We start from the raw sequence: 55,088 nt of genomic DNA, 5'->3' as shown, positions 1-55,088 counted from the left end.
CCGCTGGCATGGAGGGACTCCTCATCCAAACCGGTGACCGCCCCGGCTTCATGCGTCGAGGCCAGGAGGCGTGGCTCGCCGACGAGGTGAAGGTCATACGCGAGCCCGCGCCGATCGACCAGGTGGCCGGCGAGTATGAGCTGCAGGCGCAGCTGGCAAAGCTACAGGCTCAAACCGATGCCCTGGCGAAGCCGACCATGCCCGGCTCCTCAATGACCCAAGCCAATCCGAGCACGCCCGTTGCAGCACCTCGTGGACTTGCCGGCCTGCCTAAAGACGCAGCGGTGCACATGGTCGGCGTGTACGAAGGCGCCGGCCCAAACCGTGCCACACGTTCGGTCCGCGCCATAGTGCGGCCGTCATCGCGGCCGGTTGTGCTGGCCCTCTCATCCTACGAATCGGTGCGCTGGGTGATCGTCAACACAGGGGCGAGGATCTCCGCCGTGCTGGTCAGCGGTTACGAGCCCTCGACCGTCGTTGGAGTCGACGCTCCCGTGATGCGCATGGGCAGTTCGTATGCGTACAAGCTTGGCACCACCGAACACCTTCGGTGGCGTCAGGAGGTGCAGCAATACGTCGGCCCGCTCGAACTTCGCTCGTTCCAGGGCCTGTACACCGGTGCCGAATTCAGCGTGGGAGGTTCTTGACACCATGACGCGCAGCCGGCAATTCCTGTCGTCAAGGAAAGTCTCCGCTCTGGTCACCTATGGTCTGCTCGCCGCGGCACCGCAACTATTGGCGGGAGAAATCTACCGCTGCGAAGGCGATGGACCCAAGGCCCTCGTCGACCTGCCTGCTCGCTGCCCGAACGGCCGCGCAATTCGCGTCGGCGGCGCCGGCTCCGCCGCGCGGGCAGCCGACGTCGCTTCTGCGGTTAAGGCTCGTACTGAACGCGTTGAGAAGATCGAGAAGGTCACATCATCGCGGGAAGGCTCTCGCGACCACCCGATCTCGGGCGTCGGTACGGAATTGCGGCCGGCCGAAGCGCATGCTACCCAAACTGCTGAACCCACACCGGCGCCCGCGTCGGTGGCCGCACCCACACCGGCGTCTCCGAGTGCTGCCGCAGTCGCCGGCTGCGCACGGTTGCGCCCAGACGCGGCGGCTTTGCGCAAGTGTCTCCAGGAAGAGCGCCGCAGGGAAGTGCGCGCCATCGCCCTTTCTCGTCTGGCCAAGCTGAGTGCCGCAGCAGCAGAGTTGGCCAGGTCGACGCAAACGGGCAACGGCCTGCTCGCGGTCGGTCGCAATGGCCGGCCGGTAGCTTGGTGCGAAGGCTTCTTGGGCGACTTATTGGCGATGCGCAACCTTGAGGTTGTGGACGACGAGATGGTGCCCGGGCCGCGGTGGATCAATGCCAGCGGCAGCGTGGGCGTCAGTGACTTGCGTAGCGGCGAGATCATTGACACACAGTTCACCGAGCTGATAGCGCCAGGAGGCCCTGTGGTTAACGGGTACGTCACATTGCGTTGGCGCAATCAGCGAACGGTGTTGGTAAGGAGCCGCCCCACTTGCGTCGAGGTCAGCCCTGGCACCGCGCGCTGCGCGCAACAGCGCTACATGGGGATCGACGTGCACGACGACGAAATGGCCCAGGCTTGCAACATCAGTTTCTACGGTCGCGCGTACTGGCCGCAGTGGCAGGACAAAAATGTAGAGATCCGCACCCCCATGCGCTGACAAGAAGTGCTGGAAGCGCTCGCGCAGCACTTGAGCATGCACCCCGAAAAACCCCTGACTGAACGCCATTGAACACAGCCCACCTGCACACCCTCCCCAACGGCCTGCGCGTGGTCGCCATTCCCATGCCCTGGCGGCAGACGGTGAGCCTGAGCGTGTTCATTCGCACCGGCAGCCTGCACGAATCCAAGGCCTTGAACGGCATCAGCCACGTGGTGGAGCACATGGCGTTCAAGGGCACGCACACGCGTGACTGCCAGCGCATCAACCTCGACGCCGAGCGGCTGGGTGCCGAGGTCAACGCGCACACCGACAAAGACCACACCGCCTTCCACATCGAAGGCCTGGCCGCCGACCTGGCCACCTTTGTCGACCTGCTGGCCGACATCGTGCTCAACAGCAGCTTCCCGGCCGACGAGCTGGAGCGCGAGCGCCAGGTGCTGCAGCACGAGTTCACCGAGTTCGAAGAAGACCCGGTGAACACCGCCTTCGATCTCTTCGACCATGCCTGCTACGGTGCGAACCACTCCGCAGGCAGGCCCGTGATCGGCTCTCGCGCCAACCTCAAGCGCTTCACGCGTGAGGACCTGCTCACCTACGTACAGCACCAGTACACCGCCTGCAACGTGGTGGTGGCCGCGGCCGGGCCGGTAAACGAGGCGACGCTGCTGCGGGCCACCCAGGCGGCGTTCGGCGGCATGCCGCGTGGTGAGCCGAATGTCGTGCTGCCGCCGATGTGGCAAGGCGGCGTGAAAGTGAAGCGCGTGTCGGGCAGCGGGCAATGCCAGATCGTGCTCGGCTTCGAGGCGCCGCCCTTGGCCGACGACAGGCACGTGGCCCACGTGCTCGCTGCTGCGCTGCTGGGCGAAGGCATGAGTTCACCGCTGCTCGATGAGATCCGCGAGCGGCGCGGGCTGGCCTATCACGTGGGGTGCTCGGTGGATGTGCTGCCGCTGTGCAGCCAGTTCGTCATCGATGCAGCGACTGACCCAGAGCAGGCGGATGCGTTTTTCATTGAGACATTTCGGCTGCTGAAACAGCACGCTGAAACCATAGACCCCGTGGGTCTGGCACGGGCGCGCAACCAGATCAGCGTGCGCACGCTGCGGGCGCTGGAGCACCCCGCCAGGCGCCTTGAAGCCGCGGCGCAAGAGGTGTTCACCTTTGGGCAGGTGCGCGATGCGAGGGACTGGTTGGCGCGCGTGCAGGCCCTTGGCGCAGGTGAGCTGCAAACCGTGTTCGTGCGGATGCTCGAGAACCCTGGGGCGGTGGGCTTGGCGGGAAGCGTCACCGCGCGAGCGCGGGAGACAGCCGTCAGAATGGTTCAGCCAGGGGCGTAGGGCTTCGGTCTTGCAGACCTGACCGAAGGCCAGTGTGAAGCCGGTGGCCGCGATGGCGTGCTCGTTGGGCTGCTCTGGACAAGCCTGGAAAATCCCCGCCCGACCAAACTTCTTGTGGCCATGACTTCGGGGCTTCGATCGTTTCACACCGCTGTCATCGACTCACCTCGACACTCAATCGGCAGTTTGTCGACTGCGCGGCGCGCCGGTGCTTCCGGCGCTGCTGACCACCCGACCAGGAGAAGAAACACATGCTCGCAACCTCAGCCCTTCGACGGCTCTTGGCGCAGGCGCTCCCGCTGCTGCTCGCAACTGCCACCGGGATCAGCATGGCGCATCCCGATGGCCTCGATAACGACGAAGACGAGGGTAATAGTTACGCCATCGGCCTGTGGGGCGACATGCCCTACAGCGACGTGCAGGCTCGGACGGGCGTGCCAAACCTCATCGCCGACATGAACTCGCAAAAGCTGAAATTCTCGGTCTTCGACGGGGACTGGAAGGCGGGGAACGCGATTGTCGGGTCGGCAACCCCCACGACCTGCAGCAATGAGCTGTACGCGCAGTCAATGGGCTACCTGAACACCTTGAAGGCGCCGGCGATGTTCACCCCGGGCGACAACGACTGGACGGACTGCGACCGGCCAAAGAACGGCGGCTACAACTCGCTCGAGCGGCTGGAATACGAACGAGCATTGTTCTTCTCCACCCCCTATTCGCTCGGCATGAAGCGACTGAAGCAAGACGTACAGACGGGCTTCCCGTACTGTCTTGGTGTCGGCGGCAACGCGGTGTCCTGCGTCGAGAACCGGCGCTGGATGGTGGGCAGGGTCGTCTACGTGACGTTGAACGTACAGGGCTCGTGCAACAACCTGTGCGACACGGCGCCCGACCCGGCCGAATATGCGGCGCGCAACGCTGCCAACATTTTTTGGATGAAAGAGGCTTTCGCGTATGCCAAGCAGCGCGGCGCGGTCGCGCTCATGATCATCTCGCAGGCCGATCCTGGTTTCAGCAAGTTCGAGTTCGACGCGCCGCTTCGCGACCCGATCACGCTGGCTCAAACCGACGGCAACCCCGACGGGTTTCAGGAGTTCCTGCTGGCGGTGCGGAGTGCCGTCATCGATTTTCGCCGGCCGGTGGCCTACGTGCATGGCGACTCGCACTACTTCCGCATCGACAAGCCGATGCTCAACGCGCTTGGTCAGCGGCTCGAGAACTTCACCCGCATCGAGACCTTCGGCGACAACGCCGCCAACGGCAACAACGATATGAACTGGGTCAAGGTGACAGTTGACGCGCGCAGTCGTGAGGTCTTCTCGTACACACCGGTGATCGTGCCCGGAAACCGGGTCGCGGTGCCCGCGCCGTAGTGTCCCCAGCGGGACCGCACCACTGATGGCTTCAACGCGCCCACGGGCTAGCGGGAGCACCTGGAGTCAGTCAGGGAGAACGCAGCTGCCTTCTGCTGGCCAGTTTCGGGGAGTGAATGCCAGCCGTGGGTCGGGTCCTGCCGGCCGCTTTTCCAGGTTCGTCGGCGAACAACGGTCCTTGAAGCTTTGCTTCCCGGAACAAGCCGGTCGCCGCCGAGCGTAGTCGACCCGAAGCAGATCTCCGTTGTCGGGTACGTCAGGCCCAATACTTGACGTGCGTAGTCCTTCGTGGTCGTACCTTCCTTCACCGCAAGCAGCCTCGGACAGTTCGCGCCCTAAAACGTTTGCTGCCGACGAGGCTCGAAGTAGTTGGTTTCCAGGACATGCGGCTAAGCATCGTGCGAACTTCGGATCGGCGGCGGCCGGATTCAATGCTGCTCGGTCACCGCGTTCAAATCGGCCTGATCTCGATCTCCGAAGGTTCGCTCATCGGATTCGGGCAGCGCTTCACCCATTCCACGGCGTCGGCCATTGATGGAAGCTCCCAAATCCAGTAGCCGGCGACGAGGTCTCCGGCGAATGGGCCGTCCACGACAGTGCGCGACTTGCCGTCGAAGCGAACCCGCTTGCCCTCGAGGGTCGGTTTCAAACCATCGCAGTCCTTCATCACGCCGGCGTTCTTCAGTTCTTCGTTGAAGACCTCCATTTCAGCCATCTGAGCCTTCATCTGCGACGCGCTCATCATTGCAATAGAGGTTTCGATTTCGGGGTTTGACTTAACCATGATCATGAATTTCATGTTGAGCTCCGTGTTGAGGAATCCACCGCCCGCGACCGCCTTTCAGCGGCTCATTTCGCCTTCTTCTCCTTGGCGGGCGTCTCCGTGTGACGTCTTGCTTGAGCCTTGCATTTCAGGCTCCTTTTGAGGTTGGCTGGTCTCCATTCTCCATATTGATCATCGCCTTTGGCATCAGACCCCACTCGGTCCGCTTGTAGGTCCATTCTTATCAAGGGATGCCCGTGTGCAGTGCATCCACACCGCATCGACGGACCGGCGGCGTGGTGCATTGAATCGAATTCCCTCCACTTCAATGGCGATTGCCGTAGAGCGGCCGCTCGCGGACGATTTCTCTTGGCCGAGGTGAGTCAACCAGAGGTTCGTACTCGCCGCACGAAAGCTGTCGCTGGCAGGTACGGCAAGGCAAGATTTTCCAGCCTTACCGGAAGTACCGCTTGTGGGCGTCTGCGTGAGTACGAGGCCGCGCCAGCAATCTGACCTTCAATCTTCTAGCTGCGCCAGCCAAGGTCAGCTCACGGCGACTCTACGGAACACCCGGACTCGGCCACTTCCAGGCATTCGTGACCGGCAGCTTTCATGCCCTTCCCATGGGTGAACATTTTCCTCCGCCACATAAGGTGAAGGAATCTCGGCGTTGCGTGGCACGTCGGCTAGCGCGATATCACGCCACCGTGACAGGTCGCTGCGCTACGCGGGCATGAGTGCACGACGGTGGACAGCCGGCATGGTCTTCACGCTGGTGTCAGTGAGGGCGATGGCTTCGATGTGCGCACCGGGTCGCCGCTGAGCGTGAACACGCTGACCGCCTGCACGAGCTTGGCGGCCTGGTGGCTCAGGCTCTCGGCGGCCGCGGCACTCTCCTCGACCAACGCAGAGTTCTGCTGCGTCACCTTGTCGAGCTCGTTGACGGCCTCGCTGACCTGGCCGATGCCCTGGGTCTGCGCCTGGGTAGCCGAGCTGATTTCGGCGATCAGGTCATTGACGCGCTTGACCTGCGCGACGATGTCGTCCATCGTGCGGCCCGCCTCACCCACCTGCAGGCTGCCCGCCTCGACCTTCTCGACGCTGTCGGTGATCAGACGCTTGATCTCCTTGGCGGCATCGGCCGACCGCTGGGCCAGGCTTCTGACCTCGCTCGCGACCACCGCAAAACCGCGGCCCTGTTCACCGGCGCGTGCGGCCTCGACCGCAGCGTTGAGTGCCAGGATGTTGGTCTGGAACGCGATGCCGTCGATCACGCCGATGATGTCGACGATCTTTTTGCTCGACGCCGTGATGGCTTGCATGGTGCCAACCACCTGATTGACCGCGACCCCGCCCTGGGCCGCGACGGCACTGGCCGAGCTCGCGAGCTGGGTGGCTTGGCGTGCGGTGTCGGCGTTGTGGCGCACGGTGGCCGTGAGCTGCTCCATCGACGCCGCGGTCTGCTCAAGGGTTGAAGCCTGCTCTTCGGTGCGCTGGCTCAGGTCGGCATTGCCAGCCGCGATCTGGGTGGAGCCGGTGGCGATGCTGTCGCTGCTGACACGTACCTGTCCAACGACTCTGGCCAGGTTCTCGTTCATCGCCTTGAGCGCGGTGAGCAACTGACCGGTTTCGTCGGTGCTCGTGACGTCGATCTGTGAGTTCAGGTCGCCGGTGGCCGCGATCTCGGCGAACTTCACCGCCCGAAGGATCGGGCGCGTGATCGAACGGGCAAGGAGCCAGCCAAACACGCCCCCCGTGGCGATGCCCACCACCCATGCCAACGCGAGCCAGCGGGTCGAGGCAGCGGAGGTTTCGCGGATATCGCTGGCGGCGGCCGCCGCGTGATGGTCGAGCGTGTCGGCGACGCCTTTCGCCACTTTCTCGGCGTCGTGAAACGCCGCCTTCGCGTCGCCCATCGCCTTGTTGGCGATCAAGGTCGTGTCGAACTGGTTGGCCAGAACGCCCGCGTTGACCTTCGCAAATACTTGCTCATAGGTGCCTAGAGACTTGCGCAACTGTGCCAGGGGCTCGACGATGCCAAGCGCCACGCCCAGGGCGTCGAGCCGCTCCAGCTTGGCCTTCAGCACGCCCTGGGTGTCTTGCCAGGACTTGAGGTACTTCTGTGTCGCCTCGGCGTTGCCGATGTTGATCAGGATGTCTTTCTCGTGCCGGCGCAACTGGATCATCTCGGTACGTACATCGCCAATGGCGTCCCCGGCGGCGAATTCCTTCTCGATGAAGCTGGTGCTCGCCGAAGACAGGTTGTGCAGCGCCAGCATGCCGACCCCACCGATCAGGGTGAGAAGCAGCAGGAGCGTCGTGACAAGCCCGCCAATGCGGGTCGAGATCCTGGAGTTCTTGACGAAGGACATGGTCGGTTCCTTGGAACGCAAAGTTTTTCTCGGAAGGAAGGCTCATCACGGCTCGGGCATGGGCCAATCACGGCGACCCATGCCAAGCGCGCATCAACCAAGTTCCCGTTTCGGGCCAGGGCGGCGCTTGGCGCTTCGAGGCTCCGCGACCGACCATCAGTCGTGTTGGGTTATCGGCAGTTCGGTCGCGTTGCTTGAGCGGCCGATAAAAATGACTACACGCGGCCGCCGCCCGGGTTCCGTCTTCGAGTTCCGGGTTCCGCTTCAGCTCGGCTTTGAAGATGGTGATGCCTGCCTCCTTGCTCAGGCCCTGGGTAGGGCCTATTTGCTCAATCGTTGAACGTCATCACGGAGCCCGGCGAGGCCTTACGACAATGTCGAAGTTGAGCAAGCCGCACCCGCGTTACTCGGTGTATTTGATTTCGAGAACGGACGGACTTGGAAGCGTTTCGCTTTTGACGTGTTTGACATACTTCGACTGGCGGTTGCAAGAAGCACAAGACTTCTCAAGGTCAGCTTCCGAGCAGCTCAGTGGCTTGCGCGAATGTCTCCATCGGGTCGGTTGGGTGCATTCGCTGGCAAGAGCAGGAGACATTCGCCCGTTGGCCGATGCGGGGCGGTGCCACCCACGGCGGGGTACGTCAGCGGCGCAGCGCATAGCAGCCATTCATGCTGCCAGCGTGCGTGCCTCGCCGTGGTCGGCATGTGCTCGAACCCGCGAGGTCAGAAGCCAGCCACCACCAACAGCACCCGCTGCTCTGTTCAACCTCGACCGCCCCCGCAGTAGCGCAAGCAAGTGCCCCAAAGCACGGGTTCAGGCCCGCGGCTCTGAAGGGGGTTCAAGCTTGTCTCGAAGCAGCTCTTCACCCGCTTGCCGCAAAGCGGAAAGCAGCTCCCGCTGAAGTTTCTCGTCGGGTAGCGCGCGAGCAAGCATCACCGCGCCTACGTTCTGCGCCATCAGCGTCCAGGCATCTTCGGGCGTGGCCGTCAGGCGCCTGAGCTTGGCATGAATGTCCAGCAACCCGGCCTGGAATGCGGCACGGACGGGCGCTTGCGCACGCGAGATCTCGGGCGTGAGAGACGGCAGTGGGCAGCCCTGCTCTGGGTGCTTCACATGCTGGAGGCTCAGATAGCCCGCCAAGGATCTGGCCGCACTGGTTTCGTCTGCAGCATCGACGTCGTCGTACATCTGCGCGGTACGCGCGAGCTCGGCGCGGATCAACGCAACGAACAGGTCGGCCTTGCCGTCGAAATGCTTGTAGAGCGCGCCTGTGGTGACGCCTGCCGACGCGGCCAAGGCGGCCATGCCGCTCTCATTGAAGCCATGCTTCTTCGCATGGCTACCGCCCTGCTCAACGAGGCGTTGGCGAGAGGCGTCTTTGTGGTCTGTGGGATAGCGCATGGTTGGATTGTGGTGTCTCCGGGTTGACAGTCATAGAACCCGATCTTAGGATAATGTTCATTATCTCATGCCGCAACCCAGCGCCGTGAGAACAACAGGGGCAACGCATGCAATTACCGCAAACATCAGAATTGAAGAAGGCCGCCTGCGATCTGCACGCAGCGCATGTCGCGCCGTACAACGCGATGCTCGTACCGTTGCGGATCGCCTGATGAGCTCCCCAACTGCATTGGTCGTTGGCGTCGGCGCCAGCCGGGGCCTGGGTGCGGCTGCCGCCAGGCGCTTTGCTCGCGAAGGCTTGCATGTGATCGTGGCCGGTCGCACCCCAACAAAGCTGGATCAGGTCGTTGCCGAGATTCATGCGCTCGGTGGATCGGCCGAGGCTGTCGTGGGCGATGCATCGCTGGAGGCCGACTCGGCGCGCTTCGTGGCCATCGCCGAAGAACGGGGCCACCTGGAGCTGGTGCTTCACAACGCCGGCAGCAATCGACGCGATGCGTTTCTAGACCTTCGGGTCAGTGACTTCGAAGGGCTTTGGCGATCTCATTGCCTGGGCGGCTTTCTGACTGGGCGAGAAAGCGCCCGCTGCATGGTGCCGCGTGGCCGAGGAACGGTTCTGTTCACCGGAGCGTCGGGTTCGCTGCGCGGGCGCGCGCTGTTCGCGGCCTTTGCAGCGGCCAAAGCCGGCCTGCGTGCCACCGCCCAAAGCATGGCGCGTGAGCTAGCGCCCAAAGGCATCCACGTTGCGCATGTCGTGATTGACGGGGGCATCGAAGGCGACCGGCTGCTATCAGCGTTTCCGGGTCGAGTGAATGAAAAGGGGCCCGACGGCTTGCTCTGCATCGACGCCATCGCCGAAACCTACTGGCAGCTGCACCTGCAGCCTCGCAATGCCTGGACGCATGAGTTGGAGCTGCGGCCCTGGACCGAATCGTTCTGAGCGCACAAGCGCGTTGCTTGAACCCAGGCCGCGAAAGCGACAACACCCCACCAGGAGACCCCTCATGTCCGACAAGAAAGCCATCCTCGTCATCGGTGCCGGTGACGCCACCGGCGGCGCCATCGCCAGGCGCTTCGCACGCGAGGGCTACATCGCGTGCGTTACTCGGCGCACGGCCGACAAGCTCGAACCCCTGGTCGCACAGATCAAGGCCGAGGGCGGGCAAGCCCACGGCTTTGGCAGTGACGCCCGCAAGGAAGAACAGATGGTGGCGCTCGTCGAGCAGATCGAGCGCGACATCGCCCCCATCGAAGTGGCTGTCTTCAACATCGGCGCAAACGTGCGCTTCGGCATCACCGAAACCACCGCACGGGTCTACCACAAGGTATGGGAAATGGCTTGCTTCGGCGGCTTCCTGATGGGGCGCGAAGCCGCCAAGGTGATGCTGCCACGCGCCCGCGGCACGATCATCTTCACTGGTGCCACGGCGAGCCTGCGCGGGCGCGAAGGCTTTGCTGCGTTCGCCGGCGCCAAGCACGCACTGCGCGCTTTGGCGCAGAGCATGGCGCGCGAACTTTGGCCCCAAGGCATCCATGTGGCCCACCCCGTCATCGATGGCGCCATCGACACCGAATTCATACGCAGCAACTTTCCGGAGCGTTATGCGATGAAGGAGCAGCAAGGCATCCTGAGCCCAGATTCGATCGCCGATGCCTATTGGCAGATCCACCAGCAGCCCCGCGATGCCTGGACCCATGAGACCGAGTTGCGGCCCTGGATGGAAGCCTGGTGAATGCCATGCTCGAAGCGATCGCCCACCATCAAAGACACTCGGAAAGACGCGCCATGAAGCCCGTTCAAGTGCAATTTCTCTTCGACTTCGGAAGCCCCAATGCCTACCTGTGCCACAAGGTGCTGCCGGGCATCGAACACCGCACCAAGACCAGCATCGACTACGTGCCGATCCTGCTCGGCGGCCTGTTCAAGCTCAGCAACAACCGCTCGCCCGCAGAAGCCTTTGCCGACATACCGAACAAGCGCGCCTACGACAAGTTGGAGATTCAGCGTTTCGTCGCCAAGCACACGCTCGGCCAATTCCAGTTCAACCCCCACTTCCCGGTGAACACGCTGAAGATCATGCGGCTCGCTGTTGCATCGCAAGAACTCGGGCGCGGGCCACAAGCCCTCGATGCCCTGTATGCGGCGATGTGGGAGCAGGGCCGCAACATGAACGATGACGGCGAAATCGCCGCGGTGCTGCGCCGTGCCGGGCTGGACGGCGACGCGCTGCTGGCCAAGGCCCAGGCGCCTGAAGTCAAAGCCCGGCTGGCCGCCAACACGCAGTCGGCCTTCGAGCGCGGGGCCTTCGGCTCGCCATCGTTCTTCGTTGGCACCGAGCTGTTTTTCGGCAAAGACCGTTTGAGAGATTTCGAAGATGAAATCGTCAAACAGACGCCCGCACCATGAAGACCGTCGCCGATCTCGTTCGGCGCGCAGGCAGCCATTGTTAGATGGCTGTGGATCAGTGCACGACAATCCCACCATGGCGTCGACACCTCTTTCCGCGGACCACGCCCTGGCGCAAGCCATCGGCCTGTATAACGCCGGCCACACCGACGCGGCCGGGCAGCTGTGCGCGGGCCTCCTCTCCACCGATCCGCAACATCCGGGGCTGCGCCAATTGATGGCGACCTTGTGCCTGGATCGTGGCGATGCGGCCGAGTCGCTGCGACACATCGCCATCGGCTTGGCCGTGCGACCCGATCACGGCCCGTCACGAAGCATCGCCGCGCGCGCCTGGTACGAACACGGTCGCGAGCAGCACGGCGCACGCGAACTGGTGGCTGCGCAGCAAAGTTTCGAGCGCAGCGTGAGCCTGCAGCCGTCGCTCGCCTCGGCATGGTTTGCGCTGTCGCTGGTGTGCCAAGACTTGCGCCGCTTTGATGCGGCGCGCTCTGCGCTGCATCAGGTGTTGATACTGGCGCCGGACAACGCCGAGGCGGCGGTCAACCTCGGTCTCGTGCACCAGGAGCTGGGCGACATCGATGCCGCGATGGCGAGTTATGCCCGTGCCTACCAACAGCGCCCGCAGGCCATAGGCCGCATTGCCAATGCGCTCTGCTCGGAACGCGCGGGGCGCATGTGGCTGGACCTCGACGAGCTCAAGCGCGAGCTGATGTCGCTCAGCGCGCGGCAGCCGGGCGCTTGATGCGAAAGCGTTTGCGGTACACACCTGGCGCCTCGAGGACTTGCGCGACGATGTCGCGATAGCGCTGCGCGCGCTCGGGTGAGAAGGCCTCGCAATGCAAGGCAGCAGGCTCACGCGGAACGGGAAAGCATTGGGCGATTGGGGTGCCACGTGGCAGCACCCCTGCGAAGTCGGGGTCGGTCCACAGCGCCGGGAAGTTGATGCCGGCGTCATTGAAGCGGTCGGCATCGACGACCCCGGTCAGCAAGCGAAACGGCAGGTCTTCGCGGTTGACCGGATGAGTCGCGAACAGGCACCAGCCGGCTTCGAGTTCGATGGTCCAGAAGCTGTTGAACTTGATCGCTGACGCGTGGCCGTCGCCGAACGGCGTGCCTTGCAGCTGCGCTGGCACATGAAAGCTGAGCGGCGAGCGCGGGTGGTGCTCGACAGTCAGCGGCGGCAAGTCCCACTGCCACGTGAAGCGGCCGCGCTCGACCTGCACATCGCAGGGCAACAGCAGCATGAAGCCATGCGCCATCGCATCAACGAAGGGCGGGCATTGCTTGACGGTGCGAATCTCGCGTTGATGCACCTCGGACCAGCCACGCGGCGCCATCGCTTTCAGCCACTGAGGCAAGGCATCGCGGGCAGGAATCGGCCGCGGCAGGAGGTCGATCAATGCGGGGTCGCAACGGAAGGTAATCTGCATGACAGTCTCCAGCTTCAGCGCAATATATCGGACACCTTCAGTACTCGATCCAGCGGCCAGTCTCCCGTTTGAACCGCTCGGTCTGTTCAACCCGAAAGGCACCGGCACCCGCCTCCCACGCGCAGCGCTCGACGCTGATGGATTCCTTGCCGACCCGCAATACGTTGAACGAGTTCACTTCCCCACGGCTGCGTGTGGATGTTGCCGTTCCGGCCTGCACTGCAAGGGCCGAATAGCCAGGAAGGTCGTGACGGCTGGACGTGTCACCGGCGTGGCTGGTGTGAAAGTGGCCCGCAAGCAGCAAATCGACTCCGCAGCTCGAAAAAGCTTCCATCGCCTGCCGTGCGCGCCCGACGAGTTTGACGCTACCCCGTACGGCAGGCAGGTCGAAGGGGTGATGGGTCACGACGATCTTCGTCGCGGCCTGAGGCAGTGCGGCGATGCGGGAATGGATGGATTCGATTTGGGCGTCATTGATGCGGCCACCCTTGAAGGTCATTGCGCGCGCGGTGTTGATGCCCAGCACGGCAATCTCATCATCGATGAAGGACGGCTCCAAGTCGTGGTCGATGCCGCGCCGATAGTTGCCAAACGGGTTCAACACCCGCTCCCAGGCTCGGTACAGCGGGACATCGTGGTTGCCGGGAACGACGACCCGCGGCGCGGGCAAGCGATCCAGGAACGCACGCGCCTGGCGAAACTCATCAACCCGCGCACGTTGAGTCAGATCGCCAGACACCACCACGCAATCCGGCCGATTCGCGTGCACAGCGGCGAGCAACGGTTCGATGAGCGCCGGGTCAGTGCGGCCGAAGTGCAGATCCGAAAGATGAACCAGCGTGCGCATGAACAATCAATCTCAGAGCTCAGGCCGGTCTGACGGCGCCGCACCGAGCACCGTCAGGCTGGCCGGGCGGATGCGATAGCGCAACGGTGGCGTCATGACGGCGACTTCGCCATCGGTCGCAACCCGCAGGTGGTGATGGCGGCTGTTGACGACGATCTCGGTGGCTGGCAAGGCGTCGAAATCTCGCGCCTGCTTCAATTGGCCAGCGAGTGCCCGCAGCGCAAGTTGCAAGAGCCGCAGGCGCCCCGGCCGCTGCGCCACATAGAGGCTCAGGCGCCCTTCGGTCAGGCTCATGCGCTTGCCCAGCGCAAAGCCTTCCATCACATAGTCGTTGTTGCCGATGAAGACGAAGGGAGTGCGCCGCAGACGCTCCTTGCCCTGCACCGAAAGGCCAACGCTCAGAAACGGGTAGCGCCGCAGCGCCGCCACGCTGGCCCAGAACAGCGCCAGCCACTTGCCGCGGCCGAAACGCCTTTGCTGTCGATTCCGATCGTGGACGATGTCCGGGTACAGGCCGAGGCTTGAGTTGTTGATGAAGATGCGGCCGTTGACTTCGCCCACGTCTACGCGTAGCCGTCGGCCAGCGGCGATCTGCCGTACCGCTTCATCCAGGGCCATGGGAATTCCCAAATCCTTGGCAAAGTGATTGAGCGTGCCGAGCGGCAAGACCCCGAGGGCGATGCTGCCGCCCGCCAGCGCGGCGGCGATCGTGCTGACGGTTCCGTCGCCGCCGCCCGCGACGATGACGTCAACTTGTTGGGAGATTGCGTGCGCGGTCTTGGCCGCGATCTCCTTGCCGCCTCGGGCAAGAACAACCTCCGCGGGAATGTTGGCCGACACGAACAGGTCGCGCACGTGCTTGATGAGCCCCTCGTCATGGCCGCTTCCAGAGCCGGCATTGAGGATCACGACGATGCGGCTCATCGCTGTGAATCTCGCAAGTCCGACTCGCGGTCAGCCACGAGCGCATGCGGTATGGGGCCGGCCTCGCGCCAGAATGCGGCCAACGCGCTCAGGCAAAGCACGATCCAGGCGACGCCTTCGGCGAAGGCCGCACTGACGTCGCTGAGGTAGTGCACGCCGAGGTACATCCGAGAAAACGCCACGAGCAGGATTGCCGTCGCTGCCAAGGTGACGGCAAGAACCCGCCAATGCAGCGCGCGCGTTTGGCCGAACACCCATGCCACGCCGAGCCCATAGAAAATCGTGCTGGCGGCGACATGGCCGCTCGGAAAGCTGTAGCTCGCAAGAGTGAGAAGCGGGTCGGCGAAATGGGGTCGGGCGCGATGAAATGCGAGTTTCATCAGCACGTTGAGAAGCATGCCCCCGACCATGCAAAGCACCAGCGTCGAGACGCGGCGCCACTGTCGCTTTCTGAACGCCAGAATGCAGATGATGCCCGTGTAGAGGGTCATCGCGACCGTCGAGTGAAGTTGCGACACCACCAGCATCCAGCGCGTCACGCCCGCGCTCGCGTGCACGTGCAACCACTGGGCGACACGCTCATCCAGAAGCGTCAGGCGATCACCCGTCACGACGTCTTCGGCAATCGAGCCGAACAGCCATGCTGAGGCGACGAGGAGCAGACCCCCAACACCGAGTTGCATGGCCAAGCGAACCCGAGCCGGCGGGTTGCGAAGCTCAGGCATGAGGCAAACAAGTTTTGCGAAGATGATCCATGCCGTCATTAGCCGCGGGCAAAGCCACGAGCTCAAATGCTGTCGTCTGTGTCGTTTGAGAACCGAAGCATCACCAGCGAATATCCCGCAAACGCATACCGCTCGCCATGTAAAGGATGGCCCTTTGCGCGTCAGATACCGCCTACTTGCACAGCCGTGTGAGGAATGACTACATTCGCCCACCATCACTCCGCTCACACGCCATGGCAATGCTCATCGCCCAGAAAGCAAGTTGGTTGGCCATCGGCGCTTGCATTGCCGCAATCAGCGGCCTCGTGGTTGTGAACTTCACTTCCGGCGAGAAACAGATAGCTCGGCGCGTTGAGCGTTTGTATTCGCTTGACGACCCGCAATTCGCCCGTGAGCTCGGGGTTTTGCTGGGGCCACCCTTCATCCAGGGCAATGCGGTGCAGGTGCTTCTGAACGGCGACGAAATCTTCCCGCCCATGCTCCGGGCCATTCGAGAGGCCAAGGCGTCGATCACCTTCGAGACATACATCTACTGGTCCGGAGACATCGGGCGGGAGTTCGCTGTGGCATTGGCTGAAGCGTCTCAGCGGGGCGTCAAATGCCATGTGCTGCTGGACTGGGTTGGCAGCGCGAAGATGGATGACGTGTTGGTCAAGCAGCTGACGGCGGCAGGCGTGCAGCTGCGGCGCTTTCATCCACCGCATTGGTCGCATCTTGCTCGCTTGAACAACCGAACGCACCGCAAGCTGCTGGTCGTCGATGGCCGTATCGGCTTCACCGGGGGTGTGGGCATTGCTACCCAATGGACAGGCAGCGCGCAAGACCCCGCACATTGGCGCGACACCCACGTTCAGATCAGCGGGCCAGCGGTGGCGCAGATGCAGGCCGTGTTCATGGAAAACTGGATCAAGGTGACGGGCCAGGCCCTCCACGGGCCGACCTACTTTCCACCGTTGAACGCGCAAGGCAACAGGCTGGCGCAGATGTTCAGCAGCTCGCCCTCCGGCGGCAGCGAGAGCATGCAGCTCATGTACCTGTACTCGATCACGGCGGCTGCGAAGTCGATTGACCTGTCAGCGGCTTACTTCGTGCCGGACGACCTGACGCTGGCAGCTCTGGTCGAAGCCATGAAGCGCGGCGTCAAGGTCAGGATCATCGTGCCCGGGGCTCACATTGACAGCGAGACCGTGCGCAGCGCATCGCGTGCGACATGGGGGCAGCTGTTGCTGGCTGGCGCGACCATCGCCGAGTACGAGCCCACGATGTATCACTGCAAGGTCATGATCGTGGACGGGCTGTTGACGTCGGTGGGCTCGACGAACTTCGACAACCGGTCATTCCGCTTGAACGACGAGGCAACGCTGAACCTGCTTGACGCCGAGTTCGCGCAGCAGCAAACGGAGATCTTCAATGCTGACCTCGCGAAATCGAGGGTCATCGGCTTCGACGACTGGGCCAACCGCCCATGGACGGAGAAACTTTCAGAACGTTGGAGTCGCTTGTTGGCGTCTCAACTCTGATGTCAGTGCGGGCGGGCACGATGAGCAGGCCTTCTAAGCCTGGTCGTCGGTGCGCTGCGCTTCAGCCCCCATCAGCCTCGCTTCTGCGGTCACCGTGCTGCCCGCAGCGCCACCAAAGTGAAACGCTCGAATCGCAAGTGTGATCTCGCGGGCGATGCACATACATCCAACGGTCAGCGAACTCGTGCCGACCTTGCTGCAGCAACTTAAGCCGCTGACCTGAGCGGCAACCCGGCTCGGCCGGTTCAGCCCACGACGACCAGGCTTGGCGTGGTACTCGTGGCCACGACGCTGCCCACAACGGCCGCCTGGGCGAAGCCATGCCGCAGGAAGATCGCCAGCACCTCGTCGACCGCGCTGGGCGCGCACGACACCAGCAAGCCGCCGCTGGTCTGCGGGTCGGTCAGCAAGGCATGGTCTTCGGCCGCGAACGACGACGGCAAGGTCACGTCGCTGCCATAACCTTCCCAATTGCGCCCCGACGCGCCGGTCACGAAGCCGCGGCTCGCCAGGTCGCGCACACCTGCCATCAGCGGCACAGACGACCAATCCAGGCGCACCTCGCAGCGTGCGCCGCGCGCCATCTCCAGCGCGTGGCCGGCCAGGCCGAAGCCGGTGACATCGGTCAGCGCGTGCACACCGGGCAACGCGGCCAGGTCCGGACCCGGCGTGTTGAGCTTGGTTGTCGTAGCGATCATCTGCGCGTAGCCGGCGTCACCGAGCTCGCCCTTCTTCAACGCCGCCGACATCACGCCCACTCCCACCGGCTTGCCCAACACCAGCACATCGCCGGGCCGGGCGTCGGCGTTGCGCTTTACATGCTTGGGGTGCACCAGGCCCAATGCCACGAGGCCGTAGATCGCTTCCACGGAATCGATGGTGTGACCGCCCGCGATCGGGATGCCGGCCGTGCGGCACACCGAGGCACCGCCTTCGAGAATGCGCCCGATGGTCTGAGTGGACAGCACGTTGATCGGCATGCCCACCAGCGCCAGCGCAAGGATCGGCCGGCCGCCCATCGCATACACGTCACTGATCGCGTTGGTCGCAGCGATGCGACCGAAGTCGAACGGGTCGTCGACGATCGGCATGAAGAAATCGGTGGTGGCGATCAGCGCCTGCTCATCGTTGAGCTGGTAGACGGCAGCGTCGTCCGCGGTTTCGATGCCGACCAGCAGTTCCTTGGGGATGGGCATTGCCGCCGTGCCTTTGAGGATCTCCGACAAAACGCCCGGGGCGATCTTGCAGCCACAGCCACCGCCGTGCGAAAGCGAGGTCAGGCGAGGTTCGGCGAGGTTTTGGGGTGCGTTGTTCATGCTCAGGGTCCTGGAAAGCGTGGGTCCATCAATTTGGCCACCAGACCGTGCAGCGTGGCGCTCTCGGCTTGGGGTGCAAAGAGCGGCGAGCGCTGCGCCACCTGGCGCTGCAGACGGAAAAGCATATCGGGATTCTCTTGGGCACGTTCCAGCAGGGTTGCCAGCGCGGCGTCGTTGCCCGCTTCGAAGAAGCCACCGTAGCCCTCGCCCAGCAGCCCGATGTTGCCGGCGATGCGTGAGGCCAGCACCGGCGTGCCGCTGCGCACCGCTTCGATGACCACATGCGCACCACCTTCCATCCAACTGGGGTGCACCAGCACATGGGCGGCCTGGATGCGGCGGCGCGTCGCCGCATGGGGTAACGCGCCCAGCCAGCGGTAGTTCGGCTGCATTGCGGCCAACGCGCTCGCCTGCGCGCCCAGCGCCGCATCGAGGGCCGCACCGACGTGGTCGAACAGGATGTCGCCTCGGCCCGCCAGCCGCTGCGCCGCTCGAAAGTAGGTGCGCGGGTCTTTCTCGTCGCGCAGATGGCCCACCATCAAGGCACGCAGGTGGCGCGGCGTTTTCAGCAAGGTGGTGCGCGAAGGGCACGACTGCAACAGCACATGGCACTTGGATTGCAAACCGGCGGGCAGCCGTTGCGCGCCCAATTCGTTGAGCACGACCAGCATGTCGGCCAGCTCCAGCGAGCGCTGAGCATGGGCGTCGGTATCGATGTCGCGATAGAGGTCGGTTCCGGTCAACGTCAGCAAGAGCGGGCGCTGCGGGTGTGCCGCGCGCCAGGCTGCAATCGATGGGGCCGACCGCCGCGCGTGCAGCGCAATCATCAGTGCTTCGTCGCCAGCGCTCCACTGCGCCGTCAGTCGGACGCGGTAAGCTGAATGCAGCATGCGCGCCCAGCGGTGCGCGGTCTGCCAATTGCCGTTGTTGGCCTCCGCCAATGCCGGCGTCACGATGACAATGGATTCACGATGCACGACGCAAGCCTAACCTCTGCGGCGCTGGTGGCCCGCCAGGGCGGTGCCGATGCCTTGGTCGAGGCGTTGCAGGCCAGCCGCCGAGACACGCTCGCCACCTTCGCCACTTGCGAGCAGGCGTTGCCGGGCTTGATCGCGCCGCTGCAGGGCGAACTGAATCCGCCGCTGTGGGAGCTGGGGCACATCGGCTGGTTCCAGGAATTCTGGCTGGCACGTAACCCGCAGCGCGGCCACGGCGCGGCGGCCGACCCGGAGCAGCCTCGCGGGCCTTCGTTACGGCCCGATGCTGACGCGCTCTATGACTCCAGCAAGGTGCCGCATGACTCGCGCTGGACCCTGCCCCTGCCGGATGCCGATGGAACGCGCGCCGACCTGGCACACCAGCTGGCCGGCACGCTGGCGCTGCTGCATCAACTGGGCGATCAGGCCCGTGACGGCGGCCACATCGGCGACAGTGCGCTGTACTTCTTCCGCCTCGCGCTGCTGCACGAAGACATGCACCACGAAGCGGCGCTTTACATGGCCCAGGCTTTGGGTATCGCAATCGACGATGCGCGTTGGCAGCCCAGGTCGTTGCCCGCACCCCCGCGGCCCATCGCATTGGCGCCAGGGCCGTGGCACCTCGGAAGCGGGTTGGACCCGGGCTTCGCTTTCGACAATGAATTGCGAGCGCATGCGGTCGATCTGCCGGAGAGCGTTGTCGACGCCCAGGCGGTTCGATGGGCGGAGTTCTTGCCCTTCGTCGAATCCGGCGCCTACGCCGAAGATCGCTGGTGGAGCCCGGCCGGTCAGCAGTGGCGCGCAACCCGCCAAGCCGTCGCGCCGCGCTACCTCAGGCGTGACGGCATGACCTGGCAGCAATGGCGCCATGGGCACTGGCAGGTGCTGAACCTGGCCACAGCAGCCGCTCACCTGACGCACCCTGAAGCCCAGGCGTGGTGCCGCTGGGCTGGCCGGCGCCTGCCGACCGAGGCCGAGTGGGAGCGCGCTGCGTTAAGCCGCCCCAACGAGTTTCGTTGGGGCGATGTGTGGGAGTGGACGGCGAGCCCGTTCCAGCCGTTCCCTGGCTTTGAGGCCCACCCTTACCGCGACTACTCGGCGCCCTGGTTCGATGGCCGGCCGGTGCTGCGCGGAGCCTCGTTCATGACGCAGCCGCGCATGCGCCACCCGCGCTACCGCAACTTTTTCCCGCCGCATCGCAACGATGTGCCGGCAGGGTTCCGCACCTGCGCGATGTAGCGCGGCACTTGCCCCCGCATCACGCAGTCGCGAGAAACACCCCGAACCAATCTCGCGGGTCGGCCCAGCGCCGCACACTGCCGAATCCGGCGCTGCGCAGCAAGCCCTCGAAGCTGTCGGGCGTCCATTTGGCCGAGTTCTCGGTGTGTATGCGTTCCCCGGCCGCGAACCGGCGCTCGTCTGCGGGCCAGCGCACGGTGAGGGCCTGGCGTGCCTCCAGGTGCATCTCGATGCGCGAGTCGTGTGCGTTGAAGTACGCGACATGGCGCCAGTCGCGCACCCGGAAGTCCGCTCCCAGCAGGCGGTTCAAGTGGCTCAACAGGTTGAGGTTGAAGGCCGCGGTGACACCGAGTTCGTCGTCGTAGGCCGCTTCGAGCACGGCCTTGTCTTTGACCAGGTCGACCCCGATGAGCAGCGCCCCGCCGGCCGCGGTGGCACGCGCTTCACGCAGCAGGCGCAGCGCCTCATTGGGCGAGAAGTTGCCGATCGACGACCCGGGGTAGAGCACGAGTGCCGGGCCATCAAGCAGATGCGCCGGCAGCTGCAGTCGCGCGGAGAAGTCCAGCCCCACCCCCACCATGTTGACTGCGGCATGCTCGCGCTGTAGCGACAACATCGATTCGCGCAGAAACTCCACCGAGATGTCGACCGCCACGTAGCGCCGCGGGCGAAGCAGCCCAAACAGGCGGGCCGCCTTGACGCAATTGCCGGCACCGAGATCGACCATGGCCGGCGCCTCGCCCGTGGCGGCAAGCACGGCGCTTGCGATCGCGGGGCCGTGAGCCGCGAAGATGGCCGCTTCCGTGCGTGTCGGGTAGTACTCGGGCAGCTCGGTGATGGCGTCGAACAGGCGCGACCCCAGCGGGTCGTAGAAGAACTTCGGCGAAACGTGGGCCTGCGCCGCATGCAGGCCGGCTGCTGCCTCGTCGGCGAGCGCGCGGTCGTTGATACGGTGCAGCTGAAGAAAGGTCGGGGTGTGCATCGGAGGCTGGGCTGTGGGTGCAATGCCTTGCGGTCGACTCTAGCAGCGCAAAGCGGCTAGAGTCTGAGGCCCGCACTACCGCCACCCGGCCTTCGCACGATGATCAACTTGTCACTCTCCCATGTGTTCAAAGGCTTGCTCGGCTTCACCATGGTCGCGGCATTTGCATGGGGCAACCCGGCACACGCCCAGCAGGTTCTGCGCGTCACGGCCATCCCCGACGAATCGCCGACCGAGTTGGCGCGCAAGGCCGCACCTCTGGTGAAGTACCTCGAATCCAAGCTCGCGATGAAGGTCGAGTTCACGCCCGTCACCGACTATGCAGCGGCCGTCGAAACCTTGGTGAACAAGAAAGTCGACCTGGCGTGGTTCGGCGGGTTCACCTTCGTGCAGGCTCATGTGCGCTCGGGCGGCAAGGTGATCCCATTGGTACAGCGCGAGGAGGACGAGAAGTTCCGCTCGGTGTTCATCACCGGCGACCCGACCATCCAGAGCCTGGCCGACCTGAAGGGCAAGGACGTGAGCTTCGGCTCGCAGAGCAGCACCTCGGGCCACCTGATGCCGCGCAGCTTCCTTCTGCAGGCTGGCGTCAACCCCGACAAAGACTTCCGCCGTGTCGCCTACAGCGGCGCGCACGACGCCACCATTGCAGCGGTGGCTTCGGGCAAGGTGCAGGCCGGCGCTTTGAACATCTCGGTCTGGGACAAGTTCGTCGCCGAGAAGAAGGTGGACACCACCCAGGTCCGCGCGTTCTACACCACGCCTGCGTACTACGACTACAACTGGACCGTGCACGCCGACATGCCCGTGGCCCTGCGCGACAAGCTGGCCCAGGCCCTGCTCTCGCTGAGCCGCGACACGCCCGAAGGCAAGGAGATTCTCGACCTGCAGCGCGCCACGCGCTTCGTGCCAACGAAGGCCGAGAACTACAAGGGCATCGAGGCCGCGGCCCGCAGTGCGGGGCTGCTGTGAAGTGAAGCATCGCCGCACTGCCTGTCGATCCGTGCGCGGCGGCCGTAGGCGCGGGGCGACGTGAAACTCCAGCTGCGAGCGCTGACCGCGCGGCATCCGGCAGCGCGGCCCGGCGCGGCGACCGCGCTGCAACCGCTGGACCTGGATGTAGCAGAGGGCGAACAGGTGGCGGTGATAGGCGCGTCGGGTGCTGGCAAGACCACCTTGCTGCAGGTGATGGCGCTGGCGATGCCGCCGGCCGCTGGCACGCTTCAGCTGGATGGCCAAAGCCCGTGGGCGCTGCCGCGGCGCGCGCTGCAGCGCATGCGCGGCCGGCTCTTCCTGGCGCCGCAAGTGCCACCCTTGCCGCCGCGCCAGCGCGTGGTCACCGCCGTGCTGGCGGGCCGGCTACCGGCGATGGGGTTGCTGGCCAGCATCCGCTCGCTGTTCTACCCGAGTGACATCCCGGCGGCGCACGATGCGCTGGATCAGTTCGACCTCGCTGACAAACTGTTCGAGCGGGTGGACCGGCTCTCCGGTGGCGAGCGCCAGCGCGTCGGGCTGGCGCGTGCGCTGCTCGCGCCCGCACGGCTTTGGCTGGTGGACGAGCCGCTGTCGGCGCTCGACCCGACGCGGTCTCGTCAGGCCCTGGAAACGCTGGTTCAGGTGGCGCGCGAACGTGGCGTCACGCTGGTGGCCACGCTGCACCAGGTCGACATGGCGCTGGCGCATTTTTCGCGCATCGTTGGCCTGCGCGAGGGCCGCTTGATGTTCGATCTGCCGACCTCGGAGGTGACGCGCGAGCTGCTCGAACGCCTGTACGCAAAGCACGAAGACGAACTGGACGGCAGCGCTGCGGCGCGCTCGCCGCAGCCCGAGTCGGCCGGGCCCGTGGCGGTGGTGATGCACTGCCGCTGAGCATGGGGGCTTTAGCGCACGCCACGCAACGCGCCCCGGATCGGGACCCGGCCTGGCTAGGCCGCGCGTTCTGGTCGTGTGCGGCATTGGTGGTTCTGTGGCCACTGGCCGTGGCGACCGAGTTCAAGCCCTGGCTGCTGTTCGATGCCCGCAGCCTGCGCGTCACGGGCCGCTTCCTACAAAGCTTCTGGCCACCCGCCCATTCACCGGACTTCCTGATGCTGGTGGCCCGGGAGGCCTGGCGCACGGTGACCATCGCGACGGCCGGCCTCACGCTCGCGCTGCTGCTGGCCGTGCCGGCGACGCTGCTGTCAACGCGTGTGCTGTCGGTCTCGGCCTTGTCCGGCCGCATGGCGCGCGGCCCGTTCTGGTTGCGTCAGGGGGTGCGCTGGGGGCTCATCATGCTGCGCAGCGTGCCCGAACTGGTGTGGGCGCTGGTGTTCGTGCGCGTGGTCGGCCTCGGGCCCACGGCTGGCGTGCTGGCAATTGCGCTGACTTACGGCGGCATGCTGGGCAAGGTGTATGGCGAAATTCTGGAGAGCGGCGATGTGCATGCCGCCCAGACGCTGCTGCGCAATGGCAGCTCGCGTCTGCAGGCCTTTCTGTTCGGGCTGCTGCCGCAGAACGCAGCGGAGTTGACCAGTTACACCGTTTACCGCTGGGAGTGTGCGATCCGCAGCTCGGTGGTGCTCGGTTTCGTCGGCGCCGGCGGGCTCGGGCAACTGCTCGACGGCTCAATAAAGATGTTCAATGGTGGTGAGGTGCTGGCAATGCTCGCCGTCTTCGTGCTGCTGGTGGCATTGGCCGATCGCGTGAGTGCCGGCTTGCGCAAGGGTCTGGGGTGAGTGTGATGAGATCTATGCCACCGGCTTCCAACACGCCCTATCGCCTGCCGCCGCCGCTGTTCAATGCGCGATGCCGGGCCTGCTGGTTCACCGCCGCGATCTTGGTGCTGGTGGTGGCCAGCTTCTGGACGCTGAACCTGCAGTGGGCGCAATTCCTCTCACTGGAAGCCTTGCGCAGCATGGGCCGTTTCATCGGCGAGTTCTTTCCGCCGGACACGTCGCCAGAATTCCTGGCCGGCGTGGCGCGCGGCACCTGGGAAACACTCGCGATGTCTGCGCTGGGCACGCTGCTGGCGGCCGTTGCCGGCCTGCTGCTCGCCCTGCCTGCGAGCCGCACGCACGCCAATGATGCGGCCCGCCTGCGCGCGCCCACGCGGCTGTTGCTCAACGCGCTGCGTGCCATCCCCGAACTGGTGTGGGCCGCCTTGCTGCTGATGGCGGCCGGCCTCGGACCGTTCGCCGGCACGCTGGCCCTGGCCGTGCATACCGCGGGTGTGCTGGGACGCTTGTTCGCCGAGAGCGTGGAGAACGCGCTGCCGGGCCCGGGTGACGCACTGCGCGCACAGGGCGTGGGCAGCACACGCGTGTTTCTGTACGCGACGCTGCCTCAGGTCGTGCCGCAGCTGATCAGCTACACGCTGTATCGATGGGAGAACAACATTCGGGCGGCCGCCGTGCTGGGCGTGGTGGGTGCAGGTGGCCTGGGGCAGCTGCTTGCCTTTCACATGGGCCTGTTCCACATGGGCAAGACGGCGACGATCCTCGGTGCAATGCTCGTGCTGGTGGTCGCGGTGGATGCCTTGAGCTACGTTGCTCGCCGGGCCATGACGCGGTAGAGGCAGGCGGGCCTCGCCACGCCCGACCGGCAGGCCGCTTTGGCCGACGAGATCATGAAAGCGTGTGACGCCGAAGGGTCGATGGCCAACAGCGATTCATCACCCCCGCTGCCACACCACCCCCTCCTCCGTCAGCATCACATCCACCAACAGATCGTCCGGCTCCGCGCGCAGCATCGGCAAAAATCCATGCGCATACCCCACGCCAATGGTCAGCGGCCGCGGGCTCAAGTCAGCCAAGGTGCGGTCATAGAAGCCGCCCCCATACCCCAGCCGCACACCCTCCGGCCCGTAGCCCACGCAGGGCAGCAGCAGCAATGCGGGCTTGAACTCGTCGGTGTCTTTAGGCTTGGGAATGTCGTAAGCATCAGGCTCCATCGGGCACCCCGGGAACCACACATGGAAGCGCAGCTCGCCGGTCTCTCTGTTCGCCACCGGCAAGCCGATGCGCCGCGGTGAGCCCTCGGGCCCACCCTCGCTCCAGCGGTAGAGCGCGGGCAGCGGGTCGAACTCGCCCTTGATGGGCCAGTAGGCGCCCACGCTGGCCTCGCGCCGGCTCACGAGCCACATGCGCAGCACACTTTGCAGTTGCACGGCCAGCTCCAACCGGTCGGGCAAGGCCTGGCGGGCGGCGATGAGCTTCGCGCGCAAAGCACCGCGTTCTTCTGGGGTCATGCAGTGTCTCCAGCAGATAGATGAGCCCCGTAATTGTGCAGGAGGCCTTCAAGCGAAGAGCAGGTGACAAACTGCGGCACACTGCATGTGCTCACATTCAAGAAAACCGACATGCTTACTCGCTTGCCAGCCCCCCTGCGTGGCGTGCTCACCGGCTTCACGCTGGGGCTGAACACACTGGTCATCTCAGCCTCGCTGGTGCTGCCCTCTCTCATCAAGCTGCTGCTGCCGTTTGCACCCGTGCGCCGAGCCTGCGAGCGCACGCTGAACGCACTGGCCTCGGGCTGGGTGGCCATCAACAACGCCTGGCTCGCCGCGGTAAGCCCGGCCCGTTGGGACGTACAAGGCGTGGACGGCCTGCACCAACAAGGCTGGTACCTGGTGTCGAGCAACCACCAGAGCTGGGTCGACATCTTGGTGCTGCAGCGCGTGTTCCACCGCCGCATTCCCTTCCTCAAGTTTTTTCTGAAGCAAGAGCTGATCTGGGTGCCCGTGATCGGCCTGGCCTGGTGGGCGCTCGACTTCCCTTTCATGAAGCGCGGCAAGGGCCACGGTGCCCGCCACAGTGACCTGCAAGCCACCCGCGACGCGTGCGAAAAGTTCAAGCGCATTCCCACCTCGGTGATCAACTTCGTCGAGGGCACGCGCTTCACGCCGGCCAAGCAAGCGAAGCAGCGCAGCCCCTACAAGCATTTGCTCAAGCCCAAGATCGGCGGGCTGGGCATTGCGCTGGCGACGATGGGCGAGCAGTTTGAGGCCCTGCTCGACGTGACCATCGTTTACCCCAACGGCGCACCCAACTTCTGGGATTTGCTGTGCGGCCGCATTGACGCCGTGATCGTGCGCGTGCAGCGGCGCGAGATCCCGCCGCAGGTGCTGGGCAGCGACCCCATCGGTGACAAGGTCTACCGGCAAGCCATCAGCACCTGGACCGAAGAACAGTGGGTAGAGAAAGACGTGCTGATCGACGGCTTGCGGCGCGGTGATCGCCAACCTGCGGGCTGAGCCAGCGCAGCCGGCCACACCACCGTTCGCGTTGAGCCTGTCGAAACGCCGCAGGTCACCGTGCCCCTTAGTACCGGCACCAAGCCTTCGACAGGCTCAGGCCGAGCGGAACGTGGTCTCAGCCGATGCGCGCCTCAGTGGCCGCATCAAACACATGCAGGTCACGTGCATCCCAGGCCACGTGCACCGGGTCGCCCACGCGCTGCGTGACGCGCCCACCAGTGCGCAGCACCAGGCTGCCCATGGCGGTGTCAACAAAGGCGTAGGTGTCGGGCCCGGTGGGCTCCAACAAGGTCAATCGGCCGGGCATGCCCTGGTCGGCCAGCTGCACGCACTCGGGCCGCAGGCCGATCACGCAGCCAGGCACATGCTTTTGCAGCAAGGCCTGCTGCTGCGACTCGGCCAGTGCGATGGGCTGGCCCTTCACGCTCAGCTCGGTGTCGCCGGGCTTGAAGGTGTCGGCCTGCAGCATGTTCATCGCGGGTGAGCCGATGAACTCGGCCACGAAGCGCGTGGCCGGGCGGCTGTAGATGTCTTCGGGGGTGCCGAACTGCTGCACCGCGCCGTCGCGCATCACCGCGATGCGATCGCCGAGCGTCATCGCTTCCACTTGGTCGTGCGTCACGTAGACGGTGGTGGTGCGGGTGCGCTGGTGCAAAAGTTTGATCTCGGCGCGCATCTCCACCCGCAGCTTGGCGTCGAGGTTGGACAGTGGCTCGTCGAACAAGAAAAGCTTGGGGTTGCGCGCGAGCGCACGACCCATGGCCACGCGCTGGCGCTGGCCGCCAGACAGGTTGGCGGGCTTGCGGCCGAGCAGGTGCTCGATCTGCAGCATCTTGGCCACGCGCTGCACAGCAGCCTCACGCTCGGGCTTGGGCACCTTGCGCATCTCAAGCGCGAAGCTGATGTTCTGCGCCACGCTCATGTTGGGGTAGAGCGCGTAGCTCTGGAACACCATGGCGATGTCGCGGTCCTTGGGCAGCTGGTGCGTCACGTCGCGCTCGCCGATGTGGATGCTGCCGGCGCTGGGCATGTCCAGGCCGGCGATGATCGACAGCAGGGTCGACTTGCCGCAGCCCGAAGGCCCGACGAGGATCAAGAATTCGCCTTCATCGATCTCGATGTCAATGCCCTTGAGGATGTCGACCGCGCCGTAGCTCTTGCGAACGTTGCGGATTGAAAGTGCGCCCATGGTTTCAGTTATCCCTTGACGGCGCCGGCCGTGAGCCCGCGCACGAAATGCTTGCCCGCGAGCACGTAGATGAGCAACGTTGGCAGCGCCGCGATCATCGCGGCGGCCATGTCGACGTTGTATTCCTTCACCGAGCTGGAGGTGTTGGCCATGTTGTTCAGGCCAACCGTGATGGGCTTGGCGTCACCCGCCGAGAACACCACACCGAACAGGAAGTCGTTCCAGATCTGGGTGAACTGCCAGATCAGCGTGACCACGAGGATGGGCGCCGACAGCGGCAGCACGATGCGCCAGAAGATGCGCCAGAAGCCCGCACCATCGAGCATGGCCGCGCGAATCAATTCATCGGGCAGGCTCACGTAGTAGTTGCGAAAAAAGAGCGTGGTGGTGGCCAGGCCCACCAGCACGTGCACGATCACCAGGCCCCAGATCGAGTCGGCGAGCTGAGACCAGCCCAGCACCTGCGACATCGGCAGCAGCACCACCTGCAGCGGCATGAAGGCACCGAACAGCATCAGCCCGAACATGAGTTCGCTGCCCTTGAAGCGCCACTTCGAGAACACGTAGCCGTTGATGGCTCCGAGCGCGGTGGAGATGAGTACCGCCGGTACCACCATCAGTGTCGAGTTCCAGAAGAAGGGCTTTAAGCCACCGCAGTCGGTGCCGGTGCAGGCTTGCGACCAGGCCTTGCGCCAGGCGCCAAAGTTGATGCTGCCGGGCAGCGACAGCAGGCTGCCGTCGCGCACCTCGGCCATGTCTTTCAGCGACGTGGCGACCATCACATACAACGGCATCAGGAAGACGGCGGCGAACAGGAGCAACACCGACCAGATGGCGAAGCGCTGAAAGGCAACGGTGGCGCTGCGGCTCATCATTTGCGCGTCCTCAGCTCGGAATAGAGATAAGGCACGACGATGGCGGCCACGGTGCACAGCATTACTGTGGCCGAGGCTGCGCCCAGGCCGATCTGGCCACGCGAGAAGCTCATGGCATACATGAAGGTGGCCGGCACGTCGGTCGCGAAGCCAGGCCCGCCGGCGGTCAGTGCCATCACCAGGTCGAAGCTCTTGATCGAGATGTGGGCCAGCACGAGGATGGTGCTGAAGAACACCGGCCTGAGACTCGGGATGATCACGCGCCAGTAAATGCGCGGCAGCGAGGCGCCGTCGATCTGCGCGGCCTTGATGATCGAATCATCGATGCCGCGCAGGCCGGCCAGAAAGAGCGCCATCACGAAGCCGGCGCTCTGCCACACGCCGGCGATCACCACGGTGTAGATGGCCTTGTCGGGGTTGACCAGCCAGTCGAAAGTGAAGCTGGTCCAGCCCCACTGCTGCACCAGGTGCTCTAGACCCAGGCCGGGGTTCAAGATCCACTTCCACGCGGTGCCGGTGACGATGAAACTCAGGGCCATCGGGTAGAGGTAGAGGGTGCGCAGCGCCCCCTCGGCGCGTATCTTCTGGTCGAGCAAGATGGCCAGGCCCAGCCCCAAGGCCAGGCCCACGCCGATGAAGAGCGCGCTGAAAATGCCGAGGTTGGTGAGCGCCACGACCCAGCGCTCGCTTTCGAACAGCGTGGCGTATTGCGCCCAGCCGACGAACTCATAGTTGGGCAGCAGGCGCGAGGCCGAGAACGAGAGCACCCCGTTCCACACGATCAGCCCGTAGATGAAGACGAAGGCGAGCGTGAAGCTGGGGGCCAGCGCCAGGCGAGGCATCCAGCGGGCCATGCGCGCGGCGAAGGGTTGGGTCATAGGGCTAAGTGGTGAAGCCGACTCGGGCTCGACCTGCTCCGTTCGGGCTGAGCTTGTCGAAGCCGGCGCTGTGCTGGGCCTGCCCTTCGACAGGCCCAGGGCGAACGGAGCGCAGGCCCAGGGCGAACGGAGCGCAGGCTCAAGCGAACGGAGCGCAGGCTCCTGAAGTTACTTCGTCTTGGCAGCCGTGGCCAGGCGGTCCATGGCTTGCGCGGCGGTCATGGTGTCGGTGTTCCAGAACTGCGACACCACGTCCTTGATCGCGCCTTCAGCCGCCGACGACACGGCCATGCCGTGGGCGATCGAGGGCACCAGCGAGTTGCTCTTGGCGGTGGACACGAAGTCTTTAGCCGACAGCTTGGCGCACTCGTCAAACTTGCTCATGTCGCTGTTCAGGCGCACCGGGATCGAGCCCTTGTTGAGGTTGAACACCTCTTGGAACTCGGGCGACATGATGGCCGCGGCCATGTCTTTTTGCGCCTGCAGGTTGGCGGTGTTCTTCAGCTTGAACATCGCAAAGCTGTCGATGTTGAAGGTGTACGAATTGGCGGTGCCCGGTGCAGCAGCGCACAGGAAGTCCTTGCCCGGCACCTTGCCTGCGGCCAGGAACTCGCCCTTGGCCCAGTCGCCCATCAGCTGCATGCCGGCTTCACCGCGAATGACCATGGCGGTGGCGAGGTTCCAGTCGCGGCCCGAGGCGTTTTTGTCGGTGTAGTCCTTCACCTTCTTGAAGGTGGTGAGCACCTTCAGCATGGTGGGGCTCTTCAGGCTGCTCGGCTCCAGGTGCACCAGCGCCTTGTGATAGAAATCAGCGCCACCGACACCCAAGGCCACCGACTCGAAAGTGGTGAAGTCTTGCCAGTTCTGGCCCCCGTGCGCCACGGGTATCAGGCCGGCCTTCTTCAGCGCTTCAGCGGTGACGAAGAACTCGTCCCAGTTGGTGGGCATTTTGGCGTTGGCCTTCTTCAGTGCCTCGGGGTTGGCCCACAGCCAGTTCACGCGGTGCACGTTGACGGGCACGGCCACGTAGCTGCCCTTGTACTTCATGACGTTGGAGACGACCTTGGGCAAGAGCGCGTCCCAGTTGTTGGCCTTGGCCACGTCGTCCAGATTCGCCAGCACGCCTTCAGCGCCCCACTCTTGAATGGACGGGCCCTTGATCTGCGCCGCGGCCGGGGCATTGCCCGACACCACACGCGACTTCAGCACCGTCATCGCCGAGTCACCACCACCACCGGCCACGGCGAAGTCTTTCCAGCTGTGGCCCTGGGCCTGCAGCGTGGCCTTCAGTGCGGCGGCGGCCTTGGCTTCGCCGCCCGAGGTCCAGTAGTGCAGCACCTCGACCTCGCCGGCACGGGCCGCGAGTGAAGCGCAAAGCAGGGCGGCCGCGGCCGCGACGTGCAGCGCTCGGGTGGGAGTGGAAGTGATGGTCATCGAAGTCTCCGGGATGTGTTGTTGGGTGGATCGCGTCGAGGCTGCAGCGCCCAAGGTCGACCGGGCAGAACATTAACAATTAATTAACTCCTTGACGCCCGTACTTTCCCTTGGGTCCTCGTTTTGCCTATGAAATGGGGCGTAGTCAACGGCGAGGCCTGCGTGCGTTTCAGGCAACTCGTGGTTAATGCCATGTTAATTATTTCAATCTTCAAACAAAAATCAGCCCGGGCGCCTGGCACCCCCCTCTCACTTGCTGAGAGCTGGGCGCCCGATCCACACTGCACACCACGCCTCGGGGGGAAACACCCCAAGGCGCACATGAACGCTGCCATAACATCGCGGGCGATGAAACTCCTGCTCGCCGAAGACGACACCATCCTGGCCGACGCGCTCACCGCGAGCCTGAAGGCCAGCGGCTTCGAGGTCGAAGTGGCCGACAACGGCGCCGTGGCCGAGTACCTGCTGCTGCGCCACGACTTCGACATCGGCGTGCTCGACCTCGGCCTGCCGCTGGTCGACGGCCTCACCGTGCTGAAAAAGGTGCGCAGCGCCAAGCCCCGCCTGCCGATGATGGTGCTGACCGCGCTCGACGGCATGGAGCAGCGCGTGGCCGGCCTCAACGCCGGCGCCGACGACTACCTCACCAAGCCCTTCGACTTCCCCGAGCTGGAAGCACGCCTACGCGCCCTGCTGCGCCGCGCCCACGGCGCGCCGGCCACCGCCACGCTGCAGCAAACCGGCCTCTTGCGCTTCGACCGCGAAGCGCGCCGCGCCACCATCGACAAGACCCCGCTCGACCTCTCGCCGCGCGAATGGACCCTGCTCGACCTGCTGCTCACGCAGCGCGACCGCGTGGTCACCAAAGAGCAGATCGTGCAAGGCTGGACGCCCGACCCGAACGAGCAGAACCTCGGCTCCATCGAGGTCTACATCCACCGCCTGCGGCGCAAGCTCGAAGGCTCCAAGGTGTCGATACGCACGGTGCGCGGCCTGGGCTATCTGCTAGAAGCTGAAGCCTAGGCGGACCCCCATGACCGCCTGGAAAGCCTGGCTCACGCCGGGCACCCGCTCGCTGCACCGCCACCTGCTGCTGTGGCTCTTGTTGCCGCAGCTGGTGCTGTGGCTGGCTGCCGCGAGCTTCACCTATCAGCTGGCCGACCGCTACGCCAACCAGGCCATCGACGCCAGCCTCTCCACGGCCTCGCGTTCACTCGCACGGCAGGTCAAGCCCAGCGGCAGCGGGCTCTTCATAGACTTCCCGCGCGCCGCGCAAGACGTGATCGAGGCCGACCCCGACGACCGCGTGTACTACATGGTCAGCACGCCGCCGGGCGAGTTCATCCTCGGCAACAGCCAGGTGCCGCCGCCGCCGGCCAGCATTGCCGAGCCACGCCTGGGCCAGCCCTATCTCTATGACGGCGTGGTGCGCGACCCCGCCACGGGTGACAAGCGACGCGATGTGACGGTGCGCGTGGTCGCGCTCTACCTGGCCTACGGCGAACCGGGTAAGCCGCAGCGCCTGCTGGTGCAGGTGGCGCGCAGCCGCGCGAGCCGCGAAGAGCTGGCGCGGCAGATCCTGATCGACACCGCCCTGCCCTTGTCGCTGCTGATCGTGCTGATGTCGGTCATCGTGTGGGGCGGCATACGCGGCGGCCTCGCGCCGCTGGCGCGCCTGCGCAGCGTGGTGGAAAGCCGTGCCACCAACGACTTGGCACCGATTCGATTGGAAGCCGCGCCTGAAGAAGTGCGCAGCCTGGCGCTGGCGCTGAACACGCTGCTGGCCGAGGTGCGCGAAAACGTCAACGCGCAGAAGCGCTTCATCAGCGACGCCGCCCACCAGCTGCGCACGCCGCTGGCTGGCCTGAAGAGCCAGACCGAGCTGGCGCTCGCCAGCGCCGCGGTGGCCGCCGACCCCGAGCTGCAGGCGCGCTTGCAGCGCGTGCACGAGAGCGCCACGCGCAGCGCGCATCTGGTGAGCCAGCTGCTGGCACTCGCCCGTGCCGAGCCCGAGGCCGCACTGGCGCAGTCGCGCAGTCGCTTCGATTTGCAGCGGCTGGCCCGCGAAGTAGCGGCCGAGCAGGTGCCGCGCGCACTCGCCGCCGGCATCGACCTGGGGAGTGACGAGGCCGAGCCCACCGAGGCGCCGCTGCAGGTGATGGGCAACGCGATGCTGATTCGCGAGGCGCTGGTCAACCTGGTCGACAACGCCATTCGCTATGCGGGGCGCGGCGCCAGCGTCACCGTGAGCGCGCATGCGCAAGGCCAAGAGGCGGTGGTGACCATCGAAGACACCGGCATCGGTGTGCCCGAGAGCGAGCACGAGCGCATCTTCCAGCGCTTTGCGCGGGCCACGCATGAGGGCAATGGCTGCGGGCTGGGCCTGGCCATCGTGAAAGAGATCGTCGAGCGCAGCAGCGGCCATGTGGCGCTGCAGTCGGTGCAGCCGCAGGGGCTGCGGGTGATCGTGCGCTTTCCGCTCGCCGCTCCTGCCAAAACATGACAGCCTGAGCAGGCACACTGACACGCATGGCCGTCTCACCCGATTTCGTCGCGCATTGCATCGAGCTCTTGAACCCGCTCGGGCCTGCGCGCTCACGCCGCATGTTCGGCGGCCACGGTTTCTATGTGGACGACGTGTTCATCGCGCTGATCTTCGGCGAGCGCCTGTACCTGAAGGCCGACGCGCAAACCCGGCCTCGCTTCGAGGCGCAAGGCTGCGAGCCCTTTGTCTACGACGGTGCCGGCAAGCAGGTAACGATCAACTACTGGACAGCGCCCGACGACGCGATGGAATCGCCCGTGCTGATGCTGCCGTGGGCGCGGCTGGCAATGGAGGCGGGGCTGCGCGCGCGCAATGCCAAGCCCAAGAAAGCCGCGAGCAAACCAGCGAAGAAGGCGCCACTGCCCAAACGCTGAGCAGACAAGAGATCAAGGCTTGGCCACCGCCCGGTCGAACATCTGCAGCTTGTCGACCCCATGCTTGGGCTCCTTCTTCAGCATGCGCACTTCGCTTGAAAGCCGAATCTCTTTTTCGTTGAGATACGGCTTGGCGTCGAGTGTCTTCTGCACCCTGGCCAGGCTGCGCTGGTAATCGGCCGCGTCGCTTGAGACCTTCACCTTGCTGGCCGCTGCCGACCCACCGGCATCGGCCACCGAGGCGCGCAGCAAGACGCTGTTCAAGCCCACGGCGTATTGCGAAAACTCGGCCCCGTCGATCATGGCCGGCCGCCGCTCGGGCGGCGCATCGCGAAAGGCCGCGGCAATGCGCGCCAGGTCGGCCATGGCCGCCCGGTTGCTGCTCTTGATCGACAAGGCCTGCAGCTTGGGCGCACTGTCATCGAAGGGCTTGAAGCTCAGGTTGCCGCGCATGGCCACCGTGGCGGCCTGTACCACCTCGGGGTTGCTGGTGTTCAGGTCGTCCAGCGCCACCTCGAGCGTACGGTAGACGATCATCACCGGCAGCTTGCTGCTGAGCTGGCAGCCCACGATCTCCACTGACGGGGCCCCGGGCGGCGCCAGGCCCGCCACAACACGCGCTTTCTCTTGCGTGGGCGGCAGCACCAGCAGCTGCAGGTCGGTGTCGTCGGCCTTGCACACCACCTTGCAGCCCAGCTCGCCCTTGGCGTTGGACATGTTGGGACAGGTCGCACCGGCAAAGGCCGCGTCGCTGCGCTTCATGGCAAAACCGCCCACCCCGACGAACGCCTTGTCGGTCATCTGGCCGGGCTTGTCTCGCAGCCTCACGCTGACCGTGACGGAGATCGGCTCGGCGGTGGCCGCGCACGACAGCAAACACAACAGCAAGCACGCAATAAAAGCTTTCATGCCGGGTCTCCTTAGGCCTTCGCCCACTTCAACAACAAGCCGCTCACCACCACCATGCCGATGAACAGCAAAGCCTTTTGCAGCGGCGTGGCCCACACCCAGAAATTGAACCAGCGACGTGGCTGCACGTGGCACACGCCATCGGCCAGGCCTTTGTCGAACAGGGCGAACACCTTGAGGTTCTGCGCGCTGATGGGCGGCGCCTCCTTGCTGGCCGCTTGCAGCCTCACGCGAAAGCGGTAGCTGAACTCGGGGCGCAAGTCGTTGAGCACGAACTGCATCTGGCCGCGCAGCGGCTCAGAGCCGGAGTCGGGGCACAAGGCACCGGGGCAGCTCTGGCCCGTCATGGGGTGAAAGGCGAGGTCGTCGGGCTCGAGGATCGCGCCCTGACGGTAGGGCTCGTCGAAGAGCACGGTGTTGATGAGCGCGTCGCGCCCTTCGAAGGTCAGCGGCACGCCCTTGGGCATCTCGCCCGCAATGCGCCCGGTCACGAGCACCTGCCCGCCGCTGGACACGCGCTTGTCGAGCACGAAAACGCACCCGCCGATGAACCGGTTCAGCAGCTCCTTGATCTGGTCATTTGCAAAGACCACGAAGAGCGGCACGATGGCCAGGATCACCAGGCCGGCCGTGGGCCTGAGCACCGACACCAGGGCTTCGACAACACGCGTCTTGGGCATGGCTTCTTTCGTTGCGCAATGAGTGCACAACGATTGAAACCGGGCCACCTGCCCGTCGCAATCCCCAGATTGATGACAGACGCAAGGTCAGCTCAGGCGTGACGCGGCAGTGCAGGCCCGTGGCGGCACCAGCATCTGGAACTGCGTGCGGCCCCAGCCCTCGACCACCCAGGCGCTGCCCGAGTCCAGGGCCAGGCTTTCGCCGGCCGTCAGCCACACGTCTTCGGCCGGCGCCTGCGGCGTGCCTTCACGGGTAAGCCACAGCCGCCCCTGGGCAACAAACAGCTCACGCTCGCCTGGGCCGATGCTCAAGCGCAGTGCTTCACCGCAGGCCAGTGACCATAAAGAGGAAGGCGTAGACTCTTGCGTACTTGTCATCAGTTGGTTGCTCACGGCTTGGCTCCTTGCACTCAGTGAAGCGAAGAATAGGCCTGCGTAAAACGGCCGTCCAATGAATTGCCGACAAGCAATTAACTCGTTTTGAGCATGAATACGATTCGCCGCCGCCCGCTCTCCGTGGGCCCTGTACGGGCCTTTGAAGCGGTGTCACGCCACCTGAGCTTTCGCGCCGCGGCCGACGAGCTGAGCCTCACGCAATCGGCCATCAGCCGGCAGATCCAGGCACTGGAAGAAGACATGGGCGCCACGCTGCTGCTGCGGGGCACGCGCAAGGTCGAGCTCACGGCCGAAGGCGCGATGTTCCTGCGCGCGCTCGCGCCCGGCCTGGCCCGCATCGACGCCAGCGTGCAGCAGGTACGCCAGTCGCTCGGGCGGCGGGTGGTGAGCGTCAACACCTTTGCCTCGTTTGCCTCGCTGTGGGTGATCCCGCAGATGGAAGCCTTCCAGCGCGAGCACCCGGAGATGGACATACGCGTGTCGGCCACCGACGTGATCGTCAACGCCAACGACCCCGAGTTCGACCTGATCCTGCGCTACACCAGCCGCCACAAGGCGCCGCCCGAGGCGCAGCGCCTGTTCGGCGATGTGATCACACCGGTCGTCAGCCGCTGGCTGGCCGAGCAGATACGCAGCGGCCAGGCGCCGCCGCTGTCCAAGCCCGAGCACCTGTCGCAGTACACGCTGACCGAAGAAGACGACTGCCGCCCCACTGCCGAGTACCTGAGCTGGCGCCACTGGCTTGCCCACCACGGCGCACCCGATGTGCAGCCGCGCCGCTGGCTGTACCTCAACTTCACCTACCAGCAAGTGCAGAGCGCGCTGGCCGGCCAAGGCGTGGCGCTGGCACGGCTGCCGCTGGTGACCGAGCAGCTGGAGCGGGGTGACCTGGTCGAGCCCTTCGGCCCTGAAGGTCGCGTGACCACGCCGTGCGCCTACTGGCTGATCACCCCGGCCGCCAGCCGTGCGCGCAAAGAGGTGGACGAGTTTTGCCGCTGGGTAGAGCAGCGCGCCGCGCAAACGCGGGTGGCGCTGGGCGAGCCGGCCTGAGCGTTCAGGCGAGGTCGGCGTTGGCCGCCGCGACGGGGCCCAGCGGCAGGCAACACAACACGCGGCCTTCGTGCGCCAGCACCAGCGCGTAGCCGCCTTCGAGCTGCACGACGCCACTCTGTGCAGATGACACGTCCGCCACGGCGCAAGCGCGCACAGCGGCTCGCGCGGACACCGTCGAGGCCAAAATCGCATGCAGAGGCGCCGCGCTGTGCTGCTGCAGCGCCCGCAGGCACAGCAGGTAAAGCGCATCGGCGGTGGCGCGGTCTTCAGGCTCGCCCGCGTCGGCTTGGCGCAGGCGCAGCAGCGCACGGTGCACCGCCTGGCGGCACGCTGCTTCGCTCTTGCCCGCGCGCTCGGCAATGTCGGCGTGGCTGAACCCGAACACCTCGTGCAGCAGCAGCATCGCGGCATCGGCCGGCGCCAGCGTGTCGGCGAGCCTGCGCAGCGCCTGGGCACAGCGCTGGCGGGTCGCGGTTTCTTCTTCAGCGGATGGCGCCCTGCCTTCGAGCGGGCCCGGCGAGTTGTCGCGTTCGAGGCGGCGGCGGCGCAAGCCGTCGAGCGCCAGGTTCTTCATCACTGTGGTCAGCCAGGCCACCGGCTGGTCGAGCGCCAGCGGCGCCCCGGTCATGACCCGCAGCCATGCCTCGTGCAGCGCGTCTTCGGCATCGGCCTGGCTGCCCAGCAGGCCGCGCGCCACGCCAAGCAGTCGGGCACGCTCGCTGCGGGACAAGGTGAAGGGCAAAGGAGGCTTCATGGCGCGAGCTTGTCACGAAATGGTCGCCCCATTCGTCATACGGGCTCGAACCACTTCAGAGCCTTCGCCCATGGAAAACGACAGCCCACCCGCCGCCACCGAACAGCGCAGCCAGTTTCTTGAAGAAAAGGCCTTCAAGTCGCGCACCGTCTTTCTCTTCGGCGGCATCACCGATGCCACGGCCGCAGAGACCGCGCGCCGCCTGGTCGCCCTGGCCGCCGACAGCAGCGCGCCCATCCACGTGCTGGTGTCCTCACCGGGCGGGCACCTCGAATCGGGCGATGCCATCCACGACATCGTCAAATTCATCGACGTGCCAGTGTTCATGATCGGCACCGGCTGGGTGGGCAGCGCGGCCACGCACGTTTATCTCTCGGTGCCACGCGAGCGCCGCGTGTGCCTGCCGCAAACACGCTTTTTGATCCACCAGCCCAGCGGTGGCGCTGGCGGCCCGGCCACCGACATCGCCATCCAGGCGCGCGAGATCGTGAAGGCCCGCGAGCGCATCGCCGCGGTGATCGCCCGCGAGACCGGTCGCTCACAAGAGCAGGTGCTGCTGGACATCGAGCGCGACAACTGGTTGTCGCCAGAAGAAGCCATCGACTACGGCCTGGTGTCGCGTGTGATTCAGAACCGCAAAGACTTGCTCTAGTGCTCTAGGGCGATCTGATCGGCGGCGAAGATCAGCACGTGCGAAATACTTTCCGTTCGGGCTGAGGTATCGAAGCCCTGTGCGGACCTTCGATGAGGGGCTTGTTCAGCGTTGCCTTAGACCACGCCCCGCTCCGTCACGACCAGCGCGAGCGGTTGGTCGTGCGGCTCGGGTGTGAAATCGGCCTCGCCAATCTCACTCACCGACCAAGCCACGCCCACCGCGGTGACGTGCGGGTGGGCCGCCAGCCAGCGGTCGAAGTAGCCCCCGCCATAGCCCAGCCGGTAACCGCCAAGGGTGTAGCCCACACACGGCACCAGCACCACGTCGGGCACCACCGCTTGGCCATCGCTGGCGGCAATGCCGCACTCGTCTTGCACCGACGGTGCGGCCCCGTCCCACAGCCGATAGTGCATTTGCCGTGGCTCACGCTGCGCGAACGGCAATGCGACACGAAAGGAAGTACCCACCTTGTCGTCGTGCCACAGCCCTGCTGCGTTAAATTCGGATCGCATCGGCCAGTAAAGGCCCAGGCACTCAGGCTCCAGGCGCTCTACCAGCGCCACCAGCGACGAAGCCAATGATTGCGCCGCCCCTGCAACTTCTGGCGACGAAGCGAATCGCTCTCTCAGGTCACGCAATTGCGCACGAAGCGCGGGGCGCGAAAACGGCGTGATGGTCACGATAGAAGAACGAGGTACGGAAGTTGAAACCAGTATATGAGCGCGCTTCGCGGTTCAAGGCCAGCAGCCTGGTCTGTTGGAGCCTGGCGGCAGCCCTGCTGTCTGCCGCCCTGCCCGCCTGCTCGCAAACCACCGGCAACGACGCCATCGTCGAAGCGCGAGAAGCCTTTCGCAGGCACGACGGCCCCCGCCTCGCCGCCCTGCGCGCCACCGCGCTGGCCGAGCGCCACCCGCTGGCCATGTGGGTCGACTACTGGCAGCTGAACAACCGCCTCTTCGCCGCCTCGCCCGACGAAGTAGAAGCCTTCTACAAGCGCTGGAAGGGCAGCTACGTGGAAGACCGGCTGCGCAACGACTGGCTGCTCGAGCTGGGCCGCCGCCGCGACTGGAAAGCGCTCACCGCCGACTACCCGCGCTTTCGCATGAACGATGACCGCGAGGTCAGCTGTTACGCCCTGCTCGCCGACCACCTCGACGGCAAAGACGTGCGCAGCGCCGCCCGCACCGCCTGGTTCAGCCAGCGCGAGGCCGACGATGGTTGCGCCCTGCTCGGCACCACCCTCTACGAAACCAAGCAGCTCAACGAAAACGATGCCTGGCGCCGCGCGCGTCTGGCCGTCGACGCTGGCAAGCCCAAGACCGCGCAGCAGGCCGCCGCGCTCGTGAGCCCGCGCAGCGGCAGCGATGCGAGCGACCTGCTCGACAAGCCCGCGCGCTACCTGACCCCGCTCAACCCCAAGACGCGGCAAGACAAGGAGCTCGCCACCCTTGCGCTGATGCGCCTGGCCGCCAGCGAGCCCGATGCCGCGGCCACCGCACTGCGCGCCAAGTGGGAAGCCGCCTTGCCGCCCGAGCTGGCCGCCTGGGCCTGGGCCGCCGTGGCCAAGCAAGCGGCGATCAAGCTGCTGCCCGATGCCTCAGACCATTACCAGCGCGCCGCCCTGCTGGCCGCCAAGGCCGCAGTCGAGATCGACTGGGCTGACGACACGCTCGCCTGGAAGGCCCGCGCCGCGCTGCGCGCCAACAACGGCATGCCGCGCTGGCAGCAGGTGGTGCAGGCCGTGAATGCGATGAACCCCGTGGAGCAGCGCGACCCGACCTGGGTTTACTGGAAGGCACGTGCGCTGCAAGCCCTGGCCAAGGAGTCGAACGAGCCGGAGGCCATGACGGCGCAGGCGCAAGAGATGCTCAGCAGCCTGGTCGGCCAGCTTCATTTCTACGGCTCGCTCGCGGCCGAAGACCTGGGCCAGCCCATCGCCTTGCCTGCGATGCCGCTGCCACCCACAGACGCCGAGCGCCACACCGCCACACGCGAACCTGGCCTGGTGCGTGCCCTGCAGCTCATCGCCATCGGCCTGCGCAACGAAGGCGCGCGCGAATGGAATTTCACCCTGCGCGGCATGGACGACCGCGCCCTGCTCGCCGCCGCGCAGCTCGCCTGCGACCGCGAGGTGTGGGACCGCTGCATCAACACCAGCGACCGCACGCGCACCGAGATCAACCTCGCGCAGCGCTACCCCACGCCCTTCCGCAGGGAGATGCTGGCACGCGGGCGCGAGCTCGGCGTCGACCCAGCCTATGTGTACGGCCTGATCCGCCAGGAGTCACGCTTCGTGATGGACGCGCGCTCCGGCGTGGGGGCCTCGGGCCTGATGCAGATCATGCCTACCACCGCGCGCTGGACGGCCAAGAAGATCGGCCTGCCCTACTCGCAAGACATGATCACCGACCGCGACACCAACCTGAAGATCGGCACGCAGTACCTGCGCCTGGTGCTCGACGACTTCGAAGGCTCGCAGGTGCTGGCCGCGGCCGCCTACAACGCCGGCCCCAGCCGCCCGCGGCGTTGGCGCGAAGGCCCCTCGCTCGAAACCGCGATCTGGGCCGAAAACGTGCCCTTCTCTGAAACGCGCGACTACGTGAAGAAGGTCTTGTCCAACGCCGTCTTCTACTCGGCGCTGCTCAACAACCCGGCCGCCACGCAGGCGCCCTCACTGAGGGCACGCCTGGGCCGCACCATCGGCCCGCGCCAGGGTGCCGCAGTGGCGCTCGACAAGGACTTGCCATGAGCTCGCCGGGCCAGCCCAAGAGTGAATACCGGAGTGCGCAGCACGGAGCTGCTCCCGTGAGTCGGGTCTTGGTACTCGGCGGCACCGGCTTCGTGGGCCGCACCCTGTGCGAAAAACTGGTGGAGCGCGCCCACGGCGGACATGGGCGCATCACGGTGCCCAGCCGCCGGCCACACCGCGCCCGGTCGCTTCTCATTCTGCCCACCGTCGAGCTGGTGGCGGCCGACGTGCACGACGAGGCGCAGCTCGCGCGCCTGGTGGCGGGCCACGATGCGGTCGTCAACCTGGTGGCCACGCTGCATGGCACCGAGGCGGCATTTCAGCGCACGCATGTGGAGCTGCCGCGCAAGCTGGCCCGCGTGTGCAACGCCGCCGGTGTGATGCGCGTGGTGCACGTGAGCGCGCTGGGCGTGTCCACCACGGCGCCCTCGCGCTACCTGCGCTCCAAGGCCGCGGGCGAGGCGGTACTGCAGGGCGCGGGCCTGGCCCTGACGGTGCTGCGCCCGTCGGTGATGTTCGGTGCCCAAGACCAATTTCTCAACCTCTTTGCGAGCTTGCAGGCCCTCTTCCCGGTGATGCCCCTCGCATGCGCCGATGCGCGCTTCCAGCCCGTGTGGGTGAACGACGTGGCGCAGGCCATCGTGCACGCACTCGACCAGCAGAGCGCCATCGGCAGCCTCTACGAGTGTGCCGGCCCGCAGGTCTACACCCTGGCCGAGCTGGTGCGGCTTGCCGGGCGCTGGTCGGGCCATGAGCGGGCAATCATTCCGCTGCCGGCCGCCCTGGGCCGCTTGCAGGCCACGCTGATGGGGTGCCTGCCCGGCGAGCCGCTGATGTCGCGCGACAACCTCGACTCGATGCGGGTGCCCAATGTCGCCACAGGCAACATCCCCGGGCTGGACGCTCTGGGCATACAGCCCACGGCGCTGCAAACGGTGATGCCCGATTGGCTGGCAGGCACCGGCAGCGCGACACAAATGGGCGGCGGGCGCCGCGGGGCCAGAAACGGCTGATAGTCACCGGCCCCATGAGGCAGCGGCATCAACGCCATGCCGCGTTGTCATCGCCAAACGGGTCACCGTCGCCTAGCATGTAAGGCCCTTCTGAAAGGCCACACCCCATGTCTTTGCAGCTCTACATCGGCAACAAGAACTACTCGTCCTGGTCCATGCGCCCCTGGGTGCTGCTCAAGCAGGCCGGCATTCCCTTCGAAGAGTGCATGCTGCGCTTCGACGCGCTGACGCCCGAGTCGGCCTTCAAGATCGAGCTCGCACGCCTGAACGTCGCCGGGCGCGTGCCGGTACTGGTGGACGACGGCCTGGCGGTGTGGGACACGCTGGCGATTGCCGAATACGTGGCCGAAAAATTCGCCGACAAACAACTGTGGCCCAGCGATGCCAAGGCGCGCGCCCGCGCACGCAGCGTGTGCGCCGAGATGCACTCGGGCTTCGGCGCACTGCGCACCCACTTCGGCATGAACATCGAAGCCTCGTTGCCCGACATCGGCCGCATCGCGCTGCGCGACCAACCCCAGGCACGCGCCGACCTCGACCGCATCGTGCAGATGTGGAGTGAGCTGCTCAGCCAGCACGGCGGGCCTATGCTGTTTGGCAGCTTCAGCGTGGCCGACGCCTACTTCGCACCGGTGGTCAAGCGCATCGTCACCTACCAGCTGCCAGTACCGCCGCAGATCGCCGCCTACGTCGAACGCGTGCAGGCCTTGCCCAGCGTCGTCAGCTGGACGCAGGAGGCCTTGGCCGAGCACGACTTCGTGGTCTTCGACGAACCCTACCGCGCCTCGCGGTAAGGGGCAACGACGAGCCGACGAAGAGCAGGAACGGCACAGCGCCCGCACCTACACTGCCACCTCATGAAGATGTGGATGGTCGGTGGCGCGGTGCGCGACGCCCTGCTGGGTTTGCCGGTGAACGACCGCGACTGGGTCGCGGTCGGTGCCACGCCGCAAGAAATGGTCGACGCGGGCTACACGCCGGTGGGCAAAGACTTCCCCGTTTTCTTGCACCCGCAGACAAAAGAAGAAGTGGCGCTCGCGCGCACCGAGCGCAAGTCGGCGCCGGGCTACCGCGGCTTCACCATCCACGCCGACGCGAGTGTCACGCTGGAAGAAGACCTGCTGCGGCGCGACCTCACCATCAACGCGATGGCGCGCGACGAGCACGGCGCCGTCATCGACCCGTATGGCGGCCAGCGCGATCTGCGCGACAAGGCCTTGCGCCATGTGTCGCCTGCCTTCGCCGAAGACCCCGTGCGCATTCTTCGCGTGGCGCGCTTTGCGGCGCGCTTCTCCGACTTCAGCATCGCACCTGAAACCAACGCCTTGATGCAGCAGATGGTCGCCAACGGCGAGGTCGATGCGCTGGTGCCCGAGCGCGTGTGGCAAGAGCTGTCGCGCGGCCTGATGGAGCGCACGCCCTCGCGCATGTTCGAGGTGCTGCGTGGCTGTGGCACGCTCGCCAAGCTGCTGCCCGAGGTGGATCGCCTGTGGGGCGTGCCACAGCCACCAGCGCACCACCCCGAGGTCGACACCGGCGTGCACCTGATGTTGGTGCTCGACATGGCCGCGCGCTTGAACGCGCCACTGACCGTGCGCTTCGCCTGCCTGGGCCACGACCTCGGCAAGGGCACCACACCGGTCGACGAACTGCCGCGCCACATCGCCCACGAAGCGCGCAGCGTCAAGCTGGTCAAGGCCGTGTGCGAGCGCCTGCACGTGCCCACCGATTGCCGCGAGCTGGCCGAGGCAGTGGCCCGCGAGCACGGCAACGTACACCGCAGTGAATCACTCGACGCCGCCGCGGTCATGCGCCTGCTGGAGCGCTGCGATGCCTGGCGCCGGCCGCAACGCTTCAGCGAGCTGCTGCTGGCCTGCGAGTGCGATGCGCGCGGGCGCACCGGCTTTGAAGACCGGCCCTACCCCCAGCGCGCGCGGCTGCAAGCTGCGCTCGACGCGGCGCAGGCGGTGGACAGCGGCGCGGTGTCGGCCCAGGCGCTGGCGCGAGGCCGTCAGGGCACGGCGATCGGTGACGCGATTCGCTGGGCGCGCGAGCGTGCCGTAGCGGTCGCGCTGGGTTGACGATCAAACCATCAGCCGCAGGCCGCTCTCCTGCGCGATGTAAGGCACGTAGCGAAAGTCCTGGATCTCCACCACCTGACCGTCGCGCCAGCGCAGCGCGATGAAATAGGCCGGCGACGTGGCTGCGCCTACCGTCACCGCCAGCACTTCGCGACCATCAAGCCAGGCGGGTTGCAGCCGCACGTCGACCAAGCGCTCGTAGTTGCTGAAGTACTGCCCCACCGCACGACGCCCATTGGCCTTGCTGCGCGACACCAGGTCGAGCCGCACATCGTCGGCGAGCAAGGCACGCACGCCATCCCAATCGTGGGCGTTGAAGAGGCCCGCATAGCGAGCCAGCGCGGGCGAGGCCTCGCCCCGCACTGCCGCCAACGCCGGCAGCTCACAGCGTTCACGCAGGCCGGCGCGGCCGCGGTGCAAAGCGGCTTTCACCGCGGGCAGGCTCAGCTCGAGTTCGACGGCAATCTCTTCGAGCGTATGGTCGAGCACGTCTTTCAGAATCACGCAGCCGCGTTGGGCGGGTGGCAGCGCGAGAAAGCACGACAGCGCCGCCCGCACGGCCTGGCTGCGCGCGAGCAAGTGATCGGGCTCGCGGGCCGCGTCGTCGGCAAGGTCGAGCGCGGCCTCCAGCGGCTCGCTCGCGCGGTGCACCTCGCGGCGGTGGTGATCCATGGCGCGGTTGTGCGCGATGCGAAAAAGCCAGGGCCGCAGCAAAGGCATTTCTTTCAGCTGCGAGAGCTCGTAGTACGCGCGCGCCAGCGTCTCTTGCACCACGTCTTCGCCTTCGGCCACGGAGCCAGTCATGCGCGTGCAGTAGCGGTGCAGCTCAGGCCGCACGCGCTCGACCAGCGCCAAAAACTGCCGGCGCCCCTGGTCGAGCACGGCGATCAGGGCCGCGTCAACGCTGTCGTCAGTGGGTGAAGAATCCATGCGATCCAATCTCGTTGAGCTCCACCGTCATCGGTGCCTCGTCACAGCGCGCTCGAATGCCCGCAACGAAAGCTTTGAAGGCGGGCAGCGCCGCCAAAGGGCTGTCGCCTTCGGCGGCCTCGTGCGAGACAAGGTGCACAAAGCTCAACCCGTCGTCCAAGCGGAAGCTCGCATAACGCAGGCCCGGTGGTGCCAGTGCCCGAAGCTCGGCGAACACCGCGCGGATGAGCTGCTCGTTTTCGGCCGCGGCGCCGGGCTTGAGTTTGTAGCGAATCATGCGTTTCATGGCAGAACCCTTTTCAGATGAATGGTCAGTGCGTGGCCTCAGCGGCCGGAAGAAGGAGCGAGACGTGGCGGCAGTGCGAGCGCGGCGGCCGCGCCGAGCAGCGACAGCGCGGCAGCAGCCGCCATCGCGTGGTTGAAGGCCTGGCTCGGGGCGCTGTTAGAGGTGCGCGAGAAGACTTCGACCAACAGCGCCACGCCAAACGTTCCGCCGAGGTAGCGCGCCATGTTGAACACGCCCGAGGCCTTGCCGATCTGTTCGGGTGGCACGGCGCTGATGACGGCGTTCTGCGCCGCTGGCATGGCCATCGACACGCCCACGCCTGAGATCAGCAACGGCAGCACCAGCTGCACGTAAGGGAGCGTGGGCTCGGCCACCCAGGCGATCCACCCCAGGCCCAGGGCCTGCAGCAGCACGCCCACCACCACCAGCGGCCGCTCCCCCAGGCGCCGCACCAGGCTGCCCGCCAGCGGGGCCGTGACCATCAGGGTGGCCGTCCACGGCAGCAGGCGCAGCCCGGCGCCCCAGGGGCCCTGCCCCTGGGACTGCAAGAACTGCGGCAGAAAGAAGACCGTGCCGTACATCGGCGCATAGAAAAGAAAACTCGCCGCCAGCCCGGCGGCCACACCGCGTGCACGAAAAATCGCCAAAGGCACCATCGGCGCGGGCGCATGGCGCTGCCAAACCACGAAGCCCACCGACAGCAGCCCGCCCGCCGGCACGGCCAGCATGACCTCAGGGCTTTGCCAACCCGCCCCATGGCCGCGCACCATCGCCCACACCACAGCCAGCGCCGCCAGCGTGGCGAGCACAGCACCCGGCATGTCGATGCCGGCGCTGGGCCCGTGGCTCTCTTCCACACGCTCGCGCAGCAGCCACACCGCAACCAGGCCGATGGGCACGTTGATCCAGAAGATCCAGGGCCAGGCCCAGCCCTCGGCGATGGCGCCGCCCAGCGCCGGCCCGACGATCAGGGCCAGACCGGTGATGCTGCCGAAGATGCCCAGCGCCTTGGCGCGCTCTTCGCGCGGGAAGGCGGCGCCGATCAGCGCCATCGCCACCGGCATGACCATGGCGGCGCCCACGCCTTGCAGTGCACGCGCGGCAATCAGCCAGGTGGCGTCGCGGGCCAGCGCGCAGCCCACCGAGCCCGCGATGAACACCAGCAGGCCTGTTGCCATCACACGGCGGCGGCCGAAGCGGTCGCCCAAGGCGGCGCCGGTGAGCAGCAGCACGGCGAAGCTCAATTGGTAGGCATTGACGACCCACTCCAGCGTGCCCAGGGGCGCACCCAGGCTGGTGCCGATCTGGCGCAGCGCGGTGGTCACCACCAGGGCATCGAGCGCCACCATGAAAGACGCCAGCGATGTCAGCGCCAGCACCCACGCGCGGGCCGAGGAATCAAATGTGGCAGGCGCGGAGAGCGCTTGCGAAACCGTGTGCATGAAGAACTCCTGATGGTGAGGTACCAAGTCAAGACGTTCCAGCACTGCAAAAGGATGCGGTCTCGCCGCCCCGGTGCAGACGAGCGACCTGCGCGCCGTTCAGATCAGCCGGCTGATCGCCATCGCCACCACGCTCAGCAGCACGCTGCTGGTGAGGGGGATGAAAAACTCGCGCCCGAAGATGCGAAAACGAAAGTCACCCGGCAGCTTGCCCAGCCCGATCTTCTCCAGCCACTTGTGCAAGCCACTGAAGAGCAGCAGCGCGATCAGAATGACGAGCAGCCACCTCAGGCCCATGACGATGCACCTTTCACAGCCTGTGCGTCCGGTCGCCCTGGGTAAAGCCCAGCGTGTCGGCGGTGAAAGCGGCATCGCAGCCACGCGCAAAGCCGATCACCTTGAAGAGCTCGCCCATCTCGTGCTCGGTGATGAGCTTTTGCGCGTGGGCGATGCTGCGCACGTCGGCGCCTTGCAGCATGTCCATCAGGCCGCAGTTCAGCAGAAAGCGCGCTTGCGAGGTGTAGCCCAGCACTTCAAGGCCGGCGTTTTGCGCGGCCAGCGCAATGCCGGTGAAGTTGACGTGGGCCGTGATGTCTTTCTGGCCCACGTCGACCAGCGGGTCGGTGTCGGCCAGGTGGGCGCGGTGGCACATCAGCGTGCCGCCGCTGCGCTGCGGGTGGTAGTACTCGGCCTCGGGGAAGCCGTAGTCGATGAAGAAGGCCGCGCCGCGCTGCAGGCGGTCGCCCAGCGTGGCGATGAAGGCCTCGGCCTGAGGGTGGATCTCGGTCACGGTGTCGGGCGCGAATGGGCCTTCGTGCGGCGGGCGCAAATCGGTGGGCTGATCGCGCCAAGCGTAGCCGTCGCCTTCACGCGTGACGCCGCGCTCGAACCACTGCGCGCCGTTGAAGTGCAGCAGCTGCACCGGCATTGCATCGAGCACCTCGTTGCCCACAATCACACCGCTCAACGACTCGGGCAAGGCATCGACCCACTGCACCACGTCGCCAAAGCGCGCCAGCCGCTCTCGCTGCCGCTGGCGCAGGCTGCCCGAGAGGTCGACGATGGTGTAGCGCGACACCACGGCCCCCAGCTCATCGAGCAGTTGCTCGGCCAAGGCGCCCGAGCCGGCACCGAATTCCCACAGCTCGCTGCTGTCGCTGGCCACCAGCGCCTGCGCCACCTGCAGTGCGAGCGCGCGGCCGAACAGGGGCGACAGCTCGGGTGCGGTGACGAAGTCGCTGCCCGACTGCGGCATCAGGCCGAACTTGCGGCTGTCGTTGGCGTAGTAGCCCAGGCCCGGCGCGTACAAGGCCATCGCCATGAAGCGGTCAAAGGGCAGGAACCCGCCCGCGCGCTCGATTGCCCGGTCGATCAACCGGGAAAGCACGGCCGATACACTGGCGGACTCATTGGAAATCATTCGCGCATTGTAGAAAGCCATGTCCGAGCGCCCCGTCGTTCTAGTCACCGGCGCAGCCCGTCGCCTGGGCCGCGAGATTGCGCTCGACCTGGCGGGGCATCGCTTCGATGTGGCCGTGCACTACCGGCACTCGCGCGACGACGCTGAAGCCACCGTGGCGCAAGCCCGCGCAGCTGGTGCGCAAGCGGCCAGCTTCGCGGCCGACCTGTCCGACGAAGCAGCCTGCCGCGCGCTGGTGCCGGCCGTGCTGTCGCAGTTCAAGCGGCTCGATGCCGTGGTCAACAGCGCCTCGACCTTCGAGTACGACAGCCCCGAGCGCTTCAGCTACGCCACCATGAACACCCACTGGCGCGCCAATACCGGCCCCGCCGTGCTCTTGTCGCAGGCTCTGCACGAGCACCTGTTGGCCAACCATCGCACCGGCTGCGTGGTCAACCTGCTTGACCAGAAGCTCTTCAACCTCAACCCCGACTACTTCTCGTACACGCTCTCCAAGGCCGCGCTGCAAGCTGCCACGGTGATGCTGGCACAGGCGTTTGCGCCCACGCTGCGGGTGTGCGGTGTGGCGCCGGGGGTGACGATGCTGTCGGGCGCCATGACGGGCGATGAATTCCAGCAGGCCCACCAACTCACACCGCTGCAGCGCTCGTCTACCCCGGCCGACATCGCCCATGCCGTGCGCTTTCTGATCGAGTCGCCGGCCATCACCGGCAGCACGCTGCTGGTCGATGGCGGCCAGCACTTGCAAGCCCAAGCACGCGATGTGATGTTCATCGCCAACCCGAACAAAGAGACCTGACATGCAAAGTCTTTTGGGCCACAACGACCTGCGCGACTGCCGCCGCCTCTTCTTGCGCAACTACGAGGTGTGGATCAACATCGGCGTGCACGATTTCGAGAAGCGTGGCGAGCAGCGCGTGTTGATCAATGTCGACCTCTACATCCCGCTGGCCGTCTCGACACCAAAGAACGACGAGCTCGACGAAGTGGTCGACTACGACTTCATGCGCCGCAGCATCGGCGTGCGCATCAAGCAAGGCCATGTGCACCTGCAAGAAACGCTGTGCGACGAGGTGCTGGCGTTGATGCTGGCCCACCCGCGCGTCAAGGCGGCACGGGTCTCGACTGAGAAACCCGATGTGTACCCCGACTGCGATGCGGTCGGCTGTGAAGTGTTTGGAATCAAGGACGTGTGATGGGTGCTGCACTGGACAAAGACGCCGCGAAAGAGGCGCTAGAGATCAACAAGCTTTCGAAGCGCCTGCACCGCCAGGTGGGCCACGCGATTGCCGACTTCAACATGATCGAAGACGGCGACAAGGTGATGGTGTGTGTGTCGGGCGGGAAAGACAGCTACGCCCTGCTCGACATCCTGACCAACCTGCAACAGCGAGCGCCGATTCGCTTCGAGCTTGTGGCAGTCAACCTCGACCAGAAGCAGCCGGGCTTTCCCGACCATGTGCTGCCCGAGTACTTGAAGGCACGCGGCGTGCCCTTTCGCATCGAGACCCAAGACACTTACTCCATCGTCAAGCGGCTGATCCCCGAGGGCAAGACCATGTGCAGCCTGTGCTCGCGCCTGCGCCGCGGCATCTTGTACCGCGTGGCGGGCGAGCTGGGTGCGACCAAGGTGGCGCTGGGCCACCACCGCGACGACATGATCCAGACGCTGTTCATGAACATGTTTTTCGGCAGCCGCATCAAGAGCATGCCGCCCAAGCTGGTGAGCGACGACGGTAAAAACATCATCATCCGCCCGCTGGCCTATGTGGCCGAAACCGATCTTGAGCGCTGGGCCGCGCACCGGCAGTTCCCCATCATCCCGTGCACCCTGTGCGGCAGCCAGGACAACCTGCAGCGCGTGCAGATCAAACAGATGCTGCGCGACTGGGACAAGCGCTTCCCCGGGCGCATCGACAACCTCTTCACTGCCATGGGCAACATCACGCCCTCGCACATGATGGACCGGAACCTCTACCCTTTCACCACACTCAAAACCACGGGCGTGCCCGATGCAGGTGGCGATGTGGCCTTCGACGACGAAGAGATCTGCGCACCGCCGAGCGCCGTCATCAAGTTCCAGGGGAATTGACCCCTCCCTCAACCCTGTGGAGGTCGAACATGAAGCTGTTGTCGTCTGTTTCTCTTGTGACCCTGCTGAGCCTGGCAGCCGCCCTCTCGGCTTGTACCGGCCTCAACGTCGTCGAGAGCGAGGTCTCGACCTACAGCCAGTGGCCTGTGGAGCGCAAGCCCAGCACCTTTGCCTTCGAGCGCTTGCCATCGCAACAGGCGCGCCCGCAAGAGCAGACCGAGCTCGAAGCCGTGGCCCGGCCGGCGCTATTGAGCGCGGGCTTTCGTGAGGTGGCCGATGTGAAAGAGGCCGACCTCACCGTGCAGGTGGGTGCGCGCGTCTCGCGTGCCGACCGCATGCCCTACGACGACCCGTTTTGGTGGCGTGGCGGCTTCTACGGCCCGCGCTTTGGGCGCCCCCCGTTCTGGGGGCCTGGCTATTCAGTGCTCTACGACAGCCCACGCTACGACCGCGAGGTGGCCGTGTTGATACGCGACCGGCAAAGCAACCAGCCCTTGTACGAAGCGCGTGCCAGCAGCGACGGTCTGTCGGTGGGCGGCAACCAGCTGATGGCGGCGATGTTCCAGGCAGCGATGAAGGACTTCCCGCACGCCGGCATCAACCCGCGCCGCGTCAGCGTGCAACTGCCCGGGTAGATGCACGCCGAGCAGCGGCGTGCCCCATCAAGCAACGCCCGCGGAGCTGGCTTTGCCAGTCCGCAGGGTGGCGCCCCTTGGGGGCAAGAGCGATAGCGACTGGGGGGCCTATTTATCAGCCGCCAGCGCGCGGGCGTCTTCTTCCCATGACTTGAGCTTCTTCACCGCCGCCAGTTTTTGATCGCGGCTGGTGCTGTTGTGCAGCTGCGCGGCCAGCATGCAGTTGTACTGGCCCAGGCGCTCTTGGTAGCGCACGTAGATCTCGCGCGGAGAGCGCTGCACGTGCTGCACCAGCACGCGCAGCGCCGCCTGGGTCTGGTCGGCCGGTGAGCGCTCGATGACCAGGCGGCGCAGTGTCTTCAGCGCATCTTGCTGGCGCAGCATGCGCTCGCTGAGCCACAGCTGCGGGTCGAAGGGCGAGGCCGCCACGCCGCGCCTGAGCTGCTCGATCTGCGCATCTTCTAGATCGCCGTAGAGCATCTCGGCCCGCTCCAGAGCGCGCTTCAGCGACTTCTTCAGCCGCTCTTCGGGGTCGCTTTGCAGGTAGTCGCTGCGAAATTCCTTGTTGACCTTGGCGTACTTGCGCTCCATGTACGCAATCTGCGGCAGCGTGAGGCCTTGCACGAGCTCTACCGCGGCCGGCAGGGCGCGCTCGATCATCGGGTCGACCCGCGCCCAGGCTTCGTCGTAGAGGCGGCACACCTGGGCCGGCGAAACGGGCTCGGTGGCCTGCGCCTGCAAGCGCACGAGGAACTGGGCGTAGTCGGGCAACTGGGTGGCGCGGTGCCATTGAAACCAGGCGCCGAGCGCATCGCGTGCGCGGGGGGTCTGCGCCTCGTTGAAGTCAGCATAGCCGTCCAGCCACCAGTAGGCGAGATCAGGCCCCTGGCCATAGGCGAAGCGCACCGCGCCGCACCCTGAAAGCAGGGTGGCAAGCACCAGCAGCGAACCGATAATCAGCCTATTCCACAAAGGACGTTGCATGGCGCTCGACATCGTGATCATGGCCGCGGGCAAAGGCACCCGCATGAAATCCAGCTTGCCCAAGGTCTTGCATACGCTGGCCGGTCGCAGTTTATTGCAGCACGTGCTGCATACCGCCGCATCGCTTCGGGCCGATCGCATCATCACCATCACCGGGCATGGCGCCGATCAGGTCGAAGCGGCCGTGCAGGCGCCAAATTTGCAGTTCGTGCGCCAAATGCCGCAGCTGGGCACTGGCCACGCCGTGCAGCAGGCCGTGCCTGCGCTGCATGCAGAAGGCACAACGCTGATCTTGAACGGCGACGTGCCGCTGATCGCCGCCAGCACGGCGCGTGGGCTCATTGAAGCCTGCGGTGGCACCAAGCTCGCCCTGCTCACCATCGCGCTGAACGACCCCACCGGCTACGGCCGCATCGTGCGCAGCGGGAACGCGGTGCGCGCCATCGTCGAGCACAAAGACGCCACACCCGCGCAGCGCGAGATTCGCGAGATCTACACCGGCATCATGGCCGTGCCCACCGCCGCGCTGAAACGCTGGCTGTCGCAGCTGACGAACGACAACGTGCAGGGCGAGTACTACCTGACCGACATCGTCGCCATGGCGGTGGCCGATGGCACGCCTGTGGTCGCCGCGCAGCCGAAGAGCGAGGCCGAAGTGCTGGGCGTGAACAGCCCGTTGCAGCTGGCCGACCTGGAGCGGCGCCACCAGCGAGCGCTGGCAGAGGGTCACATGGAAGCCGGTGTGCGCCTGGCCGACCCGGCGCGGTTTGACGTGCGCGGCGAGTTGCACTGCGGCAGCGATGTCGAGATCGACGTCAACTGCGTGTTCGAAGGCCAGGTGCATCTGGCTGACGGCGTTCACATCGGCGCCAACTGCGTGATCCGCAACGCCCGCATCGGCAAGGGCGTGGTGATCCACCCCTTCACCCACATTGATGGCGACACGCAAGGCGTGAGCGTGGGTGCCGGCTCGCTGATCGGCCCCTTCGCTCGCCTGCGGCCCGGTGCCGAGCTGGGCGAAGAAGTGCACATCGGCAACTTCGTCGAGGTCAAGAACTCCACCCTCGCCAAGGGCGCCAAGGCCAACCATCTCGCCTACCTGGGCGACGCCACCGTGGGTGAGCGCGTGAACTACGGCGCTGGCAGCATCACCGCCAACTACGACGGTGCCAACAAGCACCGCACCGTGATCGGCAACGATGTGCACGTGGGCAGCAACTGCGTGCTGGTGGCTCCGGTCACGCTGGGTGACGGCGCCACCATCGGCGGCGGCTCCACCATCAGCAAGAACGTGGCCGCCGGCGACCTGGCTGTGGCACGCGGCAAGCAAATGGCGCTCTCGGGCTGGGTGCGGCCGAAGAAGCAGCGCTGAAACCGCGACTGTGAGCCTGGGCCCTCAGACCAGGCGCTTGGCTTGTGCGGCCTGGGCCCAAGCTTGAAACTCGGCCAGCGGCAGGGGTGCACTGATAAACGTGCCCTGCAGCTCGTCGCAGTCGAGTCGGGTAAGGAAGGCACGCTGGGCTTCGGTCTCCACACCTTCGGCGATGACCGCCAGGCCCAGTCCACGCGCCATCTGCACGATGGCACGCGCAATCGCCGCCGAATCGGTCTCGCTGGGCAGGCCAAGCACGAACGAGCGGTCTATCTTCATCTTGTCGATCGGCAGCTCTTTCAAGTGCGCGAGCGACGAATAGCCAGTGCCGAAATCGTCGACCGAGATGCGTATGCCCAGCGCCTTCAGCTCGCTGAGCTTGCGCTTCACTTCAGGCAGGTCGTCCATCAGCATGCGCTCGGTGAGCTCGAATTCGAGCAGGTCGCCGCTCACGCCTTCTTCGGCCAGCAGCTGCTCGATGAGTGCCGTGAACCCGCTGGTCTGGAACTGCACGGTGGAGAGGTTGACCGCCACCGGCACGTCCGCCAGGCCGGCAGCTCGCCAATCGCGTGCGCAGCGCGCCGCCTGGCGCAGCACCCATTGGCCGATGGGCAGCATGAGCCGCTGCTGCTCGGCCAATGGAATGAAGGCATCGGGCAGCAACAGGCCGCGCTCGGGGTGGTTCCAGCGAATCAGCGCTTCGGCACACACCAGCACGCCATCGCGCGCACGCACCTGCGGCTGGAAGTGCAACACGAACTCGCCGCGCGCCAAGGCCTGCGCCATCTGGCTTTCGAGTACCAGAGCGGCATAGGCCGAGCTCGCCATCTCGGAGGTGAAGAACTGAAAGTTGGCGCGCCCGCGCGACTTGGCCAGGTACATGGCGGTGTCGGCGTTCTTGATCAGGTCGTCGGCCGTCTCGCCGTCGTACGGGAACATAGAGATGCCAATCGAGGGCGTGACCGAGATCAGCCGGCCGTCGGCATTCACCGGCACCTCGATGGCGGCGAGCAGCTTCTGCGCCACCTCTTCCACGTCCATGCGCTGCAGGGTGTGCGGCAGCAACACGATGAACTCGTCGCCGCCGAAGCGCGCTACCACGTCAGTGGTGCGCAGGGCTTCGGTGATGCGCCGGGCGATGGTCTGCAGCAGCGTGTCGCCCACCAAGTGACCTAGTGAATCGTTGACGCGCTTGAAGTGGTCGAGGTCGATGAAGAGCAGCGCCACCTGCGAGTCGTTGCGGCGCGCCGCGGCGATCATGTGGCCCAGGTGCTCCATCAGGCTCAGGCGGTTGGGCATGCCTGTGAGCGCGTCGTGGTGCGCCATGTGCTGGATGTGCGCCTGCGCGGCATGGCGGTCGCGTATGTCGCGGATGATGCTCATGCGCATGCGCTCGCCATGGCGCTCCAAAGTGCGCACCATGTACTCAATGGGCATGCGGCGACCGTCTTTGTGCAAGATGACGGTCTCGTAGTTGTTTTCTTCGCCGGCTTCCATCACCGACGACACCTTGGCCAGCTGGTCTGCGGGCAAGAAGTCGAAAATGTGGCGGCCCAGCAGCTCGTCGAGCGTGTAGCCGAGGAGCTCGCACAACGGCCCGTTGGCGTCGGTCAGATAACCATCTTTGTGGAACAGGATGCCCTCGACGCTCGCCTGCATGAACTTGCTCAAGCGCTCTTCCGACTCGCGCACCGACTGCTCAGCCAGGCGGTGCTTGGTGATGTCGCTGATGAGCACGAAGGCCGCCAGCATCGTGCCGTCGGGCCCGAGGTGGGGGATGAGGTTGACCTCCAGCCACAGCCGCTTGCCGTCGGC

56 protein-coding genes (2 of these 56 running past the window's edge) are annotated in these 55,088 nt (G+C 65.7%); 29 read left to right on the top strand and 27 right to left on the bottom strand.

Going from position 1 to position 55,088, the window contains the following annotated elements; translation table 11 throughout:
• The 4 genes from AC30QB_RS17190 to AC30QB_RS17175 all read left to right on the top strand — a co-directional run.
• On the top strand, nt 1–647 hold the 3' portion of the coding sequence (locus tag AC30QB_RS17190; protein ID WP_489547472.1) for a hypothetical protein. 1,210 nt of this gene lie to the left of the window's left edge; the window shows 647 of its 1,857 coding nt (coding positions 1,211–1,857); its start codon lies beyond the left edge, outside the window; it ends in the stop codon at nt 645–647.
• A gap of 4 nt (nt 648–651) precedes the next feature.
• Nucleotides 652–1,677, top strand: a complete 1,026-nt coding sequence (locus tag AC30QB_RS17185; protein WP_489547471.1) for a hypothetical protein — start codon at nt 652–654, stop codon at nt 1,675–1,677.
• Between the two features lie 68 nt (nt 1,678–1,745).
• On the top strand, nt 1,746–3,017 hold the full coding sequence (locus tag AC30QB_RS17180; RefSeq protein WP_489547470.1) for a M16 family metallopeptidase: 1,272 nt from the start codon (nt 1,746–1,748) through the stop codon (nt 3,015–3,017).
• 251 nt (nt 3,018–3,268) lie between these two features.
• Nucleotides 3,269–4,390: a hypothetical protein gene (locus AC30QB_RS17175; protein ID WP_489547469.1), complete on the top strand. Its 1,122-nt coding sequence runs from the start codon at nt 3,269–3,271 to the stop codon at nt 4,388–4,390.
• A 451-nt stretch (nt 4,391–4,841) separates the two neighbouring features.
• Here the strand turns inward: AC30QB_RS17175 and AC30QB_RS17170 are convergent, their stop codons facing one another.
• The 3 genes from AC30QB_RS17170 to AC30QB_RS17160 form a co-directional block, all read right to left on the bottom strand.
• Nucleotides 4,842–5,189, bottom strand: coding sequence for a YciI family protein (locus AC30QB_RS17170; RefSeq protein ID WP_489547468.1), 348 nt, complete (start codon nt 5,187–5,189; stop codon nt 4,842–4,844).
• Between the two features lie 731 nt (nt 5,190–5,920).
• Complete coding sequence (locus AC30QB_RS17165) at nt 5,921–7,525, bottom strand: methyl-accepting chemotaxis protein (RefSeq protein WP_489547467.1); 1,605 nt, start codon at nt 7,523–7,525, stop codon at nt 5,921–5,923.
• An 814-nt stretch (nt 7,526–8,339) separates the two neighbouring features.
• A complete protein-coding gene (locus tag AC30QB_RS17160; protein ID WP_489547466.1) occupies nt 8,340–8,927 on the bottom strand; it encodes a TetR/AcrR family transcriptional regulator in 588 nt (195 codons plus the stop codon).
• 211 nt (nt 8,928–9,138) lie between these two features.
• On the opposite strand from AC30QB_RS17160, the gene AC30QB_RS17155 reads away from it, so the two are divergent.
• The 4 genes from AC30QB_RS17155 to AC30QB_RS17140 all read left to right on the top strand — a co-directional run bounded on the left by AC30QB_RS17155 (nt 9,139) and on the right by AC30QB_RS17140 (nt 12,076).
• Complete coding sequence (locus tag AC30QB_RS17155) at nt 9,139–9,867, top strand: SDR family NAD(P)-dependent oxidoreductase (RefSeq protein ID WP_489547465.1); 729 nt, start codon at nt 9,139–9,141, stop codon at nt 9,865–9,867.
• A gap of 64 nt (nt 9,868–9,931) precedes the next feature.
• On the top strand, nt 9,932–10,660 hold the full coding sequence (locus tag AC30QB_RS17150; protein WP_489547464.1) for an SDR family oxidoreductase: 729 nt from the start codon (nt 9,932–9,934) through the stop codon (nt 10,658–10,660).
• A gap of 53 nt (nt 10,661–10,713) precedes the next feature.
• Nucleotides 10,714–11,334, top strand: coding sequence for a 2-hydroxychromene-2-carboxylate isomerase (locus AC30QB_RS17145; RefSeq protein WP_489547463.1), 621 nt, complete (start codon nt 10,714–10,716; stop codon nt 11,332–11,334).
• Between the two features lie 76 nt (nt 11,335–11,410).
• On the top strand, nt 11,411–12,076 hold the full coding sequence (locus AC30QB_RS17140; protein WP_489547462.1) for a tetratricopeptide repeat protein: 666 nt from the start codon (nt 11,411–11,413) through the stop codon (nt 12,074–12,076).
• On the opposite strand, the gene AC30QB_RS17135 is transcribed toward AC30QB_RS17140, so the two are convergent.
• The 4 genes from AC30QB_RS17135 to AC30QB_RS17120 are packed head-to-tail and all read right to left on the bottom strand — an operon-like array spanning nt 12,051 to nt 15,299.
• Complete coding sequence (locus AC30QB_RS17135; protein ID WP_489547461.1) at nt 12,051–12,764, bottom strand: hypothetical protein; 714 nt, start codon at nt 12,762–12,764, stop codon at nt 12,051–12,053. The two genes, AC30QB_RS17140 and AC30QB_RS17135, sit on opposite strands and share 26 nt — an antisense overlap.
• Before the next feature lie 37 nt (nt 12,765–12,801).
• Nucleotides 12,802–13,611 (bottom strand): metallophosphoesterase family protein, encoded by an 810-nt coding sequence (locus AC30QB_RS17130; RefSeq protein ID WP_489547460.1) that lies wholly within the window; start codon nt 13,609–13,611, stop codon nt 12,802–12,804.
• A gap of 12 nt (nt 13,612–13,623) precedes the next feature.
• Nucleotides 13,624–14,535: a diacylglycerol/lipid kinase family protein gene (locus AC30QB_RS17125; protein ID WP_489547459.1), complete on the bottom strand. Its 912-nt coding sequence runs from the start codon at nt 14,533–14,535 to the stop codon at nt 13,624–13,626.
• Entirely contained in the window at nt 14,532–15,299 is a 768-nt protein-coding gene (locus AC30QB_RS17120) for a phosphatase PAP2 family protein (RefSeq protein WP_489547458.1), read from the bottom strand. Before AC30QB_RS17120 ends, AC30QB_RS17125 begins: the two co-directional genes overlap by 4 nt.
• A gap of 194 nt (nt 15,300–15,493) precedes the next feature.
• On the opposite strand from AC30QB_RS17120, the gene AC30QB_RS17115 reads away from it, so the two are divergent.
• The gene (locus AC30QB_RS17115) at nt 15,494–16,780 is read left to right on the top strand and encodes a phospholipase D-like domain-containing protein (RefSeq protein ID WP_489547457.1); all 1,287 of its coding nucleotides are present in this window, start codon (nt 15,494–15,496) and stop codon (nt 16,778–16,780) included.
• Nucleotides 16,781–17,025: 245 nt separating this feature from the next.
• On the opposite strand, the gene selD is transcribed toward AC30QB_RS17115, so the two are convergent.
• Nucleotides 17,026–18,096: a selenide, water dikinase SelD gene (gene selD, locus AC30QB_RS17110; RefSeq protein ID WP_489547456.1), complete on the bottom strand. Its 1,071-nt coding sequence runs from the start codon at nt 18,094–18,096 to the stop codon at nt 17,026–17,028.
• A gap of 2 nt (nt 18,097–18,098) precedes the next feature.
• A complete protein-coding gene (gene senB / locus AC30QB_RS17105; RefSeq protein WP_489547455.1) occupies nt 18,099–19,073 on the bottom strand; it encodes a selenoneine biosynthesis selenosugar synthase SenB in 975 nt (324 codons plus the stop codon).
• Between senB and senA the strand changes: the two genes are divergently transcribed.
• Entirely contained in the window at nt 19,068–20,312 is a 1,245-nt protein-coding gene (gene senA / locus AC30QB_RS17100) for a selenoneine synthase SenA (RefSeq protein ID WP_489547454.1), read from the top strand. The two genes, senB and senA, sit on opposite strands and share 6 nt — an antisense overlap.
• A 19-nt stretch (nt 20,313–20,331) precedes the next feature.
• Here the strand turns inward: senA and egtD are convergent, their stop codons facing one another.
• Nucleotides 20,332–21,294 carry an L-histidine N(alpha)-methyltransferase gene (gene egtD / locus AC30QB_RS17095; RefSeq protein ID WP_489547453.1) on the bottom strand — a complete coding sequence of 321 codons (963 nt, stop codon included), beginning with the start codon at nt 21,292–21,294 and terminating at the stop codon, nt 20,332–20,334.
• 150 nt (nt 21,295–21,444) lie between these two features.
• Here egtD and AC30QB_RS17090 point away from each other — a divergent pair, with 150 nt between their 5' ends.
• The 4 genes from AC30QB_RS17090 to phnE are packed head-to-tail and all read left to right on the top strand — an operon-like array spanning nt 21,445 to nt 24,844.
• Nucleotides 21,445–22,266, top strand: a complete 822-nt coding sequence (locus tag AC30QB_RS17090; RefSeq protein WP_489547564.1) for a putative selenate ABC transporter substrate-binding protein — start codon at nt 21,445–21,447, stop codon at nt 22,264–22,266.
• A gap of 60 nt (nt 22,267–22,326) precedes the next feature.
• Nucleotides 22,327–23,163, top strand: a complete 837-nt coding sequence (locus AC30QB_RS17085) for a phosphonate ABC transporter ATP-binding protein (protein ID WP_489547452.1) — start codon at nt 22,327–22,329, stop codon at nt 23,161–23,163.
• A 2-nt stretch (nt 23,164–23,165) separates the two neighbouring features.
• On the top strand, nt 23,166–24,008 hold the full coding sequence (locus AC30QB_RS17080) for a PhnE/PtxC family ABC transporter permease (RefSeq protein WP_489547451.1): 843 nt from the start codon (nt 23,166–23,168) through the stop codon (nt 24,006–24,008).
• A 5-nt stretch (nt 24,009–24,013) separates the two neighbouring features.
• Nucleotides 24,014–24,844: a phosphonate ABC transporter, permease protein PhnE gene (phnE, locus tag AC30QB_RS17075; RefSeq protein ID WP_489547450.1), complete on the top strand. Its 831-nt coding sequence runs from the start codon at nt 24,014–24,016 to the stop codon at nt 24,842–24,844.
• A 99-nt stretch (nt 24,845–24,943) separates the two neighbouring features.
• On the opposite strand, the gene AC30QB_RS17070 is transcribed toward phnE, so the two are convergent.
• Nucleotides 24,944–25,519 carry a 5-formyltetrahydrofolate cyclo-ligase gene (locus tag AC30QB_RS17070; protein ID WP_489547449.1) on the bottom strand — a complete coding sequence of 192 codons (576 nt, stop codon included), beginning with the start codon at nt 25,517–25,519 and terminating at the stop codon, nt 24,944–24,946.
• Nucleotides 25,520–25,630: 111 nt separating this feature from the next.
• On the opposite strand from AC30QB_RS17070, the gene yihG reads away from it, so the two are divergent.
• Complete coding sequence (gene yihG / locus AC30QB_RS17065) at nt 25,631–26,524, top strand: 1-acylglycerol-3-phosphate O-acyltransferase, YihG family (protein WP_489547448.1); 894 nt, start codon at nt 25,631–25,633, stop codon at nt 26,522–26,524.
• 118 nt (nt 26,525–26,642) lie between these two features.
• On the opposite strand, the gene AC30QB_RS17060 is transcribed toward yihG, so the two are convergent.
• From AC30QB_RS17060 to AC30QB_RS17045, 4 genes are all read right to left on the bottom strand, one after another.
• A complete protein-coding gene (locus tag AC30QB_RS17060; protein WP_489547447.1) occupies nt 26,643–27,716 on the bottom strand; it encodes an ABC transporter ATP-binding protein in 1,074 nt (357 codons plus the stop codon).
• An 8-nt stretch (nt 27,717–27,724) separates the two neighbouring features.
• Nucleotides 27,725–28,591 carry a carbohydrate ABC transporter permease gene (locus tag AC30QB_RS17055; RefSeq protein ID WP_489547446.1) on the bottom strand — a complete coding sequence of 289 codons (867 nt, stop codon included), beginning with the start codon at nt 28,589–28,591 and terminating at the stop codon, nt 27,725–27,727.
• Nucleotides 28,588–29,469, bottom strand: coding sequence for a carbohydrate ABC transporter permease (locus AC30QB_RS17050; RefSeq protein ID WP_489547445.1), 882 nt, complete (start codon nt 29,467–29,469; stop codon nt 28,588–28,590). The genes AC30QB_RS17055 and AC30QB_RS17050 overlap by 4 nt, the downstream gene beginning before the upstream one ends.
• 168 nt (nt 29,470–29,637) lie before the next feature.
• The gene (locus AC30QB_RS17045) at nt 29,638–30,903 is read right to left on the bottom strand and encodes an ABC transporter substrate-binding protein (RefSeq protein WP_489547444.1); all 1,266 of its coding nucleotides are present in this window, start codon (nt 30,901–30,903) and stop codon (nt 29,638–29,640) included.
• Nucleotides 30,904–31,251: 348 nt separating this feature from the next.
• On the opposite strand from AC30QB_RS17045, the gene AC30QB_RS17040 reads away from it, so the two are divergent.
• Genes AC30QB_RS17040 through AC30QB_RS17030 form a run of 3 tightly spaced genes read left to right on the top strand, consistent with a single transcriptional unit; the run spans nt 31,252 to nt 33,822 of the window.
• Complete coding sequence (locus AC30QB_RS17040; protein WP_489547443.1) at nt 31,252–31,926, top strand: response regulator transcription factor; 675 nt, start codon at nt 31,252–31,254, stop codon at nt 31,924–31,926.
• A gap of 10 nt (nt 31,927–31,936) precedes the next feature.
• Nucleotides 31,937–33,406, top strand: coding sequence for a sensor histidine kinase (locus AC30QB_RS17035; protein ID WP_489547442.1), 1,470 nt, complete (start codon nt 31,937–31,939; stop codon nt 33,404–33,406).
• Between the two features lie 26 nt (nt 33,407–33,432).
• Entirely contained in the window at nt 33,433–33,822 is a 390-nt protein-coding gene (locus tag AC30QB_RS17030; RefSeq protein WP_489547441.1) for a TfoX/Sxy family protein, read from the top strand.
• A 12-nt stretch (nt 33,823–33,834) separates the two neighbouring features.
• On the opposite strand, the gene AC30QB_RS17025 is transcribed toward AC30QB_RS17030, so the two are convergent.
• From AC30QB_RS17025 to AC30QB_RS17015, 3 genes are all read right to left on the bottom strand, one after another.
• The gene (locus AC30QB_RS17025; RefSeq protein ID WP_489547440.1) at nt 33,835–34,731 is read right to left on the bottom strand and encodes a hypothetical protein; all 897 of its coding nucleotides are present in this window, start codon (nt 34,729–34,731) and stop codon (nt 33,835–33,837) included.
• 11 nt (nt 34,732–34,742) lie between these two features.
• Nucleotides 34,743–35,411: a hypothetical protein gene (locus AC30QB_RS17020; protein ID WP_489547439.1), complete on the bottom strand. Its 669-nt coding sequence runs from the start codon at nt 35,409–35,411 to the stop codon at nt 34,743–34,745.
• An 87-nt stretch (nt 35,412–35,498) separates the two neighbouring features.
• Nucleotides 35,499–35,804: a DUF2917 domain-containing protein gene (locus AC30QB_RS17015; RefSeq protein WP_489547438.1), complete on the bottom strand. Its 306-nt coding sequence runs from the start codon at nt 35,802–35,804 to the stop codon at nt 35,499–35,501.
• 93 nt (nt 35,805–35,897) lie between these two features.
• Here AC30QB_RS17015 and AC30QB_RS17010 point away from each other — a divergent pair, with 93 nt between their 5' ends.
• Complete coding sequence (locus AC30QB_RS17010) at nt 35,898–36,857, top strand: LysR family transcriptional regulator (RefSeq protein WP_489547437.1); 960 nt, start codon at nt 35,898–35,900, stop codon at nt 36,855–36,857.
• Between the two features lie 4 nt (nt 36,858–36,861).
• Here AC30QB_RS17010 and AC30QB_RS17005 read toward each other — a convergent pair whose 3' ends face one another.
• Nucleotides 36,862–37,614: a sigma-70 family RNA polymerase sigma factor gene (locus tag AC30QB_RS17005; RefSeq protein ID WP_489547436.1), complete on the bottom strand. Its 753-nt coding sequence runs from the start codon at nt 37,612–37,614 to the stop codon at nt 36,862–36,864.
• Nucleotides 37,615–37,684: 70 nt separating this feature from the next.
• Between AC30QB_RS17005 and AC30QB_RS17000 the strand changes: the two genes are divergently transcribed.
• Nucleotides 37,685–38,266 carry an ATP-dependent Clp protease proteolytic subunit gene (locus AC30QB_RS17000; RefSeq protein ID WP_489547435.1) on the top strand — a complete coding sequence of 194 codons (582 nt, stop codon included), beginning with the start codon at nt 37,685–37,687 and terminating at the stop codon, nt 38,264–38,266.
• Nucleotides 38,267–38,382: 116 nt separating this feature from the next.
• Here the strand turns inward: AC30QB_RS17000 and AC30QB_RS16995 are convergent, their stop codons facing one another.
• Nucleotides 38,383–38,949, bottom strand: coding sequence for a 5-formyltetrahydrofolate cyclo-ligase (locus AC30QB_RS16995; protein ID WP_489547434.1), 567 nt, complete (start codon nt 38,947–38,949; stop codon nt 38,383–38,385).
• Nucleotides 38,950–38,972: 23 nt separating this feature from the next.
• Here AC30QB_RS16995 and AC30QB_RS16990 point away from each other — a divergent pair, with 23 nt between their 5' ends.
• The 4 genes from AC30QB_RS16990 (at nt 38,973) to AC30QB_RS16975 (ending at nt 44,112) form a co-directional block, all read left to right on the top strand.
• On the top strand, nt 38,973–41,018 hold the full coding sequence (locus AC30QB_RS16990; protein ID WP_489547433.1) for a lytic transglycosylase domain-containing protein: 2,046 nt from the start codon (nt 38,973–38,975) through the stop codon (nt 41,016–41,018).
• A 56-nt stretch (nt 41,019–41,074) separates the two neighbouring features.
• Entirely contained in the window at nt 41,075–42,031 is a 957-nt protein-coding gene (locus AC30QB_RS16985; RefSeq protein WP_489547432.1) for a complex I NDUFA9 subunit family protein, read from the top strand.
• A 107-nt stretch (nt 42,032–42,138) separates the two neighbouring features.
• A complete protein-coding gene (locus AC30QB_RS16980) occupies nt 42,139–42,825 on the top strand; it encodes a glutathione S-transferase family protein (RefSeq protein WP_489547431.1) in 687 nt (228 codons plus the stop codon).
• Nucleotides 42,826–42,888: 63 nt separating this feature from the next.
• Nucleotides 42,889–44,112 (top strand): multifunctional CCA addition/repair protein, encoded by a 1,224-nt coding sequence (locus tag AC30QB_RS16975; protein WP_489547430.1) that lies wholly within the window; start codon nt 42,889–42,891, stop codon nt 44,110–44,112.
• Nucleotides 44,113–44,115: 3 nt separating this feature from the next.
• Here the strand turns inward: AC30QB_RS16975 and AC30QB_RS16970 are convergent, their stop codons facing one another.
• From AC30QB_RS16970 to AC30QB_RS16950, 5 genes are all read right to left on the bottom strand, one after another.
• Complete coding sequence (locus tag AC30QB_RS16970; RefSeq protein WP_489547429.1) at nt 44,116–45,042, bottom strand: sigma-70 family RNA polymerase sigma factor; 927 nt, start codon at nt 45,040–45,042, stop codon at nt 44,116–44,118.
• Entirely contained in the window at nt 45,023–45,328 is a 306-nt protein-coding gene (locus tag AC30QB_RS16965; protein ID WP_489547428.1) for a hypothetical protein, read from the bottom strand. The genes AC30QB_RS16970 and AC30QB_RS16965 overlap by 20 nt, the downstream gene beginning before the upstream one ends.
• 38 nt (nt 45,329–45,366) lie before the next feature.
• On the bottom strand, nt 45,367–46,770 hold the full coding sequence (locus AC30QB_RS16960; RefSeq protein ID WP_489547427.1) for an MFS transporter: 1,404 nt from the start codon (nt 46,768–46,770) through the stop codon (nt 45,367–45,369).
• A 99-nt stretch (nt 46,771–46,869) separates the two neighbouring features.
• Nucleotides 46,870–47,067, bottom strand: coding sequence for a DUF2905 domain-containing protein (locus AC30QB_RS16955; protein WP_489547426.1), 198 nt, complete (start codon nt 47,065–47,067; stop codon nt 46,870–46,872).
• Between the two features lie 13 nt (nt 47,068–47,080).
• The gene (locus AC30QB_RS16950; protein WP_489547425.1) at nt 47,081–48,190 is read right to left on the bottom strand and encodes a class I SAM-dependent methyltransferase; all 1,110 of its coding nucleotides are present in this window, start codon (nt 48,188–48,190) and stop codon (nt 47,081–47,083) included.
• Nucleotides 48,191–48,209: 19 nt separating this feature from the next.
• Here AC30QB_RS16950 and AC30QB_RS16945 point away from each other — a divergent pair, with 19 nt between their 5' ends.
• The 4 genes from AC30QB_RS16945 to AC30QB_RS16930 are packed head-to-tail and all read left to right on the top strand — an operon-like array spanning nt 48,210 to nt 50,917.
• Nucleotides 48,210–48,989: an SDR family oxidoreductase gene (locus tag AC30QB_RS16945; protein ID WP_489547424.1), complete on the top strand. Its 780-nt coding sequence runs from the start codon at nt 48,210–48,212 to the stop codon at nt 48,987–48,989.
• A 1-nt stretch (nt 48,990) separates the two neighbouring features.
• Nucleotides 48,991–49,386, top strand: coding sequence for a dihydroneopterin aldolase (locus AC30QB_RS16940; protein ID WP_489547423.1), 396 nt, complete (start codon nt 48,991–48,993; stop codon nt 49,384–49,386).
• Nucleotides 49,386–50,282, top strand: a complete 897-nt coding sequence (ttcA, locus tag AC30QB_RS16935; RefSeq protein ID WP_489547422.1) for a tRNA 2-thiocytidine(32) synthetase TtcA — start codon at nt 49,386–49,388, stop codon at nt 50,280–50,282. Before AC30QB_RS16940 ends, ttcA begins: the two co-directional genes overlap by 1 nt.
• 29 nt (nt 50,283–50,311) lie before the next feature.
• The gene (locus tag AC30QB_RS16930) at nt 50,312–50,917 is read left to right on the top strand and encodes a DUF4136 domain-containing protein (RefSeq protein WP_489547421.1); all 606 of its coding nucleotides are present in this window, start codon (nt 50,312–50,314) and stop codon (nt 50,915–50,917) included.
• Between the two features lie 108 nt (nt 50,918–51,025).
• On the opposite strand, the gene AC30QB_RS16925 is transcribed toward AC30QB_RS16930, so the two are convergent.
• A complete protein-coding gene (locus AC30QB_RS16925) occupies nt 51,026–51,901 on the bottom strand; it encodes a DUF6279 family lipoprotein (RefSeq protein ID WP_489547420.1) in 876 nt (291 codons plus the stop codon).
• Here AC30QB_RS16925 and glmU point away from each other — a divergent pair.
• A complete protein-coding gene (glmU, locus tag AC30QB_RS16920; RefSeq protein WP_489547419.1) occupies nt 51,900–53,273 on the top strand; it encodes a bifunctional UDP-N-acetylglucosamine diphosphorylase/glucosamine-1-phosphate N-acetyltransferase GlmU in 1,374 nt (457 codons plus the stop codon). The two genes, AC30QB_RS16925 and glmU, sit on opposite strands and share 2 nt — an antisense overlap.
• Before the next feature lie 24 nt (nt 53,274–53,297).
• Here glmU and AC30QB_RS16915 read toward each other — a convergent pair whose 3' ends face one another.
• Nucleotides 53,298–55,088, bottom strand: partial view of an EAL domain-containing protein gene (locus AC30QB_RS16915; protein ID WP_489547418.1) — the 3' portion only. The gene runs 630 nt beyond the window's last position; the window shows 1,791 of its 2,421 coding nt (coding positions 631–2,421); the start codon falls outside the window, past its right edge; its stop codon occupies nt 53,298–53,300.

Source organism: Rhizobacter sp. (assembly GCF_046595475.1).
In the GTDB taxonomy this organism is placed as follows: domain Bacteria; phylum Pseudomonadota; class Gammaproteobacteria; order Burkholderiales; family Burkholderiaceae_C; genus Rhizobacter.
This window is presented reverse-complemented; position numbering and strand designations above follow the sequence as displayed.

Coding starts and splice junctions, on each gene's coding strand:
- AC30QB_RS17185 (WP_489547471.1), top strand. CDS start 652: ATGACGCGCAGCCGGCAATTCCTGTCGTCAAGGAAAGTCTCCGCTCTG.
- AC30QB_RS17175 (WP_489547469.1), top strand. CDS start 3,269: ATGCTCGCAACCTCAGCCCTTCGACGGCTCTTGGCGCAGGCGCTCCCG.
- AC30QB_RS17170 (WP_489547468.1), bottom strand. CDS start 5,189: ATGAAATTCATGATCATGGTTAAGTCAAACCCCGAAATCGAAACCTCT.
- AC30QB_RS17165 (WP_489547467.1), bottom strand. CDS start 7,525: ATGTCCTTCGTCAAGAACTCCAGGATCTCGACCCGCATTGGCGGGCTT.
- AC30QB_RS17160 (WP_489547466.1), bottom strand. CDS start 8,927: ATGCGCTATCCCACAGACCACAAAGACGCCTCTCGCCAACGCCTCGTT.
- AC30QB_RS17155 (WP_489547465.1), top strand. CDS start 9,139: ATGAGCTCCCCAACTGCATTGGTCGTTGGCGTCGGCGCCAGCCGGGGC.
- AC30QB_RS17150 (WP_489547464.1), top strand. CDS start 9,932: ATGTCCGACAAGAAAGCCATCCTCGTCATCGGTGCCGGTGACGCCACC.
- AC30QB_RS17145 (WP_489547463.1), top strand. CDS start 10,714: ATGAAGCCCGTTCAAGTGCAATTTCTCTTCGACTTCGGAAGCCCCAAT.
- AC30QB_RS17140 (WP_489547462.1), top strand. CDS start 11,411: ATGGCGTCGACACCTCTTTCCGCGGACCACGCCCTGGCGCAAGCCATC.
- AC30QB_RS17135 (WP_489547461.1), bottom strand. CDS start 12,764: ATGCAGATTACCTTCCGTTGCGACCCCGCATTGATCGACCTCCTGCCG.
- AC30QB_RS17130 (WP_489547460.1), bottom strand. CDS start 13,611: ATGCGCACGCTGGTTCATCTTTCGGATCTGCACTTCGGCCGCACTGAC.
- AC30QB_RS17125 (WP_489547459.1), bottom strand. CDS start 14,535: ATGAGCCGCATCGTCGTGATCCTCAATGCCGGCTCTGGAAGCGGCCAT.
- AC30QB_RS17120 (WP_489547458.1), bottom strand. CDS start 15,299: ATGACGGCATGGATCATCTTCGCAAAACTTGTTTGCCTCATGCCTGAG.
- AC30QB_RS17115 (WP_489547457.1), top strand. CDS start 15,494: ATGGCAATGCTCATCGCCCAGAAAGCAAGTTGGTTGGCCATCGGCGCT.
- selD (WP_489547456.1), bottom strand. CDS start 18,096: ATGAACAACGCACCCCAAAACCTCGCCGAACCTCGCCTGACCTCGCTT.
- senA (WP_489547454.1), top strand. CDS start 19,068: ATGCACGACGCAAGCCTAACCTCTGCGGCGCTGGTGGCCCGCCAGGGC.
- egtD (WP_489547453.1), bottom strand. CDS start 21,294: ATGCACACCCCGACCTTTCTTCAGCTGCACCGTATCAACGACCGCGCG.
- AC30QB_RS17090 (WP_489547564.1), top strand. CDS start 21,445: ATGGTCGCGGCATTTGCATGGGGCAACCCGGCACACGCCCAGCAGGTT.
- AC30QB_RS17080 (WP_489547451.1), top strand. CDS start 23,166: ATGGGGGCTTTAGCGCACGCCACGCAACGCGCCCCGGATCGGGACCCG.
- phnE (WP_489547450.1), top strand. CDS start 24,014: ATGAGATCTATGCCACCGGCTTCCAACACGCCCTATCGCCTGCCGCCG.
- AC30QB_RS17070 (WP_489547449.1), bottom strand. CDS start 25,519: ATGACCCCAGAAGAACGCGGTGCTTTGCGCGCGAAGCTCATCGCCGCC.
- yihG (WP_489547448.1), top strand. CDS start 25,631: ATGCTTACTCGCTTGCCAGCCCCCCTGCGTGGCGTGCTCACCGGCTTC.
- AC30QB_RS17060 (WP_489547447.1), bottom strand. CDS start 27,716: ATGGGCGCACTTTCAATCCGCAACGTTCGCAAGAGCTACGGCGCGGTC.
- AC30QB_RS17055 (WP_489547446.1), bottom strand. CDS start 28,591: ATGATGAGCCGCAGCGCCACCGTTGCCTTTCAGCGCTTCGCCATCTGG.
- AC30QB_RS17050 (WP_489547445.1), bottom strand. CDS start 29,469: ATGACCCAACCCTTCGCCGCGCGCATGGCCCGCTGGATGCCTCGCCTG.
- AC30QB_RS17045 (WP_489547444.1), bottom strand. CDS start 30,903: ATGACCATCACTTCCACTCCCACCCGAGCGCTGCACGTCGCGGCCGCG.
- AC30QB_RS17040 (WP_489547443.1), top strand. CDS start 31,252: ATGAAACTCCTGCTCGCCGAAGACGACACCATCCTGGCCGACGCGCTC.
- AC30QB_RS17035 (WP_489547442.1), top strand. CDS start 31,937: ATGACCGCCTGGAAAGCCTGGCTCACGCCGGGCACCCGCTCGCTGCAC.
- AC30QB_RS17030 (WP_489547441.1), top strand. CDS start 33,433: ATGGCCGTCTCACCCGATTTCGTCGCGCATTGCATCGAGCTCTTGAAC.
- AC30QB_RS17025 (WP_489547440.1), bottom strand. CDS start 34,731: ATGAAAGCTTTTATTGCGTGCTTGCTGTTGTGTTTGCTGTCGTGCGCG.
- AC30QB_RS17020 (WP_489547439.1), bottom strand. CDS start 35,411: ATGCCCAAGACGCGTGTTGTCGAAGCCCTGGTGTCGGTGCTCAGGCCC.
- AC30QB_RS17010 (WP_489547437.1), top strand. CDS start 35,898: ATGAATACGATTCGCCGCCGCCCGCTCTCCGTGGGCCCTGTACGGGCC.
- AC30QB_RS17005 (WP_489547436.1), bottom strand. CDS start 37,614: ATGAAGCCTCCTTTGCCCTTCACCTTGTCCCGCAGCGAGCGTGCCCGA.
- AC30QB_RS17000 (WP_489547435.1), top strand. CDS start 37,685: ATGGAAAACGACAGCCCACCCGCCGCCACCGAACAGCGCAGCCAGTTT.
- AC30QB_RS16980 (WP_489547431.1), top strand. CDS start 42,139: ATGTCTTTGCAGCTCTACATCGGCAACAAGAACTACTCGTCCTGGTCC.
- AC30QB_RS16975 (WP_489547430.1), top strand. CDS start 42,889: ATGAAGATGTGGATGGTCGGTGGCGCGGTGCGCGACGCCCTGCTGGGT.
- AC30QB_RS16970 (WP_489547429.1), bottom strand. CDS start 45,042: ATGGATTCTTCACCCACTGACGACAGCGTTGACGCGGCCCTGATCGCC.
- AC30QB_RS16965 (WP_489547428.1), bottom strand. CDS start 45,328: ATGAAACGCATGATTCGCTACAAACTCAAGCCCGGCGCCGCGGCCGAA.
- AC30QB_RS16960 (WP_489547427.1), bottom strand. CDS start 46,770: ATGCACACGGTTTCGCAAGCGCTCTCCGCGCCTGCCACATTTGATTCC.
- AC30QB_RS16955 (WP_489547426.1), bottom strand. CDS start 47,067: ATGGGCCTGAGGTGGCTGCTCGTCATTCTGATCGCGCTGCTGCTCTTC.
- AC30QB_RS16950 (WP_489547425.1), bottom strand. CDS start 48,190: ATGATTTCCAATGAGTCCGCCAGTGTATCGGCCGTGCTTTCCCGGTTG.
- AC30QB_RS16945 (WP_489547424.1), top strand. CDS start 48,210: ATGTCCGAGCGCCCCGTCGTTCTAGTCACCGGCGCAGCCCGTCGCCTG.
- AC30QB_RS16940 (WP_489547423.1), top strand. CDS start 48,991: ATGCAAAGTCTTTTGGGCCACAACGACCTGCGCGACTGCCGCCGCCTC.
- ttcA (WP_489547422.1), top strand. CDS start 49,386: ATGGGTGCTGCACTGGACAAAGACGCCGCGAAAGAGGCGCTAGAGATC.
- AC30QB_RS16930 (WP_489547421.1), top strand. CDS start 50,312: ATGAAGCTGTTGTCGTCTGTTTCTCTTGTGACCCTGCTGAGCCTGGCA.
- glmU (WP_489547419.1), top strand. CDS start 51,900: ATGGCGCTCGACATCGTGATCATGGCCGCGGGCAAAGGCACCCGCATG.
- AC30QB_RS16925 (WP_489547420.1), bottom strand. CDS start 51,901: ATGCAACGTCCTTTGTGGAATAGGCTGATTATCGGTTCGCTGCTGGTG.